We start from the raw sequence: 53,819 nt of genomic DNA on the forward strand, positions 1-53,819 counted from the left end.
TGGCGGAGTCGGTCAGCCTGGACGAGTTCCAGGCCGCCGTGCTGGAGGAGCAGCAGCGCGATAACCTGCGCCAGGTCGAGACCGTTAGCGAGTTGCCGGCGGAAAGCCCGCCGGCGACCACGGTGGTCGCCGAGATTGCCGTGCCGGCTGCCGTAGTCGAGCCGGTCGTGGAGCTGAGCGTGGCGGCGGCATCGGCGGCTGAACCGCCGGCGCTCGACCCGCACCAGCCGCCCCAGTGGGGGGAGCAGCCGTTCGAGTGTCTGCTGTTCGATGTCGCCGGGCTGACCCTGGCCGTGCCGTTGGTCTGCCTCGGTTCGATCTACCCGCTGACGGGGCAGGAACTGACGCCACTGTTCGGCCAGCCGGACTGGTTTCTCGGCATATTGCCGAGCCACGCCGGCAATCTGAAGGTGCTGGATACCGCACGCTGGGTCATGCCCGACCGCTATCGCGATGACTTCCGCGAGGGCCTGCAGTACGTGATTTCCGTGCAAGGTTACGAATGGGGGTTGGCGGTGCATCAGGTCAGCCGCTCGATCCGTCTGGACCCGCGCGAAGTGAAATGGCGTACGCAGCGCAATCAGCGGCCGTGGCTGGCCGGTACGGTGATCGAACACATGTGCGCGCTGGTGGATGTCACCGCGCTCGCCGAGCTGATCGCCAGTGGCGCGGTCAGGCAGCTGCACCCGGCATCGACAAGGAAACATTGAGATTGATACGCGCCGGACGCATCCGTCGGCTCCGGTGCAACCGACAAATCGACCGCTGCGGCGGTATCTGAAAAAGGGTGGGACTATGAAGATGACGTCTGCGCAGGGTTCCGATGATCCTGTCCTGCAATGGGTAACCTTCCGTCTGGACAACGAGACCTACGGCATCAATGTGATGCAGGTGCAGGAAGTGTTGCGCTATACCGAAATTGCGCCGGTCCCTGGTGCGCCGAGCTACGTGCTGGGCATCATCAACCTGCGCGGTAATGTGGTCACGGTGATCGACACGCGCCAGCGCTTCGGTCTGGCACCGGCGCCGGTTTCCGACAACACGCGCATCGTGATCATCGAGGCCGACCGTCAGGTCATCGGCATCATGGTCGACAGCGTCGCCGAGGTGGTTTATCTGCGTCAGTCGGAAATCGAGACCGCGCCGAACGTGGGTAACGACGAATCGGCCAAGTTCATTCAGGGTGTGTGCAACAAGAACGGTGAGCTGCTGATCCTGGTTGAACTGGACAAGATGATGACGGAAGAGGAATGGGCGGAACTTGAGAGCATCTGATCCATGCTGATCGTGTCGCTGGTCGCGTCGGTCGTCGCCCTGGCCCTCGGTTGCCTGGGGCTACTGGGCTTCTGCGTGTGGCTGCTGCGCCAGCAGCGGCGCCAGGCTGAAGAACAGGCCAAGCGCGACGCTGTCCGCGACCGACGCATCAAGGATCTGGTCCAGCAACTGGACGTCTACGCCGAAGGCAGTGCGCGCATGGGCGATCGGCTCGAGGAGCTGGCCCGCCTGGTGGCGCCGCTTCCGGACAAGCTGGTGCAGCTCGAGCAGCGCGATCCCAACAATTTCTCGTTCAGCCAGGCCGCCAAACTGGTTGGCATGGGCGCCAGCGTGGACGACCTCACGCATTCCTGCGGCCTCTCGCAATCCGAGGCCGAGCTGATGAGCAAGCTGCACAAGGCGCGCAAGCCCTGACAGCTGGCCATGCGTCGCCCGCTGACGTGTTGGTTGGAACCTCGCCTCGCCGTATTTCTCCAAATCTCCACGAGCTTTGCTGCGCGGTGCAGTCGCCGCGGGCCGAGGAGGCGTGGGCGATGGTGCGCGTACTGATTCTGCTGCTGTGCATGGTGCCGCTGAGTGGGCTGACGCGGGAGGCGCCACAGGAAGTGCATGGCGCGCTGACGGTGAATGCTCACCAGGCCAAACGTCTGCACGAGCTGGGCGCGATGTTCGTCGATATCCGCCCCATGCGCGAGTGGACCTGGGGGCATGTGCAGGGTGCGCTGCACCTCGATCTGGCGACGGGCTTCGGCATCCTGGCGAGCCAGAACATTCCGCGCAGCGTGCCGCTGGTGATCTATTGCGACAGCGAAATCTGCCCCGGCAGTGCGCAGGCTGCGCGGATGGCGGTGGCGTGGGGATATCGCCAGGTCTTCTATTTCCGCGACGGCTATTTCGCCTGGCAGCTGGAAGATTTCCCGCAGGAGAAAGGCAGCGACGACACCTACACCGCGCTCAGCGCTCTGGTGCGTTGAGCAGCGGTGGCAACGCGGCGGGCGCCGCTTGCGGATCGAAGTCAGCAGGGCGCTTGCCTTTGAGATACCAGGCGAAGGCGATGATCTCCGCGATTACGCGATACAGTTCCGGCGGGATCTCGTCGCCCAGCTCCAGGCGCGCGAGCAGCTTGACCAGCTCGGCGTTTTCGTAGATCGGCACCTCGTGTTCGCGGGCGATCGCCAGAATCATCTCCGCCAGTTCGTCGTCGCCCTTGGCGCTCAGGGTTGGGGTATGCCGGCCATCGTAACTGAGGGCAATCGCCTGGCGTGGCTGCTGGTCGTTCATGCGGTTTCATCCACGAAACGCTGATCCAGCGACGTACGCGGTCCCTGCGGTGGCACCCCTTGCCGACAGGCCAGCTCGCCGACGTTGAGACCGGCGGCTTGCAGGCGTTCGCGCAGATGTTCGAGTTCGCTGGCGATCAGCTCGGCGGTTTCGCCGCGTTCGGCCCACAGCTGGCTGGACAGGCTGCCGCGCAGCAGCTGTGCCTGGACCTGCAAGGGGCCCAAGGGCTGGATGTCGAAAGCCAGTTCGATCTTCCAGAGCGTGTCCGGTTGTTCCTTGTCGCGCTGGCGCTGGCTCTGCTCGCGCTGCACTTTGATCTGCAGGGGCACGATGTCGCGCTGGTCGCGCATCGGTACCTCCAGCTGCCAGGTCGTCAGCTGGACACCATCCGGTAGCGTTTGCGTCTGCGCCAGACTCGACAGTTGATGCGTCTGCAGGCGTGAGACCGCGGCCGCGGCGAGCTTGAGCAGCAGCTCCAGATCAGCCTGTTCGTCCTGACCATCCGGCAGCTTGCCGCCCAGCGGACTGCCGCCGAGGGGAAAGCCCAACGCCAGCTGGCGTGCATTGTTCTGGCCGAGAGCCCCCAGCGCGCTACGGGCAAATGCCGGCAACGCCTGGCCGGTTGCCGCGCCCAGCTGTGCCGCGGCCTGCGGAGTGCTGCCCAGCAGGTTGGGCAGCTGCGCCATCAGCCTCAGCAGTGCGGCCTTGAGATCGCCGGCGACCCCGGCGGTGTGCCCGCTCAGCAAATGTGCCTCGAGAAACGCTCCGCTGGCGGCGAAGGCCCGGGCCACCCCTTGAGGATCGCTTAGTTGCTGGACGCCGGGTAGCAGGCCGAGGAGCTTTCCGGCGGCGTCGCGCAGGCCGTCGGGCAGCGTATTGCCGAGCGCCGCCAAGGCTTGGAAAACACCACTCAGCGGTGCCTGCCGACCGTGCTGGGCAGCCAGCTGCTGGCCGAGCAGCAGCCGGTCGAACAGGCCGCTCAACGGCACGAAGCTCAATGCCTGGCTGCCCTGGACCTGGGCCGTCAGCAGGCTGCCGAGTGCCAGCGGGGTGCTGGTCTCGAGCTGCAGTTTCTGCCCGGCCAGCGGGGAGTTGAGCAGGCTGAGCACGACCTGGAATGTGGGGCGGCCATCGCCGCCAGTCTGCTGGCCGGTGGCGATCACCTTGCCTTGCAGGATGCTGCCGGCCGGCAGCAGTGCCAGGTCGATGCTCTGTAGCGGCTGGTTGCGCCCCGGTTGCGGCTGCGCCAGCAGCCGGCTATCCGACAGCGCCGCTACTGCGTAGCTGGCGCCGGGCAGCACCGGGCGTGGACTCTGGGCTTCGACGGTGGCCTGGCGGCCGTTCTCCAGCGTCAGGCGCAACACCAGCTGGAAGCTCTGCGCGGTTTCCTTGACGGAGACGACCTCGGCCTGCGCGCTCTCGCCCGCTCCCAGCAGGCCCTGCATCGGCTGCAGCAACCTGAGCGCCACATCGAGCGCGGCAGTACTGGCGCGCGGGGTGGTGGGCGGCGGGACGGGAGAAGCGCTCTTGATCTCGGTCATTTTTCCTCAAATGCTCTTACAACCTTTCGCTTCCGCAGCCTTTGGTGCAAGGGGTTGCCATGTATAATTCCGACCGCCCTCGGGTGGCCGCCTGAATTATAGCGGCCACGCTCTTTTCATCTTGAGGTATCGCCGGCGTGTCAAATCCCTTTCTCGAAGCTGTGGCGCTCGCCTGTGAGCGGGATTGGCGCTTGCTGTTCGAGCAGCTCGAATTGCGCCTGGAGAAAGGCCAGATGCTGCAGATATCCGGCCCCAACGGCAGCGGCAAGACCAGTCTGCTGCGTCTGCTCTGCGGACTGATGCAGCCGACCGCCGGGCAAATCCTGCTCCAGGGCCAGCCTCTGGAGTCCCAGCGTAGCGAACTGGCGCGCAACCTGCTGTGGATCGGCCATGCTGCCGGCATCAAGGGGCTGCTCACGCCGGAGGAGAATCTCGCCTGGCTCTGCGCCTTGCACCAGCCGGCCGACCGCGAGGCGATCTGGCAGGCGCTGGCGCAGGTCGGTCTGCGCGGCTTCGAGGACGTACCCTGCCACACGCTTTCTGCCGGCCAGCAGCGCCGCGTCGCTCTGGCGCGGCTGTATCTGGCGCCGCCGCCGTTGTGGATTCTCGACGAACCGTTCACCGCGCTCGACAAGCACGGTGTGGCCCAGCTGGAAGCCCATCTGGCGCGTCACTGCGAGCAGGGCGGTCTGGTGGTACTCACCACGCATCACACGCTGACGGAAAAACCGGCCGGCTACCGTGAACTGGATCTGGGGCAGCGGGCCGCATGAGCAGCGTCTTCACTCTTCTGTTGGCTCGCGAGGCGCGCCTGCTGTTTCGCCGCCCGGCCGAGCTGGCCAACCCGCTGGTGTTCTTCGCCATCGTCATTGCGCTGTTTCCGCTGGCGGTCGGCCCAGAGTCGCAATTGTTGCAGACGATTTCGCCCGGGCTGGTATGGGTCGCGGCGCTGTTGGCCGTGCTGCTCTCGCTGGACGGGCTGTTTCGCAGCGATTTCGAGGACGGTTCACTCGAGCAGTGGGTCGTTTCGCCGCACCCGCTGGCGCTTCTGGTGCTCGCCAAGGTGCTGGCACACTGGCTGTTCTCGGGGCTGGCGTTGGTCTTGCTGGCTCCCTTGCTCGGGCTGATGCTCGGCCTGCCGATGAGCGCGATGCCGGTGTTGCTGCTGTCGCTGCTGCTGGGGACGCCGATCCTCAGTCTGCTCGGCGCGGTCGGCGCGGCGCTGACCGTTGGCCTCAAGCGTGGTGGCTTGTTGCTCGCGCTGTTGATTCTGCCCTTGTACATCCCGGTGCTGATTCTTGGCAGCGGGGCTCTGCAGGCGGCCTTGCAGGGACTGCCCGCCGCCGGCCATCTGTTATGGCTGGCCAGCCTGACCGCCCTGGCGGTTACTCTGACCCCCTTTGCGATTGCCGCCGGGCTGAAGATCAGCGTCGGCGAGTAGCGGTACATAACGCCGGCCGGAGTCGCTAAGCTCATCCGGCCGCTGAAACGGATTGTCGAGGCCGGGTTGTCGGTCTCTAACCACGATGAGTCATTCGATGAACTGGACATGGTTTCACAAGCTGGGTTCGCCCAAGTGGTTCTACGAGATCAGCGGTCGCTGGCTGCCGTGGCTAGGCTGGAGCGCGGCTATCCTCATCGTCGTGGGAACGATCTGGGCGCTGGCGTTCGCGCCCGAGGATTACCAGCAGGGCAACAGTTTTCGCATCATCTATATCCACGTTCCGGCGGCGTTCCTCGCCCAGTCGGTTTACGTGATGCTGGCCGTGGCGGGTGTGGTCGGTCTGGTCTGGAAGATGAAGCTCGCCGACGTGGCGTTGCAGCAGGCCGCGCCCATCGGGGCCTGGATGACCTTTATCGCACTGCTGACCGGCGCGGTCTGGGGCAAGCCCACCTGGGGCGCCTGGTGGGTCTGGGATGCACGCCTGACCTCGATGCTGATCCTGCTGTTCCTCTATTTCGGCGTGATCGCGCTTGGTCAGGCGATCAGCAATCGTGACAGCGCCGCCAAGGCCTGCGCGGTGCTGGCGATCGTCGGCGTGGTGAACATTCCGATCATCAAGTACTCGGTCGAGTGGTGGAATACCCTGCACCAGCCGGCCACGTTCAAGGTTACCGAGAAACCCGCGATGCCCATCGAGATGTGGCTGCCTCTGCTGGTCATGGTGCTGGGCTTCTACTGTTTCTTCGCCGCCGTGCTGCTGATGCGCATGCGCCTGGAAGTGCTGCGCCGCGAGTCGCGTAGCAGCTGGGCGAAGACCGAAGTCACCGCTCTGGTGGGGAAAATGTCGTGAATTTTTCGTCCTTCGCCGATTTCATCGCCATGGGCAACCACGGCCTGTACGTCTGGACCTCCTATGGCATCAGCCTGGCGGTACTGATCCTGAACGCGGCGCTGCCGATGCTGGCGCGTCGCCGTTACCTGCAAGACGAGGCGCGCCGTTTGCGCCGGGAGGAAGTGAAGTGAATCCGGTGCGCAAGAAACGCCTGTTCATCGTGCTGGCGATCCTCGCCGGCGTCGGCATCGCCGTCGCCTTGGCCCTGTCGGCGCTGCAGCAGAACATCAACCTGTTCTACACGCCGACGCAGATCGCCAACGGTGAGGCGCCCGAGGGCACGCGAATTCGCGCCGGCGGGCTGGTGGAAACCGGCTCGGTGCAGCGCTCCAGTGATTCGCTGAGCGTGTCCTTCCGTGTGACCGACGGTGTGGAGACGGTGACGATCAACTATCAGGGCATCCTGCCGGATCTGTTCCGCGAAGGGCAGGGCATCGTCGCGCTGGGGCGGGTGAACGCCGATGGCGTGCTGGTCGCCGACGAAGTGCTGGCCAAGCACGATGAAAACTACATGCCGCCGGAGGTTTCGCAGGCGCTCGAGAAGAGCGGCATGATGAAACATTACGAGGGCGGCAAGCAGGAGTATGCGAAATGATTCCTGAGCTTGGCCATCTGGCGATGATCCTCGCGCTGTGCCTGGCCTGCGTGCAGGGCACGTTGCCGCTGATCGGCGCCTGGCGCGGTGACCGGCAGTGGATGAGTCTGGCGCAGCCGGCGGCCTGGGGGCAGTTCGCGTTCCTCGCCTTCGCCTTCGCCTGTCTGACCTATGCGTTCATGGTCGACGACTTCTCCGTTTCCTACGTGGCGCAGAACTCCAACAGCGCGTTGCCCTGGTACTACAAGTTCAGCGCGGTATGGGGCGCGCATGAGGGCTCGCTGCTGCTCTGGGCGTTCATTCTGTCGGCCTGGACCTTCGCCGTCTCGGTGTTCTCGCGGCAACTGCCGGAAGAGATGCTGGCGCGCGTGCTGGGGGTGATGGGGCTGATCAGTATCGGTTTTCTGCTGTTCCTGATCGTTACTTCCAACCCGTTCGACCGTCTGCTGCCGCAGTCGCCGATGGATGGCCGCGATCTCAATCCGCTGCTGCAGGACTTCGGCCTGGTGGTACACCCGCCGATGCTCTACATGGGGTACGTCGGCTTCTCCGTGGCCTTCGCCTTCGCCATTGCGGCACTGCTCGGCGGGCGCCTGGATGCCGCCTGGGCGCGCTGGTCGCGCCCCTGGACGCTGGTGGCCTGGGCGTTTCTTGGTATCGGTATCGCGCTGGGCTCCTGGTGGGCTTATTACGAGCTGGGCTGGGGTGGCTGGTGGTTCTGGGACCCGGTGGAAAACGCCTCGTTCATGCCCTGGCTGGTCGGCACGGCGCTGATCCATTCGCTGGCGGTCACCGAGAAGCGCGGTGTGTTCAAGAGCTGGACGGTACTGCTGGCGATCGCCGCGTTCTCGCTCAGTCTGCTGGGCACCTTCCTGGTGCGTTCCGGCGTGCTGACCTCGGTACATGCATTCGCCACGGATCCTGAGCGCGGCGTGTTCATCCTGGTCTTCCTGCTGGTGGTGGTGGGCGGCTCGCTGACGCTGTTCGCCCTGCGTGCGCCGGTGGTCAAGAGCCAGGTCGGCTTCGGATTGTGGTCACGCGAAACGCTGCTGCTGATCAACAACCTGCTGCTGGTGGTCGCCACGGCGATGATCCTGCTCGGCACGCTGTATCCGCTGCTGCTCGATGCGCTGTCGGGAGCCAAGCTGTCGGTAGGACCACCCTACTTCAACGCCATGTTCGTACCGCTGATGGCTGCGCTGTTGCTGGCTCTGGCGGTCGGCATTCTGGTGCGTTGGAAGGACACGCCATTGCGCTGGCTGCTGGGCATGCTGACACCGGTGCTGATTGCCAGTGCAGTGCTCGGCGGGCTGGGCGCGCTCGCTTTCGGTGACTTCCACTGGGCAGTGCTGGCAGTCAGCTTCCTGGCGGCCTGGGTGGTACTGGCGAGCGTGCGTGACCTGCTCGACAAGACCCGACACAAAGGCCTGCTGAACGGCGTGCGCAGCCTGGCGCCAAGCTATTGGGGCATGCATCTGGCGCATATCGGCCTGGTGATGTGTGCGCTGGGCGTCGTGCTCACCAGCCAGCAGAGTGCCGAGCGCGACCTGCGTCTGGCACCGGGCGAGTCGTTGGAGCTGGGTGGCTATCAGTTCGTCTTTGAAGGCGCGCAGCACCACGAAGGGCCGAACTACACCTCCGATCGGGCCACCATTCGCGTACTCGACGGTGATCGCGAGATCACCGTTCTGCACCCCGAGAAACGCCTTTACACCGTGCAGCAAATGCCGATGACCGAGGCAGGCATCGACGCGGGTTTTACCCGCGACCTCTACGTCGCGCTGGGCGAGCCGCTGGGCGATGGCGCCTGGGCGGTACGGGTGCATATCAAACCCTTCGTGCGCTGGATCTGGCTCGGTGGGCTGATGATGGCCTTTGGCGGCATGCTGGCGGCGAGTGACCGGCGGTATCGGGTCAAGGTGAAAACCCGGGTGCGTGAAGCACTGGGGCTGGCTGGACAAGGAGCCTGATGTGAAACGAGTGCTGATGTTGCTGCCGCTGGCGATCTTCCTGGTGGTGGCGGTATTTCTGTATCGCGGGCTGTTTCTCGATCCGACCGAGTTGCCTTCGGCGCTGATTGGCAAGCCGTTTCCGGCGTTCGAGCTGCCGGCAGTGGAGGGCGACCGGCAGGTTCGCCGCGAGGACTTGCTGGGCAAGCCAGCGCTGGTGAACGTCTGGGCGACCTGGTGTCCGACCTGTAAGGCCGAGCACGCCATGCTCAATCGCCTGGCCGAGCAGGGCGTCGTGATTCACGGCATCAACTACAAGGACGAGAACGCCAAGGCACAGCAGTGGCTCAAGGATTTCCTCGACCCCTACCAGCTCAACGTCAGTGATCCGGATGGCAAGCTGGGATTGGACCTGGGCGTCTACGGCGCACCGGAAACGTTCCTGATCGACAAGAACGGCATCATTCGCCACAAGTACGTTGGCGCGATCGACGAGCGAGTCTGGCGCGAGCAGCTGGCGGCGCTCTATCAGGAGCTGGTGGACGAATGAAATCGATGATCCGCGCGCTGCTGCTGGGTTTGGCCGTCAGCGCTACGGCACATGCTGCCATCGACACCTATGACTTCAAGGACGAAGCCGAGCGCGAGCGCTACCGCACGCTCACCGAAGAACTGCGCTGTCCGAAATGCCAGAACCAGAACATCGCCGACTCCAACGCGCCGATCGCCATGGACCTGCGCGAAGAGATCTTCCGCATGCTGGAGGAAGGCAAGAGCAACGATGAGATCGTCGCCTATCTGGTCGATCGCTATGGCGATTTCGTGCGCTACAACCCGCCGGTAAACACCACCACGCTGTTGCTCTGGTACGGCCCAGCGGGCCTGCTGATCCTTGGTTTCGGTGTGTTGACGGTAATTCTGGTCCGCCGCCGCCGAGCGGATACCGCACCTGCGGCAAGAACCCTTTCCGATGCCGAGCGCGAACGCCTCGCCACGCTGCTGGATAAAAAAGACTCATGATCGATTTCTGGATTGCTGCCAGCGTACTGCTGCTGGCGGCTCTGGCCTTTCTGCTGCTACCGATCCTGCGCGGGCGCAAGGCCCAGGCCGAGGAAGACCGCACTGCGCTGAATGTCGCCCTGTATCAGGAGCGTCTCGCTGAACTTGCTGCCCAGCGCGCCGCCGGCACCCTTACCGAGGAGCAACTGGAAGCGGGGCGTGCCGATGCCGCACGCGAGCTGCTGGATGATACCGAGGGCAGCGACGACGCGCGCAGCGCGCGGCTGGGGCGTGCAGTGCCGCTGCTGGCGGCGCTGCTTGTGCCTCTGCTTGGCTACGGCCTGTACCTGCACTGGGGCGCCAGCGATAAGGTCGAGCTGGCCCGCCAGTTCGGCGAGCAACCGCGTTCTCTCGAGGAAATGACGGTGCGCCTGGAGCGGGCTGTCGAAGCGCAGCCCGATTCCGCCGAGGGCTGGTACTTCCTCGGACGTACTTACATGAATCAGGAACGTCCGGCCGACGCCGCCAAGGCGTTCGCGCGAGTGATCGAACTGGCCGGCCGGCAGCCCGAGCTGCTTGGGCAGTGGGCACAGGCGCAGTATTTCGCCGGCAATCGGCAGTGGACGAAGGAACTGCAGGCGCTGACCGACGAAGCCTTGCGCGCCGATCCGCAGGAGGTGACCAGCCTAGGTCTGCTGGGGATCGCGGCGTACGAAGAAGCCCGCTTTCAGGATGCGATTGGCTTCTGGGAGCGTCTGGTGGCCACACTGCCGGAAGAGGACCCATCCCGTGAGGCGATCAAGGGCGGTATCGCCCGCGCGCGTGAACAGCTTGGCGAGACAGCACCTGCGCCTGCGGCCGCCAGCGAATCGGCGGCGGTTCGGCTTCAGATCGAGGTAACCCTGGACCCGTCGCTGCAGGACGATGTGCGTCCGGATGACAGCGTATTCGTGTTCGCCCGTGCCGTATCGGGGCCGGCGATCCCGTTGGCGGCCAAGCGCCTGCGCGTTGCCGATCTGCCGGCCAACATCAGTCTGGGCGACGCAGATGCGATGATGCCGCAGCTGAAGATGTCCAATTACCCTGAGGTGAAGCTGGTGGCGCGCGTTTCGCGTGAGGGTAATGCAACCAAAGGCGAGTGGGCGGGTCAGAGCGAAGCGTTGAAAACCGCAGGTGGCGACAAGACGATTCGCCTGATGATCGACAAGCCCGACGCTCCTTGACGCGCCGGCAGGTAGCGGAGGGATGAAGATGGTGCGCGTTGGCGATATTTCGTTGGTGCGGCACGCGCAGCGGATCGTAGCGCTAGGCGCGACGCTGCTTCTGGCAGCGTGTGCGGGAACGCCCTATGAGGCCGAACGGCCGGTTCCGCCTGCCAAGCCTGTGCCGCAGGCACCGGCTCCACGCGGTCCGGTTATCGCTCCGCCACCCATCCAGACCCCACCGGCGCCGCGGGCACCATCGGTGCAGCGCAGCCATCCGCGCTATGCGCCGCCGCCGCATGCGGCAGCGCACTGGGATAATCGTTTGGGCGTGTATGTGGTGGAAGGCACCGAGCTGTTCTACCGCGAACGCCTTTATTACCGCTGGGATGGCGAGTGGTACTGCTCCGGACGCCCGGATGGCCCGTGGGATCCAGTGGCGCCGCCCAGCGTTCCGCCAGGGCTGCGTAATCGCTACTGATCGCGGTCGGCTTGCACGGCGAGTCTTTTCGTCGGCTCTGCTAAAGCCGGCTGGCGGTGTGCCGATAAGCAGGAAGCAGCTAGCGGCTGCATGATGAGCCTGCCCGGAGTCGATCCATGAATATGTCCGTCAAACGTCTCGAAGAAACCGGTAGCGCCTTGCGCAATGCACTGGCGCAACAGGACTGGGCGGCTATCAGTGTGCTCGATCGTCAGTGCCGGCAGGCAGTCGACGAAGCCATGAGCGAGCCTGAGCGCGACGAAGTTCAGCTACGCCACGGCATGCAGCAACTGCTGAACCTATACGGCGAGCTGGTTGGCGCATGCCAGACGGAGCGGCAACGTATCGCCGGCGAGTTGCGACAACTCAACCAGGCACGCGAGAGCGCCAAGGTCTACCAGCTGTTCGGATAGTCGCGGCCTGCGGGTGCGACATAGCGTCAATCTGCCACAGCTGGCTGTGCCGCCTGTCAGGCGCCGCTCGCCAGGACGCTCGTGTAATCGTTCCGTCCAACTTCCCGGAAAAGCCGGCATCTTCCTGCTGGTGCTGTCAATTAGCTATCAAAATTAAGGTTTGATAGATTTTTGACTCTGGCGACGCTATGCCTTTACCCCGTAGATATTCCTATCCGGCGGCACGGGAAGTGTGTGCTGGCGCCGATTAACGGCATTTCCGGCGCTGCCTTTGGTCGACAATTCACGTCATAAATTTGACTCCGTTCATTTTTTTTAATTAACTACCGGCCAATTGCCTCTGGTGTGGCCGCGTTTCCCCATGGATGCGAAAACTCCGGCGCTTCTTTTCTGCAAGCCAAGAGCCCTATAAACAAGATGTGGCGTGATACCAAGATTTTGTTGATAGACGATGATCGTGACCGTTGTCGTGACTTGACTGTGATCCTGAATTTCCTCAGCGAGGATCATCTGGCGTGTTCCAGCCACGATTGGCGCGACGCCGTGGAGGGCTTGGAGTCGCGGAGCGTCATTGGCGTCCTGCTGGGCGAGGTCACCAGCAAGGGCGGGGCGGTCGAGCTGTTCAAGCAGATGAGTCAGTGGGACGAGAACGTGCCGGTGATCCTGATTGGCGAGCCGGTGCCGACGGATTGGCCGGAAGAGCTGCGCCGCCGCGTGCTCACCAGCCTTGAGATGCCGCCCAGCTATAACAAGCTGCTCGATTCGCTGCACCGCGCGCAGATTTACCGGGAAATGTACGATCAGGCCAAGGGGCGCGGGCGTCAGCGCGAGCCGAATCTGTTTCGCAGCCTGGTCGGCACCAGCCGTGCCGTGCAGCATGTACGCGAAATGATGCAGCAGGTCGCCGACACCGAGGCCAGCGTGCTGATACTCGGTGAATCCGGGACGGGCAAGGAAGTTGTCGCGCGCAACCTGCACTACCACTCCAAGCGCCGCCAGGCACCGTTCGTGCCGGTGAACTGCGGCGCGATTCCGGCGGAACTGCTGGAGAGCGAGCTGTTTGGCCATGAGAAAGGCGCCTTCACCGGGGCGATCACGGCACGCGCCGGGCGTTTCGAGCTGGCCGAGGGCGGTACCCTGTTCCTCGACGAGATCGGCGACATGCCGCTGCCGATGCAGGTCAAGCTGCTGCGCGTGTTGCAGGAACGCACCTTCGAGCGCGTGGGCAGCAACCGCACGCAGGTCGCCGATGTGCGCATCATCGCTGCGACGCACAAGGATCTGGAGAAGATGATCGAGGCGGGCACCTTCCGCGAAGATCTCTATTACCGCCTGAATGTCTTCCCGATCGAGATGGCGCCGCTGCGCGAGCGCGTTGAAGACATACCGCTGCTGATGAATGAACTGATCTCGCGTATGGAGCACGAGAAGCGCGGTTCGATTCGCTTCAACTCGGCAGCCATCATGTCGCTCTGCCGGCACGATTGGCCGGGCAACATTCGCGAGCTGGCTAATCTGGTCGAGCGAATGGCCATCATGCACCCGTATGGGGTAATCGGCGTCATGGAGCTGCCGAAGAAGTTTCGCCATGTCGATGACGACGACGAGCAGTATGCCGTCAGCCTGCATGATGAGATGGAAGAGCGCGCTGCGATCAGTGCGCCGATGGCGGTTCCCGAAGCGCACGCCATGCTGCCGATCGAGGGGCTGGATCTCAAGGAGTACCTCGGCAATCTCGAGCAGGGCCTGATCCATCAGGCCCTGGAGGATGCCGGCGGCGTTGTGGCGCGGGCCGCGGAGCGCCTGCGCATCCGGCGCACGACGTTGGTGGAGAAAATGCGCAAGTACGGCATGAACCGCCGCGACGACGATAACGGCGAGCTGGCAGCAGCCGAAGACTGATTGTCTGGCGGGCGTAGCCGTACCGGTTGTTGTCGGTACGGCCCGCTCATGTCCATCCCTCTCCGCGCCCAGCGTGCCTCGGGCACGAACCTTGCTCCCGCCAGTGACAGGTCTTTTTTTTGACAGTCACGAGTGGAACAGTGAGCGCCGCCTCTAGCCCAACCCCCGCCGAACGTCCGTGCTCGCCATCGCTCGATGGGCTGACCCAGCTGCAAACCCAGCTGGACGCCACTCAGCAGCGGATGGCTGCACGCGTGGCCTCGCTCGAAGGTCAGTTGGACGCCGCCAGCGCGCTGCGTCTGCGCGAGCTGGATGAAAAAGAGCGGCTGGCCCAGCGGTTGCGCAGCCTGCTCGATCTGCTTCCCGGTGGCGTGGTGGTGCTCGACGGGCATGGCGTCGTGCGCGAAGCCAATCCGGTTGCCATTGAGCTCCTGGGCGAGCCGCTGGAGAATCAGTTGTGGCGCAACGTCATCGCACGCTGCTTCGCCCCGCGGCGCGACGACGGCCATGAGATATCGCTCGCCAACGGGCGGCGGGTTGCGCTTGCCACCCGCTCGCTGAGCGGCGAGCCGGGGCAGCTGGTACTGCTCACCGACATGACCGAAACGCGCCGGCTGCAGGATCAGCTGGCGCGCCATCAGCGCCTGTCGTCACTTGGGCGGATGGTCGCCTCGCTGGCGCATCAAATTCGCACGCCGCTGAGCTCTGCCTTGCTCTACGCCAGCCACCTGGAAGAGGGTGGGCTGAGCACGGAACAGCAAACGCGTTTTGCCGGACGCCTGAAGAGCCGGCTGCACGAACTGGAGCATCAGGTTCGCGACATGCTGGTGTTCGCCCGCGGCGATCTGCCTCTGCAGGATCGCATTACCCCGGCCGAGCTGTTCGGTGCGCTATGCGCGGCGGCCGAGTCGCGCTTGCAGAATATCCACCTGCGCTGGCAGTGCGATGCGGCGCAAGGGCTGCTGCTGTGCAACCGTGACACGCTGGTCGGCGCATTGCTCAATCTGATCGAAAATGCCGTGCAGGCTGCAGGCGCCGGTGTGCGGCTCAAGATTCATCTCTACGCACGCGGCGACAGCTTGCGCTTGTGTGTCAGCGACAACGGGCCGGGCATCGAGCCGGCGCTGCTGGCGCGGTTGGGTGAGCCTTTTCTCACCACCAAGGCGACCGGTACCGGGCTTGGGTTGGCGGTGGTCAAGGCCGTTGCGCGTGCCCATCACGGTGAGCTGCAGCTGCTTTCCCGGCCTGGACGAGGCACCTGCGCGCGGCTGGTGATTCCCCTGCTTCCAGCAGGCCCGCAGGAGATTTGCGAATGACTGGCAGAATTCTTCTGGTTGAAGACGATCACGCATTGCGTGAAGCACTGGGCGACACCCTTGAGGTCGGCGGTTATGCCTATCGCGCTGTGGCGAGCGCCGAGGCGGCATTGCAGGCGCTGCGCGAAGAGGCGTTCAGTCTGGTGGTCAGTGACGTCAATATGCCGGGTATGGATGGCCACGAACTGTTGAGCGTGATCCGCCAGCGTTATCCGCAGGTGCCGGTGCTGCTGATGACCGCTTTCGGCGCCATCGAGCGCGCGGTGCAGGCCATGCGTCAGGGGGCGGTGGATTACCTGCTCAAGCCATTCGAACCGAAGGCTCTGCTGAACCTGATCGCGCAACACGCCTGCGGTCGCTTGGATGATGCCGAGCAGGGGCCGGTCGCTCATGCACCGGCCAGTCGACAATTGCTCGAGTTGGCCGCACGGGTGGCGCAGAGCGATTCCACGGTGCTCATCTCCGGTGAGTCGGGGACCGGCAAGGAAGTGCTGGCGCGTTACATCCATCAGCAGTCGCCGCGGGCGAATGGACCGTTCATTGCAATCAACTGTGCGGCCATTCCCGACAACATGCTCGAGGCCACGTTGTTCGGTCATGAGAAGGGCGCCTTTACCGGAGCGGTCGCCGCGCAGCCGGGCAAGTTCGAACTGGCCGATGGCGGTACGCTGCTGCTCGACGAGATATCCGAGATGGCGCTGCCGTTGCAGGCCAAGCTGCTGCGGGTGCTGCAAGAGCGTGAAGTGGAGCGGGTCGGCGCGCGCAAGCCGATCACGCTCGATATCCGCGTGCTCGCCACGACCAACCGTAATTTGCAGGGCGAAGTGGCGGCGGGGCGTTTTCGCGAGGATCTGTACTATCGGCTATCGGTCTTTCCCTTGGCGTGGGCGCCACTGCGTGAGCGGACTGCGGATATCGTGCCGCTGGCCGAGCGGCTGTTGGCCAAGCATGGGCAGAAGATGCGACAGGCGCCGGCGCGGTTGTCCGAGGCCGCGCGGCGCTGCCTGCAGGCTCATGCCTGGCCGGGGAACGTGCGCGAGTTGGACAACGCCATCCAGCGCGCGCTGATTCTTCAGCGCGGCGGCGTGATCGAGCCGGCCGACCTCTGCCTGGGCGGTGTTGAGCTGATGCTCGCGGCCGTCTCGAGCCAGGCGCCAGCGGCCAGCGACGTCGCGACGAAATCCGCCGCGGCGCTTGGAGAGGATCTGCGGCAGCACGAATTCCAGCTGATCATCGAAACCTTGCGCAGCGAACGCGGACGCCGCAAGGAGGCGGCGGACCGCCTCGGTATCAGCCCGCGTACGCTGCGCTACAAGCTGGCGCAGATGCGTGATGCCGGCTTCGATGTCGAGGCTGCGCTGTACGCAGAATGATCGGCTTCGCCTGTAAGGTGCTCTGCTAAGCTGCCGTCTTCATTGGAAGGAGGTTTGCGGATGCACGAAGACTTCTGGCTGCAGCGCTGGGCGCGCAATGAAATCGGTTTTCACCTTGGCATGGTGCATCCCGGGCTGCGGCGCCACTGGCCGCGGCTTGGGCTTGCGCCGGGTGCGCAGGTATTGGTGCCGCTGTGCGGCAAGAGCGTCGATCTTGCCTGGTTGGCCGAACAGGGGTATCGGGTGCTGGGTGTCGAGCTGAGCGAGAAGGCGGTCGAAGCGTTCTTCGCTGAACAGCAGCTCGACGCCGAGGTCTCCCAAGCCGGGCCTTTCAAGATTTTCCGTGCAGGCGCGCTGGAGATCCGCTGCGGTGATATTTTCGCGCTCGCGGCGCAGGATGTTGCCGACTGCCAGGCTCTATACGATCGTGCCGCGCTGATTGCCTTGCCGCCGCCGATGCGCCAGCGCTATGCAGCACATCTTTCGGCAATCCTGCCGAATGCCTGTCAGCAGTTGCTGATTACCCTCGATTACGAGCAGTCGCAGATGGACGGGCCGCCCTTCGCCGTCGATACCGCTGAGATCACTGCCCTTTATGCGGCCGACTGGCACGTCGAACTGCTCGAGTCGAAGGAGGTGCTGGAACGCAACCCGCGCATGCGTGAGTGCGGTCTGGGGCGCCTGGAGGAGCGTTTCTATCACCTGCGGCGCCACGCCTGAGACATCCCCGCGCTTGTCATGCCGTCACGGCGACCGGGCGGGGCGCTCAGCTTCCCGCCTGCAGACGGCGGATGAAACTGTCCGCTTCGTCGATGGCGCGCTGCATGTCCGCCATCAGCTGATCGACGTTGCTCTGCAGCGTCCGGTATTCGCCCTGCAGTGCGCCAATGGCGCGGGCGTTGAGATTGTGCTTGAGAAACAGCACTTGGTCGCGCAGCACGGCAAGCACCGGCGCAATGCGCTTCTCGGCAGCCTTCATGCGCTGCAGCAGTGTGCGGTATTCGCTGCGCGTGCGGCTCAGCTCACGTGTACTGGCGCTCTTCAGGCTGGCGTTGCTGTACTGCTGTAATTCGTCTTCCCATTCGTCGAACAATGCCTCGGCGACATCTTCGACAGCCTCGATGCGTGCGCGCACGTCGTTGGCTGCGGCGACACTGGCCTCATATTCCCGGTTCAGCGCCTCGTAGCGCTGTTCCAGATCGCCGCCGTTGACTTTGACGACGCTGCGGTAGCGCTCCAGCGCATCCTTGAACTGCTGCTTGGCGTCCTGCTGCGAGTCGCGGGCATCCTCGACGCGATCAACCAGAATGTCACGTTTATGAATGCCTGCCTTTTCCATCGCGGAGTAATAGGCGCTCTGGCAACCGCTGAGCGTGAGCATGACGCAGCAGGTGAGTAGAAGTCGGCGCATGAGGGTTCCTTTGTGCGCGGGAGGAAGAAGATAGACAAACAAAAAGGGCGACTTGCGTCGCCCCTTTTTCATCCGAACATGCTCAGCCGCGCTGACGCAGCGCCTCGATGCGATCGTCCAGCGACGGGTGGGTCATGAACAGCCCAGCCATGCCATGTTTCAGCGCGCCGTTGATGCCGAACGCCTTGAGCGTATCCGGCATCTGAACCGGCACGCCTTGTTCGGCCTGCAGGCGGCGCAGCGCGCCGATCATGGCTTGGGTGCCGGCGAGCTGAGCGCCGGCTTCATCGGCGCGGTATTCGCGTTTGCGCGAGAACCACATGACGATGATGCTGGCCAGCAGACCCAACACCAGTTCGGCGAAGATGGTCGCGATGAAGTAGCCGATGCCTTGGCCTTCCTCGTTCTTGAGGATCGCTTTGTCGACGAAGTTGCCGAAGATCCGCGCGAAGAACATCACGAAGGTGTTCACCACGCCCTGGATCAGCGCGAGCGTGACCATATCGCCGTTGGCCACGTGGCCGATTTCATGGGCCAGTACGGCCTTGACCTCGTCCGGCGAGAAGCGCTCCAGAAGACCCTGGCTGACGGCCACCAGGGCATCGTTCTTGTTCCAGCCGGTGGCGAAGGCGTTGGCCTCGTAGGCCGGGAAGATACCGACTTCCGGCATCTTGATACCGGCTTCGCGCGACAGTTGCTCGACGGTCTGCAGCAGCCACTGCTCATGGCGCGTACGAGGCTGGCTGATGATTTCGGTGCGGGTGCTCATTTTCGCCATCCACTTGGAGATGAACAGCGAAACCAGCGAGCCGGCGAAGCCGAAGACCGCGCAGAAGGCCAGCAAGCTGCCATAGTTCTGGCCGGTGTAGCGGTCGACCCCGAGCACCTTGAGCGTGATGCTGGCGATCAGCAGTACCGCGAGGTTGGTGGCCACGAACAGAAAAATGCGCATCATGGTTGCGACTGACTCCGGGAGTACGAGAAAGAACGTAGGCTATATAAGGTGCGCCCCCGGGCTATTCAACCGGGCGACTATTTCAAGCTATGTCGTGTCGTGCTGGCAGCGGGCCGCTTTCGAGGAGCAGTCGGGCCAATCCGGCGAGACGCTCGCTGTTTCCGCTTTTCAGCGCTTCGCGTAGCTGATGGGCGAGGCTGGCATGAACGCGTTGCACGCTCGAAGGCAGGGTTTCCGTTGCGGCGGGCAGATCGGGAACGCTGCGAGTCAGGCGCAGGAACGCCTTTTCGGTGAGTACCGCCTGATCCAGCGCCTGATACTGAATGGTGCTGTCGAAGCGCAGGTAGCCTTCTTCGGCGAGCCATAGCAGCGCCCCAAGGCAGCCCTGGTGGCGCTTGCTCGGCAGGCCGAATTCGTCCGGCTCTTCGTGGCCGATCAGATCCTCGACGTACAGCGCGACCTTGCGCGGAAAGGCCTGATAGAGCATCAGCAGGCCTGCCGCGGCGTCCCGGTAGAAATCGTCGATGTGCAGATCCATGCCGTTACTGGTGATAGGTCTTGAGGAAGTTGCCTATGCGACCAATCGCCTGCTCCAGATCGTCGACGCGCGGCAGGGTGACCACGCGGAAATGATCCGGCCACGGCCAGTTGAACGCCGTGCCCTGGACGATCAGCAGCTTCTCGGCCAACAACAGGTCGAGTACGAACTTTTCGTCGTTGTGAATCGGGCAAACCTTCGGGTCGATCCGCGGGAAGGCGTAGAGCGCACCCATCGGCTTGACGCAGCTGATGCCCGGAATGTCGTTGAGCAGCTCCCAGGTGCGGTTGCGTTGCTCGATCAGGCGGCCTGGCGGCAATATCAGGTCGTTGATGCTCTGATAGCCGCCCAGGGCGGTCTGGATCGCATGCTGGGCCGGCACGTTAGCGCACAGGCGCATGTTGGCAAGGATATCCAGGCCTTCGATGTAGCTCTGCGCCTTGTGCTTGGGGCCGGAAATTGCGACCCAGCCCGAGCGGAAGCCTGCCACTCGGTAGGATTTGGACAGGCCGTTGAAGGTCAGGCAGAGCACGTCCGGCGCCAGCGAGGCGGTGGAAATGTGCACGGCGTCGTCGTAGAGAATCTTGTCGTAGATCTCGTCGGAGAAGAGCACGAGTTTGTGCTGGCGCGCCAGCTCCACCATGCCTTCCAGCACTTCTTTAGGGTAGACCGCACCGGTCGGGTTGTTCGGGTTGATCAGCACCAGCGCCTTAGTGTTCGGCGTGATCTTGGCCTTGATATCGGCCAGGTCCGGCCACCAGTTGGCCTGCTCGTCGCACAGATAATGCACCGGCTTGCCACCGGCCAGGCTAACGGCTGCGGTCCACAGCGGATAGTCCGGCGCCGGGATCAGTACTTCGTCACCGTTGTTCAGCAGGGCCTGCATGGACATGACGATCAGCTCGGACACGCCGTTGCCGAGGTAGATGTCCTCGATACCGACGCCTTCGACCTGCTTCTGCTGGTAGTACTGCATGATCGCCTTGCGGGCGCTGAACAGACCTTTGGAGTCGCTGTAGCCCTGGGCGGTTGGCAGATTGCGGATCACGTCCTGGAGGATTTCCTCCGGGGCCTCGAAACCGAACGGCGCCGGGTTGCCGATGTTCAGCTTGAGGATGCGATGGCCTTCCTCTTCCAGGCGTTTGGCGTGCCGTAGCACCGGCCCGCGAATGTCGTAGCAGACATTGGCGAGCTTGTTCGATTTGCTGACCTGCATGATCCTGAGTGTCCCGAAGTGAAAACGCGCCAGCTCCGGAGTGGCTGGCCACGCTTGGCATGAACCCGGGCGCCTTGGCAGTCGGAAACCCCGCTGCCAGACTAGGCGTCGAAGAGCCACGCATGATACGTGCGGCCCGATCACCGGAAAAGGTACAGATCGGCCTTTTTTAAGCTGTGGAGGTGTACCGATGGATAAGCTGGAAAAACCGCTCGAAGTCTGGCGCGAAGAGCTTTCCGACGAGCAGTTCCAGATCTGCCGCCTCGGTGCCACTGAGCGTCCGTTCAGCGGCAAGTACAACGACAGCAAGACCCCGGGTACCTACCGTTGCGTCTGTTGCGGTGCGCCGCTGTTCGATTCGGCTGCCAAGTTCGATTCCGGTTGCGGCTGGCCCAGTTACTTCCAGCCGGTCAGTGACACGGCGATCGCCAGTCTGGATGATTTCAGCCACGGGATGCATCGCATCGAGGTGCGTTGTGCGCGCTGCGATGCACACCTCGGCCACGTGTTCCCCGACGGACCGCGACCAACCGGCTTGCGCTATTGCATCAATTCCGCGTCTCTCGATCTGGAGCCGCACGACGCCTGAGTCTCCCCGCCGCGGAGGACGCTGCGAGCGCCCGCTGCGTCGATGGGGTAGTGGGTGTGGAGCTCGCGCCGCTCAAGTCTATGAATCACATCTGGAGTCGCCCGATGGATGTCGAACTGAAAGCATTTCTGCGGCGTGCCGAGGCGCTGCTGACGCGTGTCGAGCCGTTATTGCCGATACCGCATGAGCCCATCGACTGGGGTGGGACCATTGCCGCGCGCTGGCAGCGAGATGCGCGCGGGGGCTGGCTGGCGCCTTTGCGCGTGAATCTCGATCTGTCGCTGGACGACCTGATCGGCATCGACCGCCAGCGCGATCTGCTGGCGGCCAATACCCGCCAGTTCGTTTCCGGAATGCCGGCCAACCATGTGCTGCTTTGGGGCGCGCGTGGCACCGGCAAGTCGTCGCTGATTCGCGCCCTGCTGGCTGAATACGCCGCCGCCGGACTACGTCTGATCGAAATCGAGCGCGACCACCTGGCCGATCTGCCCCGCCTAGTGGAGGCGCTTGCCGGCGAGCGGCGGGCGTTCGTAGTGTTCTGCGATGACCTGTCCTTCGAGGCCGGCGAGGGGGATTACCGGGTGCTCAAGAGCGTGCTCGACGGTTCGCTGGAGCGGGCACCGGAAAACGTGCTGCTTTACGCCACCTCCAATCGCCGCCATCTCGTGCCGGAACGGCAGAGCGATAACGAGCACTGGCAAATGGTCGATGGCGAGTTGCATCCCAACGAGGCGGTGGAGGACAAGATCGCCTTGTCCGACCGGTTCGGCCTGTGGCTGTCGTTCTACCCGTTCAGTCAGGAGCACTACCTGAGCGTCGTTCGCCACTGGATCGGCTCGCTGGCAGATCGGGCCGGGCTGGACTGGGTATGGAGCGAGGCGCTGGAGAGAGATGCGATTCGCTGGGCAACCGGACGCGGTAACCGCAACGGACGATGCGCGTATCAATATGCGCGTCAGTGGGTCGGTCAGCGTTTGCTCGAACGTCGCGACTGAAGAGTTGCAGCGCCTCGGTCGGGCGCTGCGTACGTTTAGGCTCAGCGTGCCGCCGCTTTGGCCATTTCCTTGAGCTTGTCGTTCATGCGCTGCTCGCTGGGCAGCAGACCGGCGAGCGAGGGCAGGGCAAGCATGCGGGCGTAATGATCAGCCAATGCGGGCCAGCGAGCGGTGTCCAGCGATTCACCACCGTGAGCCAGGTTGATGAACTGGCTGGTAATGGCGAGATCGGCCAGCGACAGGCGCCCGCCAACGAAATAGTCCTGCTGCCCCAGTTGCTGCTCAAGGTAGTCGAGGTGTCGCGGCAGCTTTTCGTGCAGCGCCGACTGTACGGCTTGCTCGTCGCAGCTGCCCCCCGAGCTCGGTTTGAGTATGCGGTTGGCAAAGATGCAGAAGGTTGTCAGCGGCGCGAGCTCGTAGTCGGCGTATTTCTCCAGCCAGCGAATCCTTGCTCGGCTTGCAGCGTCATCGCCGTACAGGCGGTGCGTATCGGCATAGGCGTCTTCGAGGTACTGGCAGATCACGCTCGAGTCGGCCAGCGTAAGGTCGCCGTCGCGCAGCGCCGGAATGCGACCGAGAGGGTTGAGTTGCAGATACCAGTCCGGCGGATTGAACGGCATCACCATTTCCAGCTGATAGTCGAGCGCTTTTTCCAACAGGCAGAGCCTGACCTTGCGTACGAAAGGCGAAAGCGGGGCGCCGTAAACCGTCAGTGTCATTGTTGTTCTCTCTGTAGGGCCTAGTAGACGTTGTTCTTCTTCCACAGATCCTCGTCGTCGAACGCCTTCATGCCTTCGGCCAGCTCGCTCGGCTCATCCGCGGCGGGACGCACCTGGTTCGACACCAATGCATTGGCGTGATCGAGAAGATTCTGCAATTGTTTGAGTTGCGCCGAGTACTCGACTGTAGACGGCTGTTTGCGAATGTGCTGGATCGCACGCTCGAAGGCCAGGCGCGCGCGTTGTGGCAGGTTCTGTTGCAGCGCCTGGCGACCGAGACCCGCAAAGTATTCGATGTGCAGTACGGCGAGCAGGCGCTGGATTTCCTGAACCCAGCGGCGACCTTCCTCCTGGCTGAGCTGACGCTCCTTGGCTGCTCGAACGATCTGCGCATGGAGATCTTCAAGCATGAAGCGCACCTCCTTGGCCTGGGCTTCGCTGATGATCTGCCGTGGCGGATTGCGAACCGGGATGGCGTCGCCTTCGGCGATTTCGGCGCGCAGGCCCTGGATTCGGCTGGTCAGCTGATCGTTGCCGCGCTCGAGCGGCAGCAGCCGTTCGCTGAGGTTCAGCTCGATACGGGCGAGTACCTGCTTCAGGGCTGGTGTCATCATCTGCCCGGGTAGCGCTTCGCTGAGGTTGCTGCAGCGGCGTCGGCGATCGTTCAGGTCTGCCCGTAGCCTGGCTTTCTCCAGGTTCTTCCGCTCGACGAGTTGGTTGATATAGCCGATAGCAACCAGCAGAACTACGCCGGCAACGACCAGGCCGGTGACCATTAAAGGAGACACATCAGGCACTCCGTGCGGCTGAGTTTGCGCCTGAGTGTAGTGGCTGGGGTGGCAAGCTGATAGCGTCGAAGACGATGTCGATTTTTTTTGGTTTGCAGGGTTGACGGGCTATCGGTGCCTCCATAAAATGCGCGCCACTTGCAGCGTGAAGCACCAAACGAAGCGCGGCAAGCCGGAATCAGGCTGTAGTTTCCGGGGTGTGTCCCCTTCGTCTAGTGGCCTAGGACACCGCCCTTTCACGGCGGTAACAGGGGTTCGAGTCCCCTAGGGGACGCCAAGTTTGCGGGAATAGCTCAGTTGGTAGAGCACGACCTTGCCAAGGTCGGGGTCGCGAGTTCGAGTCTCGTTTCCCGCTCCAAATTCGCTTCAGGTGTCGAAACCGGCATTTGAAGCTAAAAAAGCGACCTCAGGGTCGCTTTTTTTATGCCTGCAATTTCTCACATCGCTCATTTCCTGTACGGCATCGCTACGCGGCAGGCGCGTCGATCGCTCAGGTGTACTTGGTGAAGATGCTGCGCACACGCTCCAGTGCGGCCGCCGTGTCCTGTTCCTGATCGTGTAGCGCCTCCTCGAGCAGGCAGGTCAGCATCAGCCTATAGGCCTTATCCAGTGCGCTGCGGGCTGCCGAGAACTGCTGAGCGATGGCCTCGCATTCCTCGCCGCGCTTGATCATCGCCTGAATGCCGCGAATCTGGCCTTCGACCCGGGCCAGCCGTTTGAGCATGGCCTGCTGCTGGTCCTGCATGTCGATCGACGTTATTGCCTGGTCTTCCATCAATCACCTCGGCGGGAAGAAACGAACAGAGCGCCCGGCGCGAGTACGTTTTGCGTGGGTCGGTCATATACCGGTAGGGGCATCCTAGCGATGGCAACGAGCGTTGACCACCGCTGTGTTGACAAGTGGGTCACCAAACAATATAGATATAAATATATTGTTTTTTTTGAAGGTGTTTCTTGTGACGCTTGCTTCCGCTGAATTGGATATCCAACGCCTGCGTGACAGCGCGGCGGCGGCAGGGCAGCTGCTGCGAACGCTCGCGAATCCGGACCGACTGTTGCTGCTGTGTCAGTTGAGCCAGGGCGAGCGCAATGTCAGCGACATGGAGCAGTTGCTGGGCATCCAGCAGCCGACGCTGTCGCAACAGCTCGCGGTGCTGCGGCGCGAGGGGTTGGTGGAAACCCGTCGTGATGGCAAACAGATCTTCTACCGCATCAGCAGTCCCGAGGCGCTGGCGGTCATCGCCACCCTCTACCAACTTTTCTGCGGGAGCGAGCAATGACTATCGATTGGGTCAATTTCACCCCTTGGTCGGCCTTGGCCGGCGGCGCGCTGATCGGGCTGGCAGCTGCTCTGTTCGTCATGCTGAACGGCCGCATTGCCGGCATCAGCGGCCTGCTCGCCAGCCTGCTGGAGCGCAACGCGGAGGGGCGGGGCGAGAAGGCGCTGTTCCTGCTCGGTATCCTGCTGGCGCCGTTGCTGTGGTTGATAGCCGGCGAATGGCCGCAGATGGAATTCCAGACCAATTGGCTTGGCCTGCTGATCGCCGGCGTGCTGGTAGGTGTAGGGACGCGCTATGGCGCGGGCTGCACCAGCGGTCACGGCGTTTGCGGTATTTCACGCCTCTCGGCGCGTTCTATCGTCGCGACCCTGGCCTTCATGGCCGCAGGATTCGCGACCGTTTTCGTCATTCGCCACCTTGTCGGAGCTTGAACATGCGCAAGCTGACTGCATTTGCCGCGGGTCTGCTGTTCGGTATCGGTCTGCTGCTTTCGGGCATGGCCAATCCGGCCAAGGTGATCGGTTTTCTCGACCTGGCGGGCGTCTGGGATCCCTCACTGGCGCTGGTGATGGCCGGTGCCATCGCAGTGGCGCTGTTGCCGTTCGGCTGGGCGCGACGCCGCCATGTCTCGCTGCTCGATGCACCGATGCGCTTGCCGGAAAAGCGTGAGCTGGATCGGCGCCTGATCGGCGGCAGCCTACTGTTCGGCATTGGCTGGGGTATCGCCGGCATCTGTCCCGGTCCGGCGCTGGCGATGCTGCTGTCCGGGCGCTGGCAGGTCGCGCTGTTCGTCGTGGCGATGCTGGGCGGAATGTTGCTCTTCACTGCGCTGGAAAGCCGGCGCGCGCACTGACCTTGGAGGTCATCATGAAAGCCAATGTGGGAACAATCGATCGTACGGTGCGGATAGTCGTCGGGCTGTTACTGATCGGCCTGACGCTGGGCGGCGTGATCGGCATGTGGGGCTGGATCGGCCTGCTACCGCTCGCGACCGGCATCTTCCGCTTCTGCCCGGCATACGGTCTGCTGGGCATCAAGACCTGCAAGCTGCGCCATTGAGGCCACACTCGCCGCTGGTCGGCAATCGACCGGCGGCGACTGCCATCGCCATGCTCAGTAGCGCATGTCGATAATGATGGTCGTGTTCTGCTCGGCGACGACGTCAAAGGCGCTGTCGTCGAAGGCCGGCGGGCCCATCACCTTGGGGTTGTTGGACAGACCGTAGCCTTCGGCCGGAAACATGCCGAAGCGGCGGTCGAGTTCGTCGTTGGCGTTCTCGTCGTGGTAGGCCATGACCGCATAACGCCCCGGCGGAACATCACCGAAAGTCAGCGTCACGTCGCCCGTTGCCGCGGGGGCCTGCTTGGTGGCGAATGCTTTGGCCTCCTTGCGGAAGGTCTTCGGATCAGCATACAAGCCGACCCGCACGTTGCCGCGGTCATGCTCGACGCCCGCCAGGGTGATTTTCAGCTCCTGAGCCTGCACCCACTGGCTCGTGCCGATGCCGATGCCGATGCACAGCAGCAGCGCCCATGTCCCTCGCTTCATCGTCTTCATCTCCGCTGGTCATTGCGTGGCGACCATTGCGACCGCCGCGCTGCGTGCAGAAGTCTAGCGCGATTGCGCAATGCCACCCGATGCTTTGTCTGTCGCTTGAGCCGGAGCTCAACTGAAATCGGGCAGGCTCGGAGTCGTTTGCGGCAGGCCGGCCGCGCACCAGGCATCGAAGCCGCCTTCGATGGACCTGACCTGCAGATAGCCCATCTCCCGCAGCGCTGCGGCGGCGAGCGCGGCGCGCCCGCCGGTCTTGCAGTAGAGCACGATCGCCAGGTCGCGCGAATCGAACTCGGGCATGCCGCTGAGCTTGAACTCCAGCACGCCACGTGGAATGTTCACGGCACCGGGAACGTGCGCGGCGTGATATTCGTCGCCTTCGCGCACATCGATCAGTACGTCCGATTCGCGAATCGCCGTTTCGGCATCGGCAATCGGAACTTCCCGGATGCGGGTCCTGGCCTCGACGACCAGGTCATGGGCGGTTTTCATGTCTATCTCCCGTGAGGCAAAGGTTCGTTGTCTGGGCGGTCAGAGCCTGTCCAGAGGTATTTTCAGGTAGCGCGTGCCGTTGCTCTCGGCTGGAGGCAGTTCGCCGCCGCGCATATTGATCTGCACCGAAGGCAGGATCAGGGCTGGCAGCCCAAGCGTGGCATCGCGCGCGGTACGCATGGTCACGAACTCCTCCTCGGTGATGCCAGCGTGGATATGCACGTTGTGCACGCGCTCGGCGCCGATGCTGGTTTCGTGGAAGAACGTCTCGCGGCCTGGCGCCTTGTAGTCATGACAGAGGAACACGCGGGTGCTGTCGGGCAAGGCGAACAGTTTCTGGATCGAGCGGTACAGCGTACGCGCGTCGCCGCCGGGAAAGTCACAGCGGGCGGTGCCGTAGTCGGGCATGAACAGCGTATCGCCGACGAATGCGGCGTCGCCGATCAGGTAGGTCAGGCAGGCGGGCGTGTGGCCTGGCGTATGCAGTGCCTGTGCATCGAGGTTGCCGATCTGGAACCGTTCGCCGTCACGAAACAGCTGATCGAACTGCCGACCATCGGTGGCGAAATCGGCGCCGGCGTTGAACAGTTCGGCGAAGGTACGTTGCACTTCGGTGATGCGCTCGCCAATGGCGAGCCGACCGCCCAGGTGCAGCTTGAGATAGTGAGCGGCGCTCAGGTGATCGGCATGCACGTGGGTTTCCAGCAGCCATTGGACCTGCAGCTCGTGCGTACGGATGTAGTCGATGATGCGATCGGCGGCCTGATGCGATGTGCGTCCAGAGGCGGCGTCATAGTCGAGCACGGAGTCGATCACCGCGCACTGGCGCGTCTGCGGATCGCTGACAACGTAGCTGTAGGTGAAGGTGTCGGGGTCGAAGAAGGCTTCAATCCGGGCGCTCATGTCGCAACTCCTTTCAACGTATTAATACCCCGCGGGGTATGCAAGCCTGTCGATAGTAGCGCGTTTTTTGTGGTTGCGTTTCCACGGGCCGACGACTAGTTCGGCGGTGGCGTTTACCCATCGAGCGGCGAATTCAACGCGTCGCTGACGATCTGTCCGTCGACGAGCTGCACGGTGCGTGCGCAGTTGGCCGCCAGGCGGGGATCGTGGGTGACCACCAGCACCGCACAGCCGAACTGCGCATTGATGCGGTGGAACAGCTCGAACACGCTCTGTGCGGTACGTGTGTCGAGATTGCCGGTCGGCTCGTCGGCCAGCAGCAGCGGTGGGCGGGTCACCAGCGCACGGGCGATGGCGACCCGCTGCTGCTGGCCACCGGAAATCTGCGTGGGCTTCTTGTCGGCGTACGCGGCGAGGCCGACCTCGTCGAGCAGGCTGCGCGCCAGGTCGATCTCCGTCGCCGACGGTTTGCCATGGCGGATCATCAGCGGCATCAGTACGTTATCCAGCACGCTGAACGCCGAGATCAGGTGATGGAACTGGAAGACGAAGCCGATCGCCTCGTTGCGCAGGCGCGTGCGCGTCTCGTCATCGACCATCCGTGTCGGCCGGCCGAGCAGGTACAGCTCGCCGGCGCTCGGCGGGTCGAGCAGGCCGATGACGTTCAGCAGCGTGCTCTTTCCCGAGCCGGACGGGCCGATAAGGGCGGTCAGCTCGCCGGCACGCAAGCGCAGATCGATGCCGTGCAGCACCTCGCTTTCTAGTGGCGTGCCGAGGTTGAAGCTCTTGCGCACGCCTTCCAGGCGCAGCACTTCGCGCGGGTCAGGCATGGTCGGCTCAGACATAGCGAATGGCCACCGCCGGGTCGTAGTGTGCCGCGCGGCGGGCGGGCAGGGCGGCCGCCAGGACGCCGGTCACGGTTGCCACGAGCATGGCCAGCGGCACCAGCGTCGGGTCGACCGGGATGTAGAACAGCCGTGGCCCCAGCAGGTTGAACACCTGCACCAACCCCCAGCCGACGCCGCCGCCGCAGGCCGAACCGAGCAGGCCGAGCAGGCCGCCCTGGATCAGGAATACCCGCAGAATCTGCTGGCGCGGGCTGCCCATCGCCCGCAGGATGCCAATCTCCCGCGTGCGCTGAACGACGCTGACGGCGAGCACGCTGGCGATGCCGAAGGCCACCGAGATGCCGACGAACACGCGAATCATCTCGGTGGTCATGCTCTGCGAGCTGAGTGCGTTGAGCAGCTGACCGTTGGTATCCATCCAGCTTTCGGCGCGCAGACCGGTCAACCGGGCGAGGCGGCGGGCGATCCGGTCGGCCTCGAAAATCTGCGCCACGGTGGTGTCGATCACCGTCACGCCGCCGGGCAGGTCGAGCAGGGTCTGTGCCTGCTTGAGATCCAGATAGACGTAGCGCTCGTCCAGCTCGCGCACGCCCAGCTCGAAGATTCCGGCGATATCGACGACCGCCTCGCGCCCCTCGCCGGCGTCCAGACGCAGCTTGTCGCCGACGCCAAGGCCCAGGTCACGCGCCAGTTCGGTGCCGATCACCGCATCGCCGGCACCGACGCGCAGTTCGCCCGCAACCAGTTCCTCGGCCAACGGAATGATGCGCTGGTAGCGCTGTGGATCGATGCCAACCAGCGCCACCGAAGCCCGCGCGACGCCGCGGCGCGCCAGCGCCGGACCGCTGATGACCGGCGATACGGCGAGCACCTGGGCGTCCTGATCGAGCACGTCGCGCACATCCTGCCAATTACTGATCGAACGCAGACGCTGAGCGCGCGGGCTTTCCAGCAGCAGCGTCAGCGCGCCGTCGGCTGCCGGCAGCACGCGATTGACCTCGTCCGGCGGCAGGATACGAATGTGCGACTGGGTGCCGAGTGTGCGCTCGATCACGTTGGCCTGCAGGCCGGTGATCAACGCGGTGATGAAGACGATCACTGCCGAGCCCACGGCGATGCCGAAGACGATCAGCAGCGTCTGCAAGCGGTTGTCGAGCAGAAAGCGCAGGGCGATTTTCCACTCGGTCCACAGCGAGTCGAGCAGGCGCATCGGTGGTCAGTCCTGCACGCCGGTGGGAATCGGCTGCTCGCGCAGGCGTACCCGCCGGCCTTCTTCGGCTTCGGCGGCGAGCACGCGGTCGCCGGCCTGCAGACCATCGAGTACCTCGCTCAAGGCCGTGCCGAGCAGGCCGAGACGTACGTCCACCCGTTCGACCTTGCCGTCACGCACCCGCAGCACCCGCGCATGCTCGCCGTCGCGGCTGCGCAGCGCGTCGTTGGGCAGTACCAGCGCCTGCTCACGGTGCCCGGTCTCGATGTTCACCGACACCGTCATGCCCTGGCGCAGCAGTTCGGCGGGCTCTTCCAGGTCCAGATGCACGTCGATGGTGCCGCGCGCAGTGTCGACGCTGGGCGCGATGAAACTCACGCGGGCGGCGAACGCGCGCAGCGGATAGGCATCGGCGATCACCTGCGCCGCCTGGCCGATCGCCACGGGCGCGAGGTTCTTTTCGTCCAGCGGCAGGATGATTTCGCGTCGGCCGGCGCGGGCGATTTCCAGCAGCATGCGTCCCGGCTGGACCAAGTCGCCCGGCTCTACGGCGCGGGTCTGCACGATGCCATCGACCTCGGCGTGGATGCGCGTCTTGGCGAGGTTGGCGCGTGCAGCCTCCAGGCGCTGGCGCAGTACCTGTTCCTCGCTACCACCGGGCGCCTGCGCGGCAGCGGCGAGGCGGGCGCGATCACGTATCACCCGCGCCGCCAGCTCGGCGCGACGCGCCTGCTCCAGCGCCTCGGAAGCCAGCAGCTTGCGTTCGAAGAGGGTTTCGCGGCGCTCACGTTCGCGCACCAGCTGCTGCAGGTTGCTCTGCGCATCGCGCAGCGTGGCCTGGGCTTGCGGCCGGCTGCTGTCGATCAGCTGGCGCAGCGCAGCTTCGGCCTCGCGCAGGCGCGCCAGTTGTTCGTCGTCACGCAGCTCCAGCAGCAGGTCGCCCGCCTTCACCGGATCGCCTTCGCGCACGTGGCGGGCGGCGATCACACCGGTGATCTCGCTGCCGATCTGGGCGACCGACTGATTGTCCACCTCGCCGCTGGCGACCACCCGCTGCACCAGCGGGCGCGGCTCCAGGCGATAGCCCGGCAGCTCCGGCCCTTGCCAGTGCTGCCAGAGCAGCCAGCCGGCGATCAGGACGGCCGGCAGGATCACTACGAGCGAGCGGCGAGAAGGCGTTGCGAGCAAGTTGAGCACTCCCCAGAGTATGTCGCCGCAGCTTACGGCCAATCCATTCGTCGAGCCATCCTCGCGCGGTGCGGGCGCGCGTCTATCGCGGTCATAGCAGGAACCGCCAGAAGGCGCGGCGCTACAATGAAGGCCCGCTCCAAGGATCCGACGACATGGATACGACGCAAAGCTCCGCTGCGACACTGCGCTCCGCCTGGATTGCCCAGGCGCAGGCCAATCCCTGGATTGCGACCGGGCTTGGCGCCGCCTTGCTGGCGGTGCTGGCCCTGCTGCTGGCGAGCGGCTACAGCGCGTTGCACAACGGCGACCAGAACAACCTGCGCCTCGCCATGCTGGGCGGCAGCGCGGGGTTCTCCGCCACGGCGCTCGGTGCTCTGCTGGCCATCGGTCTGCGCGAGATTTCCAGCCGCACCCAGGACAGCATGCTCGGCTTCGCGGCCGGCATGATGCTTGCGGCCGCTTCGTTCTCGCTGATCCTGCCGGGGCTTGCCGCCGGCCGGGAGATTTTCGACAGCGGCTCGGCGGCGGCGCTGATGGTGGTCGTCGGGCTCGGCTTGGGGGCGCTGCTGATGCTCGGGCTCGATTATTTCACGCCGCACGAGCACGAAAGCACGGGGCCCTGCGGGCCGGATTGCGAGCGGTTGAATCGCGTCTGGTTGTTCGTGCTGGCCATCGCCCTGCACAACATTCCCGAGGGCATGGCGATTGGCGTGAGTTTCGCCAATGGCGACCTCGGCGTGGGCGTGCCGCTGACCACGGCGATTTCCATCCAGGACATCCCCGAAGGCTTGGCCGTGGCGCTGGCACTGCGTACCACCGGCCTGTCCGCGCTGGCCTCGGCACTGGTCGCCGCGGCTTCCGGCCTGATGGAGCCGCTCGGTGCGCTGGTTGGTCTGGGCATGTCCAGCGGTTTCGCCGTTGCCTATCCGGTGAGCATGGGGCTGGCGGCCGGCGCGATGATCTTCGTGGTGTCCCACGAGGTGATTCCCGAAACACACCGTAACGGCCACCAGACGCCGGCGACCATCGGCCTGATGATCGGCTTCGCAGTGATGATGTTCCTCGACACGGCGCTCGGCTGAGCGCCGCGCTCAGGGTGCGGGCGGCTGGGTCTGCATCACCAGTTCGACTCGTCGGTTGCCGGCGCGGCCCTGGTCGCTGGCGTTGTCGCGTAGCGGGCGGGTTTCAGCGTAGCCGGTCGCGCTCATCCGGGCGGCGGCGATGCCGCTGACCTGCAGGTAGCGCACCACGCTGCTGGCGCGGCTGGCTGACAGTTCCCAGTTGGACGGAAAGCGCGGCGTCTGGATCGGCAGGTCGTCGGTGTGGCCCTCGACGATGATCCGGTGCGAGGTGGCGGCGAGTGTCGGGATCAGCCGGTCGAGCACGGCAAACCCGGCCTCCTCGAGTTCGGCCTGGCCGGAGCCGAACAGGATTTCGCTGCTGATGCGAAAGCTGATGCTGCCCTCGTTGACGATCACTTCGATGTCCTCGCCCAGGTCCGGCAGCGTCGGTGCCGGTTCGCGCGTCTGCTCCGGCAACGGCGGCGCGGGGGCAATCGCGGCAATCGCCTGCACTCCATCAGATGGCTGCGGCGTGCCGATAACGAGCGGTGCCTGCCCATCGGCAGCCTGTGCTGCGCTGGATTGCTGCGTCGCGCCGTCGCCCTGGCCGGCGAAGGCGAGCATCACCACCAGCATCACCAGCAGCAGGGTGATCATGTCCAGGTAGGTGAGCAGCCAGCCTTCCTGTTCTTCTTCGCCGCGAGGCTCGACGTGCCACCTGGCGAAGCGGCCGTTGCGTTGTGCGGAACCGTTCATTTCAGACGTCCGGCTGCGCGGCGCGTGGTTTGCGCGGGTTGCCGTCGCGAATCTCGTCGTCGTGATGGGCAATGAAGGACTTCAGCGTCTCGCGCATGTAGGCCGGGCTGCGCTTGTTGCACATCATCGCGATGCCCTGCATCACCAGGTTCATCAGCGCGACGCGCTGCTCGGTGCGCCGCTCCAGCTTCACCGCGACCGGCTTGAGCAGCAGGTTGGCCAGTAGCACGCCATAGAAGGTGGTCATCAGCGCGACCGCCAGGCTGCGGCCGATCTGCTGCATGTCGCCGCTGCCGAGCAGGAACATCAGGTTGATCAGCCCGACCAGCGTGCCGATCATGCCGAACGCCGGCGCGTAGCTGGCCATCGTGCGGAACAGCTGCGCCTCGGCGTTCTCGCGTGCGCGCAGCCGGGCGATGCGCCACTGCAGCAGGTCGATGATGTCTTCTTCGGGGGTGTTGTCGATCACCAGTTGCACGCCGGTGCGCAGGAACGGGTTCTTCACCTGCTCGACGGCCCGTTCCACGGCCGGCAGCTCGCCTGCGATCCACAGCCGGGAGATCTGCACCAGCTCTTCCAGGTCCTGGCGGGTGTACAGCCGTTCGTTGCGCAGCACCGTGCCGATCAGGCCGAACACACGCATTACCTCGCGCAGCGGGTAACTGATGAAGGTCGCGGCCAGCGTACCCACCAGCACGATGCCCAGACTGGGCAGGTCGAGATACAGCGCGGGATCGTGCGCGGCGAACAGCATGACCACCGCAAGCAGCGCGATGCTCGCGACGATACCGATCAGGGTTGAGGGGTTCATCGAAACTCCCGAGAGACAAAGACGTGCCGACCAAGGCGCGGCGTTCAATCGGGAGATTCGGCCGTTGCCGGCGCAACTTTAGCGAGCCGCGTGCCGACTCGCGCAGTCGTCGCTACAGATGCTCGAGCAGACGTCGGGCCGCTTCCTGACCGCTGAGCCAGGCGCCTTCGACCCGCCCGGAGAGACACCAGTCGCCACAGGCGTACAAACCCAGCCCCGCATCGGCGAGCGCGCCCCATTCATGCGGCTGCGCCGGGCGTGCGTATAGCCAGCGATGCGCCAGAGTGAACTCGGGAGCTGGCACGACACAGTCGATCAGCTCGGCGAACGCACCGAGCAACTGCTCGCTGACGGCCTCCTTGGACAGATCGAGGTGCTGGCGACTCCAGCTGTTGGTGGCATGCAGCACCCAGGTGTCCAGGTGTCCGTTGCGCCCGGGTTTGCTGCGCTCGCGTGCCAGCCAATCGAGGGCGTCGTCCTGTACGAAGCAACCTTCCACCTGGGTGGGCAGCGGCGTGGCGAAGCCCAGGGCGACGGCCCAGGTCGGTTCCATTGCGACGCTGGCGGCGACGGCCGCGAGCTTCGGTGCGGCAGCCAGCAGTGCACTGGCTTGCGGCGCCGGGGTGGCGACGATCACGTGGCTGAAGGGGCCATGACTGGCGCCGTCGGCATCCACCAGGGTCCAGAGTTCCTCGCCGCGAAACGCTTCGGTGATGCGGCAGCTGAACGTCACCGGCAGATCGCCGAGCAACGCCCGGGCGATCGACGCCATCTGCGGTGTGCCGACCCAGCGCGCCTGTTCGTCGGTCGATGGTTCCAGCTGGCCGGCGCGGGAAAGGTAGAGGTTGGGCGACCAGGGTGCGGCCCAGCCTTCCTCCTGCCAGTGCTGCAGTGCTTCGCGAAAGCGCCGATCGCGCGCGGTGAAATACTGGGCGCCGAGATCGAACGAGCCACTCTCGATCTGCTTGCTGGCCGTGCGCCCGCCGCAGCGGCGGCTCTTGTCGAACAGCTGGACGGCCTGCCCCGCCGTGTGCAATGCCTGAGCCGCGGACAGCCCGGCGATACCGGTACCGATGATGGCGATGGGAGCCTTGCTCATGATTACCTCATTGCTGTTGCCATCCGCCGCGCCGCTATGAAGGGTTTCGCCGGCGCAGCATGTTTGCGTGACAGGCGTTCTACTCCAGCCGCGCACTTTCATCCTCGAACAGACGACCGGCTTTGGCTAGGGGCAATTCGTGCCATGCGGCTAACGGATGGCGCGCCTGATCCCTTGACTGACCGACGGTAGCGGCTGGCGTTCGCCACAGATGCGATCTTCTGCCCTGGCACCGCAGCTAGACAGCGGTTGTAACTTGTCGATAAGCCGGTACAATGGCGCCGCTCGCCGCCAGGCGGGTTCGTCATGGTGGGCTCTGTCGGTCCCCCCGCAACGATCAGCCGTGAACCCGGTCAGGCCCGGAAGGGAGCAGCCGCAGCGGTGACATTGTGTGCCGGGGTGTGGCTGGCAGGGCTCACCTCCATGACGCCTTCTCGCAGTTTCCTCCTTTGCCTTCCTGTCTGATTACGGCCTTTGTGTCGGGCATCCGCGTGCGTGGCGTTAGCCTCAGCGATAGATCAGCGACCGATTTGCAGGGCCGCCAATGATCCGTATCCTGCCCCGATTGGTTTGCGATGGGCGCCATGCACGGTGGCCAGCCTGCGTTCGAAGGAGTTCGGTTTGTCAGTGAAAGTTGCCTGGGACATCTTCTGTGTCGTGGTGGACAACTACGGCGATATCGGCGTGACCTGGCGCCTGGCGCGCCAGCTGGCCGCCGAGCATGGCCAGCGAGTGCGGCTCTGGGTCGACGATCTCGAGACGTTCGCCCGCCTGTGTCCCGGCACCAGCGCGAGCGCGGCGCAGCAGTGGCACGAGGGTGTCGACGTGCGCCATTGGTCGCGCGAGTGGGGCGGCGCCGAGCCGGCCGATGTGGTCATCGAGGCGTTCGCCTGCGAGCTGCCACCTGCCTATATAAATGCAATGGCCGCGAGCAGCCGGCGCATTCTTTGGCTGAACCTGGAATACCTCAGTGCCGAGGATTGGATCGTCGGCTGCCATGCGTTGCCGTCGCTGCAGTCCAGCGGGCTGCAGAAGTACTTTTTCTTCCCCGGTTTCGAGGCGAAAACCGGCGGGCTGATTCGCGAGGCGGACCTCGTTTCGCGCCGCGAAGCGTTCCAGGCCGATCCGGCACGCCGCGAGGATTTCCTTGCCAGTCTGGGTGTGGTGTTGCAACCCGGCGCGCGGCTGCTGTCGTTGTTTGCCTACGAGAATGCCGCCGTAGCTGGCTGGCTCGATGCGCTGGCCGCCGATACCCGGCCGAACCAGCTGCTGGTGCCCGAAGGTCGCGTGCTGGCGGATGTTGCAGCATGGCTCGGCGTACCGTCGCTGCAGCCGAGCGAACGCCATCAGCGAGGCGCGCTGCAGATCGCCGTGGTGCCGTTCATGACGCAGGACGAGTACGACCTGCTGCTGTGGAGCTGCGATTTCAACGCGGTGCGCGGCGAGGAATCGTTCATTCGCGCGCAGTGGGCGGGGCGTCCGCTGGTGTGGCACATCTATCCGCAGGAAGACGATGCGCACTGGGACAAACTGCATGCCTTCCTCGATCTGTACAGCCACGATCTGGCACCAGCCGCACGCGGCGCGCTGCAGGACTTCTGGCGGGCATGGAATGCCGGGGAGGGCGCCGGGCCCGCCTGGAGCGCGCTGCTGGATGAATATCCGGCGCTGCTGGCGCATGCCGAGGCCTGGCTGCACAAACAGGTGGCGAATGGCGATCTGGCTGGAAAGCTGGTGTTTTTTTACACAGATTGGCTATGATACGCCGCCTGGTGCGACACGTATGTTCGTGTCGTTGCTTGGTTGGGAACTTCCCCTTTGACACCAAAATCCTTTGCTATCAAAGGATTGAAGTCATAAAGAAGTTAAGAAACCTGGCTAGCCTAGGAACGACCCGCTTATGGGGATGCGCAAATCCCTATCTGTAGGGAAAGTACATTTCAAATGTGGCCCGAATGGGACTGCATTTGATCAAAACCGAAAGCAAAGAACATTCTCGGATTCCGGGTCTGTTGCCAAGCATTTCAAAAGCCCGAGGGTGAATCATTCCCTTCGGGGATAAATTCATCTCCTGGTGATTGGGCTGTTTGGTCCCATCGCCACCGTCGAGAGACGTGGGAGGTGTCTTGCCTAAGCAACGGAGCGATAGCTCCGAATCGCATTGCTCAACCTCGCTCACATAGGAGGCACCGAGCCTGGCGTGTACCCGCCAGTTCATCAGATCGGCATGCGTCGGGGGCCAACCCCGGGGTGTGAAGCCTGATCAACAATGTCTCGCTCACAAAAGGGTGTTATCCGGTGACGGAGAACGCCTCGCGTCCGAATTGCACGGGCGTGACGAGGCTAATGACCCAACCCGCATGGCTAACGCATGTGAATCGTCGACAGACCCCTCGTAAGTATCAACGGGCCTACGGCAATTATTGGCCCCAGCCAAAATGGCAACGCAGTCGGTCATCGCCATCAGACGAGGTGATGCGGTACCACGACGACTGCCGGGGGAAAGACGAAGCCTAAACGGGGAATCGATGCGACTCGGGGAACGTGGCAATCCCGACCACTCGCCCGGCCAGCAGCATCGGTCAGGCAGGCAAACCGCAAGGGGCGCTGATGGGTGTGGGGAATGGGAGGATGCAAAAAGCGAATGGTCGCCTGTAATGGGTGGCATACCGGTTGAAACATCACCGGCAGGGGCAACCCTGGCTGACGTGCATCTGGTTTACGAGCGCAAGAAGAGCGGCTGATTCCAGCGATAACCAAACGACCCTATGGGCGACTACTGCCCATAGGGGAGTAGTCCGTCCTGAATGTCGTGCATATCAGGAGGACAGTATGAAAACGCAACCAGCAACACCGGTCGCGTCTGCGTCCTTCGACGGAATGAAGAACTGGCACGCTCTCGATTGGGCCAGGATTCAACAAACCGTTCGGAAGACGCAGCTAAAGATTGCGCAGGCAACTGGGGAAGGCGATTGGCGCAGGGTTAAACGCCTGCAACGACTGCTGATCCACTCGTTTTATGGCCGCTGTCTGGCTGTAAGGCGAGTCACGGAAAACCGGGGTCGCAAGACGCCGGGAGTCGACGGAGAAACCTGGGGAACGCCTCAGGCCAAGCTCCAGGCCGTGGGACGTCTGTCGAAAAAGCGAGGCTATCGGCCCAAACCGCTACGGCGGGTATGGATACCGAAGCCCGGCAAGCAAGAGAAACGCCCGCTGGGTATCCCGACGATGCTGGATCGGGCCATGCAGGCGCTGTATCTGCAAGTCTTGGAACCTGTAATCGAAAGCACCAGCGATCCGAAGTCCTATGGGTTTCGCCCGGATCGTTCAACTGCTGACGCGATGGTTGAGCTGTTCCACCTGCTGTCGCCGCAAACGGCGCCGGTCTGGATTCTGGAAGGCGACATCAAGGGGTTCTTCGACAACATCAATCATGAGTGGCTGTGCCGGAATGTCCCGATGGACAGGATGGTGCTGCGCAAGTGGTTGAAAGCCGGGGTTATCGACCGGCGACAACTCATGGCTACGGAGGCCGGGACGCCGCAGGGAGGGATCATCTCGCCCTGTCTGGCAAACGCCACCCTCAATGGCTTGGAAACCCAACTGAAGCGCCATCTGGTGCAGAAGCTGGGAACCCAAATAGCCAAGAAGGCCAAGGTGCACTGTGTTCGCTATGCGGATGACTTCGTCGTGACAGCAGCCTCGAAAGAGCTGCTGGAGGACGAGGTCAAACCCTGGGTCGAGCAATTCCTGTCGGTACGAGGGGTTGCGTTGTCACGGGAGAAAACGCAGACCGTCCATATCCACCAAGGCTTCGATTTTCTGGGATGGAATTTCAGGAAGTACGTGCCGAAATCGCCGTATAGGAACGCCAAGCTGCTGATCAAGCCCTCGAAGAAAAACGTCTCGGCGTTTTATCGAAAAGTGCGCGAGATCATCAAAGGCAGCGGAGCACTGACGCAGGAAGCGTTGATCGGCCAGCTGAACCCGGTACTGAAGGGGTGGGCGCAATACCACTCCCCGGTCGTGGCAAAACGGACCTTCAACACGCTGGATAATCTGATGTTCTGGCGGCTTTGGAGGTGGGCGAAGCGCAGGCATCCAAGGAAGTCTTCTAACTGGATCAGGAATAAATACTTCCGATCCATAGGGGGGCGAAATTGGGTGTTTGCGTATCCCAAGAAAAATGGCAAAGGAGAAAGGCAGTTCCGACAGCTGTACAGGCTGGCGGAAACCGCAATCGTGCGTCACAAGCGTTTACCGGGGGAGTATCAACCCTATGACGCGACGCAGGAGCTGAAGTGGGAGGCGTTGAGGGTTCAACGGATGCAGCACAAGCTGCGTTATCGGGGACAGATACTCAGCATTTTCCGCAGGCAGAAGGGGCGTTGCGCCCTGTGCGGGCATGCGATCAGCAAGGAAACCGGTTGGCATGACCATCACGTCATCAGGCGCGTGGACGGCGGACTGAATACCTTGGGGAACCGTGTGCTGCTTCATCCCAACTGCCATGCGCTGGTGCATAGCCGGCAAGAAAAGGTGACTTTGCGGCACGGTGGGTTGAAATGATAGGATCGCCCGTCATAGTTGCCGGCCAGTCATTGATTGGCTTTTCGTAAGCTTGAGCCGTATGCGGTGAAAGTCGCACGTACGGTTCTAAGGGGGCCCTGGATCAGTAATGATCTAGGGCTACCCGACTTTTTTGTCTCTAATTCCTATCGGATGTTCGTATGAAAACCGCACAAGAGTTCCGTGCCGGCCAGGTGGCCATCATCAACGGCGCACCCTGGGTCATCCAGAAAGCCGAGTTCAACAAGTCCGGCCGCAACAGTGCCGTGGTCAAGATGAAGCTGAAGAACCTGCTCAACGGTTCGGCGACCGAGACCGTATACAAGGCCGATGACAAGCTGGAGCCGGTAATTCTCGAGCGCAAGGAAGTGACCTACTCCTACTTCGCCGATCCGCTGTATGTCTTCATGGACGACGAATTCAACCAGTACGAGATCGAGAAGGCCGACCTCGAAGGCGTCATGACCTTCATCGAAGACGGCATGACCGACGTCTGCGAAGCCGTGTTCTACAACGACAAGGTGATCTCGGTCGAACTGCCGACCACCATCGTTCGTGAAATCGTCTACACCGAGCCGTCGGTTCGTGGCGATACCTCCGGCAAGGTGATGAAGACTGCCCGTCTGAAGAACGGTGCCGAGCTGCAGGTTTCCGCCTTCTGCGAAATCGGCGACTCGATCGAGATCGATACCCGCACCGGCGAGTACAAGTCCCGCGTCAAGGCCTGATCGCCTCCTCGCAGACTCGCAACGAAAAGCCCGGCCAAGTGCCGGGCTTTGTCGTTTCTGCGGTCTGTCGAACGACCGATCGTGTTCGCGCGCTCAGTTCTGACGCAGCTGTTTCAGCGTCTCGGCGATCATGAACGCCATCTCCAGCGACTGGTCGGCATTCAGGCGTGGGTCGCAGTGAGTGTGGTAACGGTCGCTGAGCCCGGCTTCGGTGATTGCGCGCGAGCCGCCGATGCATTCGGTGACGTTCTGCCCGGTCATCTCGATGTGGATGCCGCCCGGGTAGCTGCCCTCGGCCCGATGCACGTCGAAGAATTGCCGAACCTCGGCCAGTACCCGCTCGAAATCGCGGGTCTTGTAGCCGCTTGAGGCCTTCATGGTGTTGCCGTGCATGGGGTCGCAGCTCCACAGCACCTGGCGTCCCTCCTGCTGCACCGCGCGGATCAGACGCGGCAGGCCGGCTTCGACCTTGTCGGCGCCCATGCGCACGATGAGGTTGAGGCGGCCGGGATCGTTCCGCGGGTTGAGGATATCGATCAGACGAATCAGCTCTTCGCTGTCCATGCTCGGGCCGACCTTGACGCCGATCGGGTTGCCGACACCGCGCAGGAACTCCACATGCGCGCCGTCGAGCTGGCGGGTGCGGTCGCCGATCCACAGCATGTGCGCCGAGCAGTCGTACCAGCCACCAGTGAGGCTGTCCTGACGCACGAAGGCTTCCTCGTAGTTCAGCAGCAGCGCCTCGTGAGCGGTGAAGAAGCTGGTTTCGCGCAGTTGCGGGGCATCGCTCAGGCCGCAGGCACGCATGAAGCGCAGCGTTTCATCGATGCGCGCCCCGAGCTGGTGGTACTTCTCGGCCAGCAGCGAGTTGGCGATGAAGTCCAGATTCCACTGGTGCACCTGATGCAGGTCGGCGAAACCACCCTGGGCGAAGGCGCGCAGCAGGTTGAGGCTGGCGGTGGACTGGTGGTACGCCTGCAGCAGGCGCTCCGGGTCCGGCACGCGGCTCTTTTCGTCGAAGCCGATGCCGTTGACGATGTCGCCGCGGTAGGCCGGCAGCGTCACGCCGTCGATGGTTTCGTCGCCGGCCGAGCGTGGCTTGGCGAACTGTCCGGCCATGCGGCCGACTTTCACCACCGGGCAACCGGCGGCGAAGGTCATGACGATGGCCATCTGCAGCAGCACCTTGAAGGTGTCGCGAATCTTGGTGGCGGAGAACTCGGCGAAACTCTCGGCACAATCGCCGCCCTGCAGCAGGAACGCACGGCCCTGGGTGACTTCGGCGAACTGGCGCCGCAGTTCGCGCGCCTCGCCGGCGAACACCAGTGGCGGAAGGCCGGCCAGGGTGCGCTCGACGCGGCCAAGGTGGTCGGCATCGGGGTATTCGGGTTGCTGCTGAATCGGTTTGCTACGCCAGCTCGACGGGCTCCAGGCGGTGGTCATGGGTGGGTATTCCATTCGCGAAAAAGTGCGGCGATGTTACCGCAAGCGTCGGCCGAAGACTGATAGCGAGCGTCAATCGGCTGGTAAGATGCGCGCCTTCCGCGGGAGGGCGCAATGCAAGACGAAGAACGGCTGCTGGCCGAGGTGCAAGATGAGTTCGGTCTGATCCGGGTATACGAGGTTGGCGACTATCGCTTCCTCGAATTCGGTGCGGCGGTGGAGCAGAGCTGTGTCTTCACGCCCGCTCCGAGCTGGCTGGAGTACGACTACACGCGTGCCATGCTGATTGGCGCGCTGTGCCATCCGGCACCGGAAACCGCGCTGTTCCTCGGACTGGGCGCGGGGACGCTGACCCAGGCCTGCCTGGAGTTCCTGCCGCTGGAGGATGTCGAGGCCATCGAGCTGCGCCCCGCGGTACCCGAGTTGGCGATGCGCTACCTGGGTCTGCAGAACGACGTGCGGCTGTACATTCGCATCGGCGATGCCGTGGAGCTGCTGGAGTCGGCGGAGTCGGCCGATCTGGTGTTCGTCGACCTGTATACCGATGTCGGTCCGGCGGCGGCGCACCTGGCCTGGAATTTCCTGAAGCGCTGTCAGGAGAAGCTCAATCCCGGTGGCTGGTTGGTCATCAATCAGTGGGGGACCGACGAGGGCAAACCGTTGGGCGCCGCATTGTTGCGTGGATTGTTCCACCGCCATTACTGGGAGTGCTCGGTGAAGGAGGGCAACGTGGTGCTGCTGGTGCCGGCGGATCTCGACCAGGAGCTGGATTTCGACGGTCTGCGCCAGCGCGCCGAAACGCTGGCGCCACGTCTGGGCTATTCGCTCGACTACCTGATCGCCGCACTGCGTCCGGCGAGCTGATGGCGGTAGCCGTCGATCCGACGAGCCCGGGCGGTAAACCTTAATACGCAAAATTCACGCACAGCCGCCGTTATTCCGGTATAGTACGCGCCGGCTGAAACCCAGCCTGCGTTCAGGTACCGCAACACACGAAGCGCTGCTTCGGCTGCTGTCCGCTTCGAGCGGACTATCCTTGACGATTCATCATTCATACGTTTTCGCAACCCCGCCGACCAGGCTGCCAGGGTGACCTTCGGGTTTTGCACGGCATGCGCAGCTTCGGAACATGGGTCTTGCGGAGCATCAGAGACAAGACCCATGACCCAGGAAATCGGCGGCTTTGCCGCACTCGGTATTCATTCCGCTGTTCTGGCTGCCATCAGCGCAGTCGGCTACGAAGAACCTTCTCCCATTCAGGCCCAGGCGATCCCGGTGATCCTCGGTGGCCACGACATGATTGGCCAGGCGCAGACCGGCACCGGCAAGACCGCGGCCTTTGCGCTGCCGATCCTGTCGAAGATCGATCCGGCCAAGCGCGAGCCGCAGGCGCTGATCCTCGCGCCGACCCGCGAACTGGCGCTGCAGGTCGCCACCGCGTTCGAGACCTATTCCAAGCAGATGCCCGGTGTTGGCGTCGTCGCCGTCTACGGTGGTGCCCCGATGGGCCCGCAGCTCAAGGCCATCCGCCAGGGCGCGCAGGTCATCGTCGCCACTCCAGGCCGCCTGGTCGACCACCTGAGCCGTAACAGCGAGCTGCTGTCGACCATCCGCTTCCTGGTCCTCGACGAAGCCGACGAGATGCTCAAGCTCGGCTTCATGGACGATCTGGAAGTGATCTTCGAAGCCATGCCGGAAAGCCGCCAGAGCGTGCTGTTCTCCGCCACGCTGCCGCATTCCATCCGCGCCATCGCCGAGAAGCACCTGCGCGAGCCGCAGCACATCAAGATCGCCGCCAAGACCCAGACCGTCGCCCGCATCGAGCAGGCGCACCTGATGGTCCACGCCGACCAGAAGATCCAGGCCGTGCTGCGCCTGCTGGAAGTCGAGGATTTCGACGCGCTGATCGCTTTCGTGCGCACCAAGCAGGCCACTCTGGATCTGGCCGCCGCGCTGGAAGCCAAGGGCTACAAGGCCGCCGCGCTGAACGGCGACATCGCCCAGAACCAGCGTGAGCGCGTTATCGAATCGCTCAAGGATGGCCGTCTGGACATCGTCGTGGCTACCGACGTCGCCGCCCGTGGCCTGGATGTGGCGCGCATCACCCATGTGTTCAACGTGGACATGCCCTACGATCCGGAATCCTACGTGCACCGCATCGGTCGTACCGGCCGTGCCGGTCGCGAAGGCCGCGCGCTGCTGCTGGTCACTCCGCGTGAGCGCCGCATGCTGCAGGTTATCGAGCGCGTAACCAACCAGAAGGTCGCCGAGGCTCGTCTGCCCAACGCCCAGCAGGTGTTGGACGCGCGCATCAAGAAGCTCACCAACAGCCTCGCGCCGCTGGTCGCCGATGCAGAAGCCACGCATGGCGAACTGCTCGACAAGCTGGTCGCCGATATCGGCTGCAGCCCGCGTGCCCTCGCCGCTGCGCTGCTGCGCAAGGCCACCAATGGCCAGGCGCTGACCCTGGCCGAAGTGGAAAAAGAGCAGCCGCTGGTACCGGGTAGTGGCCCGCGTGAGCGTTCCGAGCGCCCCGACCGTCCTGAGCGTAGTGGTGATCGCGAGCGTCGCGCGCCAATGCCGCTGGCCGAAGGCCGCGCGCGTTGCCGCACGCCGCTGGGTGCGCGTGACGGCATCGCTGCGCGCAACCTGCTCGGTGCGATCCTCAACGAGGGCGGCCTGGCCCGCGAAGCCATCGGTCGCATCCAGGTGCGCGACAGCTTCAGCCTGGTCGAACTGCCGGAAGAAGGTCTCGAGCGCCTGCTCGGCAAGCTCAAGGACACCCGCGTGGGTGGCAAGCAGCTCAAGCTGCGTCGCTATCGCGAAGACTGAGCAGCCGATGCGCGCAACGGGCCGTGAACTGCCCTGAAGCCTCGATTAGAGCCAGCCGCAAGGCTGGCTTTTTCGTTCAGGGGGTGCGCGACTCGCATCAATCCGTTGCCGGCTGGCACGTTCAGAGCAGCGGCAGCGTCACCGGTTCCAGATGGTTGTCTTCCACGCGTACCGCCAGTTCGCCTTCGCCCAGTTTCGCCTTCAGGCGCTGGCCGGCGTGGGTCTGGCTGGCGCTGCGAATCGCCTGGCCGCGCTCGTCGAGCAGGATGCTGTAGCCGCGGCCGAGGGTCGCCAGCGGGCTGACGATCTGTAGCGTCTGCGCCAAGCCCTGCAGCTGCTGGCGCCGGGCCTTCATGCCCGACTGCATGGCGCGCGGCAGGCGGTCGGAGAGGTGTTCGAGACGCTGGCGCAGCAGGTGCAGCGTGCGCCCGGGATGCTGCGCGGCGAGGCGGGTTTCCAGGCGCGCCAGGCGCTCCTGACCGCCGCACAGGCGACGGTCGACGGCGCGCAGCAGGCGTTGTTCGAGGTCGTCGATGCGCTGGGCCTGCTGCTGCAGGCGTTCGCCCGGATGGCGCAGGCGCCGAGTCAGACTCTCCAGGCGCATGGCGTCACGGTGCAGGCGGTCGCGCATGCGCAGCAGCAGTCGCTGATGCAGACCGCTCAGGCGCTGCTGCAGGTCGGCGCTGCTTGGCGCCAGCAGCTCGGCCGCTGCCGAAGGCGTGGGGGCGCGTACGTCAGCGACGAAGTCGGCGATCGATACGTCGGTTTCATGCCCCACGGCACTGACGATTGGCGTAACGCAGGCGTCCACCGCGCGCGCCACGGCTTCTTCGTTGAAGCACCAGAGGTCCTCCAGCGAGCCGCCGCCACGGGCCAGGATCAGCGCGTCGAAACCTTGCGCATCGGCCAGTTGCAGCGCCCGAACGATCTGTCCGGTGGCTTCGCGGCCCTGCACGGCGGTCGGAATCAGCGTCAGTTCGACCTGCGGCGCGCGGCGTTTGAACACCGAGATGATGTCGCGGATCACCGCGCCGGTCGGCGAGCTGACGATGCCGATGCGCCGCGGATGGGCGGGCAGGGCGGCCTTGCGCTCGACAGCGAACAAGCCTTCGCCGGCAAGCTTTTCCTTGAGTGCCTCGAAGGCCAGGCGCAGTGCGCCATCGCCGGCCGGCTCCAGCGTGTCGAGAATCAGCTGATAGTCGCCGCGGCCTTCGAACAGCGACACCTTGCCTCGCACGCGCACCGCCAGGCCGTCACGCAAGGCTTGGCGCACCCGCGCGGCGTTCTGGCGGAACAGCGCGCAACGCACCTGGGCGTTCTTGTCCTTGAGGGTGAAATAGATGTGGCCGGAAGCCGGGCGGGCGAGGTTGGATATCTCGCCTTCGACCCAGACCTGGGCGAACACGTCCTCCAGCAGCAGTCGGGCTCGGCCGTTGAGCTGGCTGACGGTGAGGACTTCGCGATCGAGATTGAGGCGTTCGAAGGGATCTTTGAGCATGGCGGCGATGATACGGGAAAACGCCCGGAGCAGCCGCCCTGCGACCGGCTGCGATTGACCTGAGCGATCCGCGCATTAAGCTGCCCGGCCGCCCACTGCCTTCCGACCGAGCCATTCATGAGTCACAGTCAAGCCATCGTCGTGCCGCGCATTTCCAGCTTTCCGGCGCATGAGGCCCGCGCGCGGATGATCCTGCGCTGGTTGGCCGAGCGGCGCATCGTCGAGGCGCTGCCGACCACCTGCGGCCGCGGTACCCATGGGATGGCCTATGCGATTGCGCCGGGCGCGCGCCGCGTCATGCTGCACCCGGAGCGGCTGCCGTTCGGTGAGGCCGTCAACGGCCTGGAGGTGGTGACCAAGCGCTGCATTTACACGCCGACCCGCGATTTCGCCGAGGAAGCCGGCTGCCCGGAATGCCGTCGGGAGATCGGCGAGGCGCTGTTCGAGAGTCTGGATGAGTGGATGCCTGGGCAGACCGACAATTTCACCTGTCCCGAATGTGGCTTCGAGGACGACATCAACGGTTTCCTGTTCATTCCGGCGTGTGCGTTCTCCAACCTGGGATTCATCTTCAACGGCTGGGGCGAGGCGGGGTTTCGTCAGGAATTCCTCGAAGAGTTCGGCGAGCGGCTGGGGTTCAAGGTGGCGCTGGTCATCGATCAGGCGTGACCGTACGGTCACTTCGTCGATGCGGCGCGCCGGAACGTGCGCAGCAGACCGCACAACCACGTTGAGCGCGAGAGGGTGCGTGGGTATAATGCCGCGCTTCCTTTTTCCCGCCTGGGAGCCCCCGCCATGCTGCGTATCAGCCAAGAAGCCCTGACTTTCGATGATGTTCTCCTGATCCCGGGATATTCCGAGGTTCTGCCGAAGGATGTCAGCCTGAAGACCCGCCTGACCCGCGAAATCGAGCTGAACATCCCGCTGGTTTCCGCAGCGATGGATACCGTCACCGAGGCCCGCCTGGCCATCGCGATGGCGCAGGAAGGCGGCATCGGCATTATCCACAAGAACATGAGCATCGAGCAGCAGGCTGCCGAGGTGCGCAAGGTCAAGCGCCACGAGACGGCCATCGTGCATGACCCGGTCACCGTGACGCCGGAAACCAAGATCAGCGAGCTGCAGCGCAAGGCGCACGAGCTGGGCTTCTCCGGCTTCCCCGTGGTGTCGGGCAAGGAGCTGGTGGGCATCGTCACCGGGCGCGACCTGCGCTTCACGCCGAACGCCGGTGATTCCGTCGCGGCGATCATGACCCCCAAGGACAAGCTGGTCACCGTGCTCGAAGGCACCGGTCTGGAAGTGATCAAGACCAAGCTCTACGAGCACCGCATCGAGAAAATGCTGGTGGTCGACGGCAACTTCAACCTGCGTGGCCTGGTGACCTTCCGTGACATCGAGAAGGCCAAGACCTACCCGCTGGCGTCCAAGGACGGCCAGGGCCGTCTGCGTGTCGGCGCAGCCGTCGGCACCGGCTCTGACACCGCAGAGCGTGTCGAAGCACTGGCCGCCGCTGGCGTCGACGTCGTCGTGGTGGATACCGCTCACGGACACTCCAAGGGTGTGCTCGACCGCGTGCGTTGGGTAAAGGACAACTTCCCGCAGGTGCAGGTGATCGGCGGCAACATCGCCACCGCCGAAGCGGCGCTTGATCTGGTCAAGGCCGGTGCGGACGCGGTCAAGGTCGGTATCGGCCCGGGCTCGATCTGCACCACACGCATCGTCGCCGGCGTCGGTGTGCCGCAGATTTCTGCGATTGCCAACGTCTCCGCCGCGCTGCAAGGCACCGGCGTGCCGATGATCGCCGACGGCGGCATCCGCTTCTCCGGTGACCTGTCCAAGGCCATCGTCGCTGGCGCCAACGCGGTGATGATGGGCTCGATGTTCGCCGGTACCGAAGAGGCGCCGGGCGAGGTTGAGCTGTTCCAGGGGCGCTCCTACAAGGCCTACCGCGGCATGGGCTCGCTGGGCGCCATGGCGCAGGCGCAAGGGTCCTCGGATCGTTACTTCCAGGACTCCTCTGCCGGGGCCGAAAAGCTCGTGCCGGAAGGCATCGAAGGCCGCGTACCGTACAAGGGTGCTCTGGCCGCGATCATCCATCAGCTGATGGGCGGCCTGCGCGCCTCCATGGGCTACACCGGCAGCGCCACCATCGACGACATGCGCAGCAAGCCGCAGTTCGTCCGCATCACCGGCGCCGGCATGGCCGAGTCGCACGTGCATGATGTGCAGATCACCAAGGAAGCGCCGAACTACCGCGTCGGTTAATCGAACTCTTCGCTGGAGGCTGGCGGCGGCAGGTTGAACGGATTGCGTTCGGCCTGCGGCCTTCAGCCTTCAGCCATTTCTCCAGGTGAAGAAAATGGCTCAACCTGATATCCACGCCCACCGCATTCTCATCCTCGACTTCGGCTCCCAGTACACCCAGCTGATCGCCCGCCGCGTGCGCGAGATCGGCGTCTACTGCGAACTGCACCCGTGGGACATGAGCGAAGACGACATCCGCGCCTTCGCGCCACGCGGCATCATCCTTGCCGGTGGCCCCGAGTCGGTTCATGAAGAAGGCAGTCCGCGCGCGCCGCAAGCGGTGTTCGATCTCGGCGTACCGCTGTTCGGCATTTGCTACGGCATGCAGACCATGTCCGAGCAGCTGGGCGGCAAGGTGCAGGGCTCGGATGTGCGCGAGTTCGGCTACGCGCGTGTCGATCTGGTCGGCAAGTCGCAGCTGTTCGACGGCATCGAAGACCACATGGATGACGATGGCGTGTTCGGCCTCGACGTGTGGATGAGCCACGGTGACAAGGTCACCGAGATTCCGGCCGGTTTCCATATCATCGCCAGCACGCCGAGCTGCCCGATCGCTGCCATCGGTGACGAAACCCGCCACTACTACGGCGTGCAGTTCCATCCGGAAGTGACCCACACCCGCCAGGGCGGTCGCATCCTGTCGCGCTTCATCCTGGAAATCTGCGGCTGCGAAGCGCTGTGGACGCCGTCCAACATCGTCGAAGATGCCATCGCCCAGGTGCGTGCGCAGGTCGGCAATGCCAACGTGCTGCTCGGCCTGTCCGGCGGCGTCGATTCCTCGGTGGTTGCTGCGCTGCTGCATCGGGCCATCGGCGACCAGCTGACCTGCGTGTTCGTTGACAACGGCCTGCTGCGCCTGCACGAGGGCGATCAGGTGATGGCCATGTTCGCCGAGAACATGGGCGTCAAGGTGATTCGTGCCGACGCCGAAGCGCAGTTCCTGACCAACCTCGAAGGCGAGGCGGACCCGGAGAAGAAGCGCAAGATCATCGGCCGCACCTTCATCGACGTGTTCGATGCCGAGGCCAGCAAGCTGGACAACATCCAGTTTCTCGCCCAGGGCACCATCTACCCGGACGTGATCGAGTCGGCCGGCGCCAAGAGTGGCAAGGCCCATGTGATCAAGTCGCACCACAACGTCGGCGGTCTGCCGGAAGAGATGAACCTCAAGCTGGTCGAGCCGCTGCGCGAGCTGTTCAAGGACGAGGTGCGCAAGATCGGCCTCGAACTCGGCCTGCCGTACGATATGGTCTACCGTCACCCCTTCCCGGGCCCGGGCCTGGGTGTGCGCATTCTCGGCGAGGTGAAGAAGGAATACGCCGACCTGCTGCGGCGCGCCGACCACATCTTCATCGAGGAGCTGCGCAACTTCGACTGGTACCACAAGACCAGCCAGGCCTTCGTAGTGTTTCAGCCGGTGAAGTCCGTGGGCGTGGTCGGTGACGGCCGTCGCTATGCCTGGGTCGTCGCCCTGCGCGCGGTGGAGACCATCGACTTCATGACCGCACGTTGGGCGCATTTGCCCTATGAGCTGCTGGAGAAGGTTTCCAACCGCATCATCAACGAGATCGAAGGCATCTCCCGCGTCACTTACGACGTGTCGAGCAAGCCACCGGCGACCATCGAGTGGGAGTGAAATCAGGTCCTTCGGGGGCTATCGGTACCTATCGATAAGATGCTGTAACGTGTTGATTTAAAAGAAAATACGTCGCGGCATCTATCGGTGACTATCGCCGGGCAGCAGAACGGTTTGGCGGTAGTGGTGACGGTAGGCGCTGGAGGTCGGATTAAGACCCTCCCGTTTACTATCGAGACCAAACCGGTCTTTGACGGTAAATCTCTTCTTGGGAACGCTTCTGTTCTGCGGCTTTCCCGGCATCAGCAGGTCTCCTGGCCCTTGACGGTAAAAGCCGTCATGAACAGGAGGAAAAACCTCGATGCTTACCGACACCGCACTGCGCAATCTCAAGCCAAAGGCCAAGCCCTACAAGGCTTCCGACCGCGATGGCATGTACGTGACGGTATCGCCTAGCGGTACCGTCACCTTTCGCTACGATTACCGTCTCAACGGACGTCGGGAAACGCTGACCATCGGACGGTATGGTCCAGCGGGAATATCGTTGGCCTTGGCTCGCGAAAAGCTGCTTGATGCCAAGCGCATGGTTGCCCAGGGACACTCGCCTTCCCTGGAAAAGCAACGGGCCAAACGACGCCTGACGGCTGCCAAGGCTTTTGGCGATATGTTGAAGAGCTGGCTGGCCGGTGCGCGTATGGCCGACAGCACGCGGGCCATGCGCAAGAGCATCATCGACCGCGACATCCTGCCGGTTTTCGAGAATCGGCTTCTGACCGAAATCACTCCTGACGATCTGCGAGCGCTCTGTGCCAAGGTGAAGGCCCGTGGGGCACCGGCTACGGCGGTTCACGTTCGTGACATCGTGAAGCAGGTCTATGCGTTCGCGATCCTGCATGGGGAGAAGGTCGAGAATCCGGCCGATGATGTGAAGGCGGCGTCGATCGCCACCTTCGTGCCGAAGGATCGAGCGCTAACCCCGACCGAGATACGGTTGGCATTCCACCAGTTGGAGTCCATTGCCGCATACCCCACTATCCGGCTGGCCTTGCGGCTGGTGCTGTTGACCCTGGTACGCAAGAGCGAACTGATCGAGGCGACCTGGAATGAGGTGGATTTTGAGAACGCCACCTGGACGATCTCCAAGCAACGGATGAAGGGGCGCAACCCTCACGTGGTCTACCTGTCGCGCCAAGCCTTGGACATCTTTATCGCGCTGCACACCTGTGCTGCTGGTTCGAGATTCGTGCTTCCCTCGCGCTACGACATCCACCGCGGCATGTCGCACGCCACCTTGAACCGGATCACCCAACTTATTGCATCGCGTGCCAAGGAAGCAGGGCTGCCGTTGGAGCCGTTTACGGTTCACGACCTGCGCAGGACGGGCTCCACGCTACTCAACGAAGTGGGCTTCAATGGCGACTGGATCGAGAAGTGTTTGGCGCATGAGGATGGGCGCTCCTCGCGCTCGGTCTACAACAAGGCCGAGTACGCCGAGCAGCGCCGCCACATGCTGCAGGAGTGGGCGGACATGGTCGATGCTTGGATCGACGGTCGGACTCATGTGCCGAAGCTGTTGCCGGACAATGTGGCTGTGCCGGTGTTGAGTGCCGCCGTTTAAAGGAAGGACAAGGTTGTCAGTTGACAACCTTGTGAGTCATGCGAATACTGGAGATCACCAATGACCCGTCCCTCGCACCCGAAGAAAGAGGTCGAAGAAGCGCTTAGACATGCCGAAGGGCAGGGCTGGCGCGTAGAAGTTGGCGGCAGTCACGCCTGGGGACGGATCTACTGTCCCTACAACGACGAGGAATGTCGTTGCGGCGAGTTCTGCATCACCAGTGTATGGAGCACGCCGAAGAGCCCTGGCAACCACTCACGCGCCCTGCGGCGCGTCGTGGACAACTGCACCACGCACCGTAAGCAGCAGGATCCTGCCGACGGTGCAGAGGAATAGGACTATGGAATACACCTTCACGCTGAAATATCAACTTGCCGACGATGACCGTGACCCGGATGCACTTGTCGAGCGCCTTGGCGAGGCTGGCTGCGACGATGCCCTGGTTGGCATCGGCCAGCCCGGGCGGCTGGCGCTGGAATTCATCCGCGAGGCAGAGAGTGCAGATGCGGCTGTGCGCAGTGCACTGGCTGATGTTCGCCGTGCAGTGCCCTCGGCCAGGCTGATCGAGGTTGCCCCGGATCTGGTCGGGCTGACCGAGGTGGCCGAGATGATCGGAGTGTCGCGGCAGAACATGCGCAAGTTGATGCTGGCACATCCAGGGAGTTTTCCGGCACCGGTGCATGAGGGTAGTGCATCAATATGGCATTTGGCGGACGTTCTGACGTGGTTGCAGGCTAAGGGCAGCTATTCGCTTACCAAGAGCGTGTTGGATGTGGCTCAGGTGGCCTTACAGGTCAACGTTGCGAAAGAGGGGCGACGGTTGCCGAGCTTGGCTTTCAAAGAGTTGGAAGCTTTGGTTGGGTGACAACCTTGGACGAGTCGCAGCTTCGGTTGGAAGCAGCCGTTAAAGGTTGCTGAGAATATTCCTTGAAATCAGTTTTGCTCCGGTGATTCTCCAGAGACTTTTTAGAAGATTACGATGACCAACGAAGAGATTGTTAAGCGTTTGAGAGAGCTCGAAGGCAGAGTTGATCGGATTGAGGTTCGGCTTGACGCTGTTGAGCAGCATGTAGTTTCGACTCTCGACCAGTTCGGAGATTACAAAAATCGAACTGTCGAAGAGCTTGTTCTCATGAAGGGGCAGATTGACGGGCTTGTGCAATCTGTCGAGTCCTTGATTCTATCGGCAGAGAATACCGCTGCTATGGAACGAGCGAAGAGCTTGCGCCGCAGGCTTCTCAATAATCAAACAAGAATTGAAAAGAATTTGAAGGAAAAGAAAAAAGATGGCTGACCTGAGAGATCTTCAGAGGCGTGCAGCCGACCTTGAAAGAGAGTCGTTCAATAACTTGTTCGCGCTGCTTGTTGAGTGCTCTCAAATCCTGAAAGACATTGCCCCCGCGCGTCGACGGCCGTGGTTGTTGAATGTCGTTCAAGAGCTCTACAAAAGTCAAAATGGGCTCTGTTCAATCTGTAATGGACCGCTGTCTCTTGGTGATATGGATGTGGATCATAAGGTTCCTTTCAGCTATGGCGGTGGTAATGAAAGGAATAACATCCAGCTTGCACACAGCTCGTGTAATCGCAGCAAGCAGGCGCAGGTCGATCCGCATGATCTACTCCGTTATTTGGAAGACCGCTACATGAATTTGTAGGCTTGGTCTCAACCTTCATTCGAAGTTGCCCGAGTAGGGCGCGTTTTTCGTAAGTGGACATCTGGCTTGGAGATGTTTTCACGAGGAGCTTTTTTGCGCACCTCAATCCACGCTTCCACCTCGGCCAGATCCCACACAACGCAGCGCGGGGTCAGATTGAAGCGACGCGGAAACTCGCCTCTGCGTTCCATTTCGTAGATTGTTGTTTCGGCTAAAGGGACGATCTGCCTCAGATCTTGGCGGCGAATCGTTCGGCGAAATGGCAGGACACTGTGTTTCGGAAACTGCGGCAGATCATCGTAGGTGTCCGCGCCTGGCAGGGGAAGGGATACAGGCTGCGGGTGCTCCTCAGCGCTGCTGTCTCGGCTGGTTTGACGTGGCGCGTTATTCTCCATGTGGCACTCCGTAATCGTTTGGCGATACAAGAACTTCCTACTGCAGGAAGCAATGGTGGCTTTCATTGGCTATCGCGAAAACTCACAGGAGCGTAGATGAGCGTATTAAGGACTAGGTTGCC

General features: G+C 63.4%; 60 protein-coding genes, 2 tRNA genes and 1 other RNA gene (1 of these 63 running past the window's edge). 42 read left to right on the forward strand and 21 right to left on the reverse strand.

Going from position 1 to position 53,819, the window contains the following annotated elements:
- From NAV27_RS08350 to NAV27_RS08365, 4 genes are all read left to right on the forward strand, one after another.
- Positions 1-710 carry the 3' portion of a CheW domain-containing protein gene (locus NAV27_RS08350; RefSeq protein WP_102828906.1) on the forward strand. Its footprint begins 88 nt before the window's first position, so the window shows 710 of its 798 coding nt (coding positions 89-798); the start codon falls outside the window, past its left edge; its stop codon occupies positions 708-710.
- 85 nt (positions 711-795) lie between these two features.
- Positions 796-1,275: a chemotaxis protein CheW gene (locus NAV27_RS08355; protein ID WP_008570473.1), complete on the forward strand. Its 480-nt coding sequence runs from the start codon at positions 796-798 to the stop codon at positions 1,273-1,275.
- A gap of 3 nt (positions 1,276-1,278) precedes the next feature.
- Complete coding sequence (locus NAV27_RS08360) at positions 1,279-1,689, forward strand: DUF2802 domain-containing protein (RefSeq protein ID WP_043297328.1); 411 nt, start codon at positions 1,279-1,281, stop codon at positions 1,687-1,689.
- Between the two features lie 119 nt (positions 1,690-1,808).
- Complete coding sequence (locus NAV27_RS08365) at positions 1,809-2,249, forward strand: rhodanese-like domain-containing protein (RefSeq protein ID WP_054093348.1); 441 nt, start codon at positions 1,809-1,811, stop codon at positions 2,247-2,249.
- Here NAV27_RS08365 and NAV27_RS08370 read toward each other — a convergent pair.
- Entirely contained in the window at positions 2,230-2,556 is a 327-nt protein-coding gene (locus NAV27_RS08370; protein WP_054093347.1) for an EscU/YscU/HrcU family type III secretion system export apparatus switch protein, read from the reverse strand. The genes NAV27_RS08365 and NAV27_RS08370 overlap by 20 nt on opposite strands.
- Entirely contained in the window at positions 2,553-4,097 is a 1,545-nt protein-coding gene (gene fliK, locus NAV27_RS08375; RefSeq protein ID WP_102828907.1) for a flagellar hook-length control protein FliK, read from the reverse strand. Before fliK ends, NAV27_RS08370 begins: the two co-directional genes overlap by 4 nt.
- Before the next feature lie 137 nt (positions 4,098-4,234).
- On the opposite strand from fliK, the gene ccmA reads away from it, so the two are divergent.
- The 15 genes from ccmA (at position 4,235) to NAV27_RS08450 (ending at position 17,383) form a co-directional block, all read left to right on the forward strand.
- Positions 4,235-4,870 carry a cytochrome c biogenesis heme-transporting ATPase CcmA gene (gene ccmA, locus NAV27_RS08380; protein ID WP_102828908.1) on the forward strand — a complete coding sequence of 212 codons (636 nt, stop codon included), beginning with the start codon at positions 4,235-4,237 and terminating at the stop codon, positions 4,868-4,870.
- On the forward strand, positions 4,867-5,538 hold the full coding sequence (gene ccmB, locus NAV27_RS08385) for a heme exporter protein CcmB (protein ID WP_008570468.1): 672 nt from the start codon (positions 4,867-4,869) through the stop codon (positions 5,536-5,538). Before ccmA ends, ccmB begins: the two co-directional genes overlap by 4 nt.
- A gap of 97 nt (positions 5,539-5,635) precedes the next feature.
- Entirely contained in the window at positions 5,636-6,391 is a 756-nt protein-coding gene (locus NAV27_RS08390; RefSeq protein WP_102828909.1) for a heme ABC transporter permease, read from the forward strand.
- Positions 6,388-6,564 carry a heme exporter protein CcmD gene (gene ccmD, locus NAV27_RS08395; RefSeq protein ID WP_008570466.1) on the forward strand — a complete coding sequence of 59 codons (177 nt, stop codon included), beginning with the start codon at positions 6,388-6,390 and terminating at the stop codon, positions 6,562-6,564. The genes NAV27_RS08390 and ccmD overlap by 4 nt, the downstream gene beginning before the upstream one ends.
- The gene (gene ccmE, locus NAV27_RS08400; protein ID WP_008570465.1) at positions 6,561-7,028 is read left to right on the forward strand and encodes a cytochrome c maturation protein CcmE; all 468 of its coding nucleotides are present in this window, start codon (positions 6,561-6,563) and stop codon (positions 7,026-7,028) included. Before ccmD ends, ccmE begins: the two co-directional genes overlap by 4 nt.
- Positions 7,025-8,998 (forward strand): heme lyase CcmF/NrfE family subunit, encoded by a 1,974-nt coding sequence (locus NAV27_RS08405; RefSeq protein WP_102828910.1) that lies wholly within the window; start codon positions 7,025-7,027, stop codon positions 8,996-8,998. Before ccmE ends, NAV27_RS08405 begins: the two co-directional genes overlap by 4 nt.
- Before the next feature lies 1 nt (position 8,999).
- Positions 9,000-9,527: a DsbE family thiol:disulfide interchange protein gene (locus NAV27_RS08410; RefSeq protein ID WP_102828911.1), complete on the forward strand. Its 528-nt coding sequence runs from the start codon at positions 9,000-9,002 to the stop codon at positions 9,525-9,527.
- Positions 9,524-9,997 carry a cytochrome c-type biogenesis protein gene (locus NAV27_RS08415; RefSeq protein ID WP_102828912.1) on the forward strand — a complete coding sequence of 158 codons (474 nt, stop codon included), beginning with the start codon at positions 9,524-9,526 and terminating at the stop codon, positions 9,995-9,997. Before NAV27_RS08410 ends, NAV27_RS08415 begins: the two co-directional genes overlap by 4 nt.
- Positions 9,994-11,199, forward strand: a complete 1,206-nt coding sequence (gene ccmI / locus NAV27_RS08420; RefSeq protein ID WP_102828913.1) for a c-type cytochrome biogenesis protein CcmI — start codon at positions 9,994-9,996, stop codon at positions 11,197-11,199. Before NAV27_RS08415 ends, ccmI begins: the two co-directional genes overlap by 4 nt.
- 22 nt (positions 11,200-11,221) lie before the next feature.
- The gene (locus NAV27_RS08425) at positions 11,222-11,659 is read left to right on the forward strand and encodes a hypothetical protein (protein WP_102828914.1); all 438 of its coding nucleotides are present in this window, start codon (positions 11,222-11,224) and stop codon (positions 11,657-11,659) included.
- 116 nt (positions 11,660-11,775) lie between these two features.
- A complete protein-coding gene (fliT, locus tag NAV27_RS08430) occupies positions 11,776-12,072 on the forward strand; it encodes a flagellar protein FliT (protein ID WP_102828915.1) in 297 nt (98 codons plus the stop codon).
- A 417-nt stretch (positions 12,073-12,489) separates the two neighbouring features.
- The gene (locus tag NAV27_RS08435) at positions 12,490-13,974 is read left to right on the forward strand and encodes a sigma-54 dependent transcriptional regulator (protein ID WP_008570457.1); all 1,485 of its coding nucleotides are present in this window, start codon (positions 12,490-12,492) and stop codon (positions 13,972-13,974) included.
- A 200-nt stretch (positions 13,975-14,174) separates the two neighbouring features.
- Entirely contained in the window at positions 14,175-15,290 is a 1,116-nt protein-coding gene (locus NAV27_RS08440) for a sensor histidine kinase (protein ID WP_305128391.1), read from the forward strand.
- Positions 15,287-16,663, forward strand: a complete 1,377-nt coding sequence (locus NAV27_RS08445; protein ID WP_102828917.1) for a sigma-54-dependent transcriptional regulator — start codon at positions 15,287-15,289, stop codon at positions 16,661-16,663. Before NAV27_RS08440 ends, NAV27_RS08445 begins: the two co-directional genes overlap by 4 nt.
- Before the next feature lie 60 nt (positions 16,664-16,723).
- Positions 16,724-17,383 (forward strand): thiopurine S-methyltransferase, encoded by a 660-nt coding sequence (locus NAV27_RS08450; RefSeq protein ID WP_102828918.1) that lies wholly within the window; start codon positions 16,724-16,726, stop codon positions 17,381-17,383.
- 46 nt (positions 17,384-17,429) lie between these two features.
- Here the strand turns inward: NAV27_RS08450 and NAV27_RS08455 are convergent, their stop codons facing one another.
- The 4 genes from NAV27_RS08455 to NAV27_RS08470 all read right to left on the reverse strand — a co-directional run bounded on the left by NAV27_RS08455 (position 17,430) and on the right by NAV27_RS08470 (position 20,783).
- Positions 17,430-18,074, reverse strand: a complete 645-nt coding sequence (locus tag NAV27_RS08455) for a DUF2959 domain-containing protein (protein ID WP_102828919.1) — start codon at positions 18,072-18,074, stop codon at positions 17,430-17,432.
- Between the two features lie 82 nt (positions 18,075-18,156).
- Positions 18,157-19,029 carry a protease HtpX gene (gene htpX, locus NAV27_RS08460; protein WP_008570452.1) on the reverse strand — a complete coding sequence of 291 codons (873 nt, stop codon included), beginning with the start codon at positions 19,027-19,029 and terminating at the stop codon, positions 18,157-18,159.
- Between the two features lie 82 nt (positions 19,030-19,111).
- Entirely contained in the window at positions 19,112-19,567 is a 456-nt protein-coding gene (locus NAV27_RS08465; protein WP_102828920.1) for a hypothetical protein, read from the reverse strand.
- Between the two features lie 4 nt (positions 19,568-19,571).
- Entirely contained in the window at positions 19,572-20,783 is a 1,212-nt protein-coding gene (locus tag NAV27_RS08470) for a pyridoxal phosphate-dependent aminotransferase (RefSeq protein WP_008570448.1), read from the reverse strand.
- A gap of 190 nt (positions 20,784-20,973) precedes the next feature.
- Between NAV27_RS08470 and msrB the strand changes: the two genes are divergently transcribed.
- Entirely contained in the window at positions 20,974-21,372 is a 399-nt protein-coding gene (gene msrB, locus NAV27_RS08475) for a peptide-methionine (R)-S-oxide reductase MsrB (RefSeq protein WP_008570447.1), read from the forward strand.
- Positions 21,373-21,476: 104 nt separating this feature from the next.
- Positions 21,477-22,367 (forward strand): ATP-binding protein, encoded by an 891-nt coding sequence (locus NAV27_RS08480; protein WP_102828921.1) that lies wholly within the window; start codon positions 21,477-21,479, stop codon positions 22,365-22,367.
- Positions 22,368-22,408: 41 nt separating this feature from the next.
- On the opposite strand, the gene NAV27_RS08485 is transcribed toward NAV27_RS08480, so the two are convergent.
- Positions 22,409-23,086, reverse strand: coding sequence for a glutathione S-transferase family protein (locus NAV27_RS08485; protein WP_102828922.1), 678 nt, complete (start codon positions 23,084-23,086; stop codon positions 22,409-22,411).
- A 20-nt stretch (positions 23,087-23,106) separates the two neighbouring features.
- The gene (locus NAV27_RS08490) at positions 23,107-23,874 is read right to left on the reverse strand and encodes a hypothetical protein (RefSeq protein ID WP_232249101.1); all 768 of its coding nucleotides are present in this window, start codon (positions 23,872-23,874) and stop codon (positions 23,107-23,109) included.
- Between the two features lie 201 nt (positions 23,875-24,075).
- On the opposite strand from NAV27_RS08490, the gene NAV27_RS08495 reads away from it, so the two are divergent.
- Both NAV27_RS08495 and NAV27_RS08500 read left to right on the forward strand, forming a co-directional pair.
- A tRNA-Glu gene (locus NAV27_RS08495) sits at positions 24,076-24,151 on the forward strand.
- A 5-nt stretch (positions 24,152-24,156) separates the two neighbouring features.
- Positions 24,157-24,232 (forward strand) — tRNA-Gly (locus NAV27_RS08500).
- Between the two features lie 132 nt (positions 24,233-24,364).
- On the opposite strand, the gene NAV27_RS08505 is transcribed toward NAV27_RS08500, so the two are convergent.
- On the reverse strand, positions 24,365-24,649 hold the full coding sequence (locus tag NAV27_RS08505) for a metal-sensing transcriptional repressor (RefSeq protein ID WP_102828924.1): 285 nt from the start codon (positions 24,647-24,649) through the stop codon (positions 24,365-24,367).
- A 181-nt stretch (positions 24,650-24,830) separates the two neighbouring features.
- Between NAV27_RS08505 and NAV27_RS08510 the strand changes: the two genes are divergently transcribed.
- From NAV27_RS08510 to NAV27_RS08525, 4 genes are read left to right on the forward strand one after another with little or no spacing between them, the layout of a single operon-like run.
- Positions 24,831-25,154, forward strand: coding sequence for an ArsR/SmtB family transcription factor (locus tag NAV27_RS08510; RefSeq protein ID WP_102828925.1), 324 nt, complete (start codon positions 24,831-24,833; stop codon positions 25,152-25,154).
- A complete protein-coding gene (locus tag NAV27_RS08515) occupies positions 25,151-25,585 on the forward strand; it encodes a YeeE/YedE family protein (protein ID WP_102828926.1) in 435 nt (144 codons plus the stop codon). The genes NAV27_RS08510 and NAV27_RS08515 overlap by 4 nt, the downstream gene beginning before the upstream one ends.
- A 2-nt stretch (positions 25,586-25,587) precedes the next feature.
- Positions 25,588-26,007, forward strand: coding sequence for a DUF6691 family protein (locus tag NAV27_RS08520; protein ID WP_008570440.1), 420 nt, complete (start codon positions 25,588-25,590; stop codon positions 26,005-26,007).
- 14 nt (positions 26,008-26,021) lie between these two features.
- Positions 26,022-26,213 (forward strand): YgaP family membrane protein, encoded by a 192-nt coding sequence (locus tag NAV27_RS08525; protein ID WP_008570439.1) that lies wholly within the window; start codon positions 26,022-26,024, stop codon positions 26,211-26,213.
- Positions 26,214-26,267: 54 nt separating this feature from the next.
- On the opposite strand, the gene NAV27_RS08530 is transcribed toward NAV27_RS08525, so the two are convergent.
- The 6 genes from NAV27_RS08530 to NAV27_RS08555 form a co-directional block, all read right to left on the reverse strand.
- Positions 26,268-26,702, reverse strand: a complete 435-nt coding sequence (locus NAV27_RS08530; RefSeq protein WP_102828927.1) for a DUF2141 domain-containing protein — start codon at positions 26,700-26,702, stop codon at positions 26,268-26,270.
- Positions 26,703-26,819: 117 nt separating this feature from the next.
- Positions 26,820-27,200 carry a rhodanese-like domain-containing protein gene (locus tag NAV27_RS08535; RefSeq protein ID WP_102828928.1) on the reverse strand — a complete coding sequence of 127 codons (381 nt, stop codon included), beginning with the start codon at positions 27,198-27,200 and terminating at the stop codon, positions 26,820-26,822.
- A 39-nt stretch (positions 27,201-27,239) separates the two neighbouring features.
- On the reverse strand, positions 27,240-28,103 hold the full coding sequence (locus NAV27_RS08540; RefSeq protein ID WP_102828929.1) for an MBL fold metallo-hydrolase: 864 nt from the start codon (positions 28,101-28,103) through the stop codon (positions 27,240-27,242).
- Positions 28,104-28,216: 113 nt separating this feature from the next.
- Positions 28,217-28,933 carry an ABC transporter ATP-binding protein gene (locus NAV27_RS08545; protein ID WP_369805823.1) on the reverse strand — a complete coding sequence of 239 codons (717 nt, stop codon included), beginning with the start codon at positions 28,931-28,933 and terminating at the stop codon, positions 28,217-28,219.
- A 7-nt stretch (positions 28,934-28,940) separates the two neighbouring features.
- Positions 28,941-30,161: an ABC transporter permease gene (locus tag NAV27_RS08550; protein ID WP_102828931.1), complete on the reverse strand. Its 1,221-nt coding sequence runs from the start codon at positions 30,159-30,161 to the stop codon at positions 28,941-28,943.
- Positions 30,162-30,167: 6 nt separating this feature from the next.
- Entirely contained in the window at positions 30,168-31,349 is a 1,182-nt protein-coding gene (locus NAV27_RS08555) for an efflux RND transporter periplasmic adaptor subunit (RefSeq protein WP_102828961.1), read from the reverse strand.
- A gap of 155 nt (positions 31,350-31,504) precedes the next feature.
- Here NAV27_RS08555 and NAV27_RS08560 point away from each other — a divergent pair, with 155 nt between their 5' ends.
- A complete protein-coding gene (locus NAV27_RS08560) occupies positions 31,505-32,434 on the forward strand; it encodes a ZIP family metal transporter (RefSeq protein WP_102828932.1) in 930 nt (309 codons plus the stop codon).
- 9 nt (positions 32,435-32,443) lie between these two features.
- On the opposite strand, the gene NAV27_RS08565 is transcribed toward NAV27_RS08560, so the two are convergent.
- The 3 genes from NAV27_RS08565 to NAV27_RS08575 form a co-directional block, all read right to left on the reverse strand.
- Positions 32,444-33,169 (reverse strand): OmpA/MotB family protein, encoded by a 726-nt coding sequence (locus tag NAV27_RS08565; RefSeq protein ID WP_102828933.1) that lies wholly within the window; start codon positions 33,167-33,169, stop codon positions 32,444-32,446.
- Between the two features lies 1 nt (position 33,170).
- Positions 33,171-33,980, reverse strand: coding sequence for a motility protein A (locus tag NAV27_RS08570; protein WP_008570430.1), 810 nt, complete (start codon positions 33,978-33,980; stop codon positions 33,171-33,173).
- A 112-nt stretch (positions 33,981-34,092) separates the two neighbouring features.
- Positions 34,093-35,079: an NAD(P)/FAD-dependent oxidoreductase gene (locus NAV27_RS08575; RefSeq protein WP_102828934.1), complete on the reverse strand. Its 987-nt coding sequence runs from the start codon at positions 35,077-35,079 to the stop codon at positions 34,093-34,095.
- A 317-nt stretch (positions 35,080-35,396) separates the two neighbouring features.
- On the opposite strand from NAV27_RS08575, the gene ffs reads away from it, so the two are divergent.
- The 4 genes from ffs (at position 35,397) to efp (ending at position 40,376) form a co-directional block, all read left to right on the forward strand.
- Positions 35,397-35,493: signal recognition particle sRNA small type (ffs, locus tag NAV27_RS08580), an RNA gene on the forward strand.
- Positions 35,494-35,700: 207 nt separating this feature from the next.
- Positions 35,701-36,840, forward strand: coding sequence for an elongation factor P maturation arginine rhamnosyltransferase EarP (earP, locus tag NAV27_RS08585; protein WP_102828935.1), 1,140 nt, complete (start codon positions 35,701-35,703; stop codon positions 36,838-36,840).
- Between the two features lie 1,071 nt (positions 36,841-37,911).
- Entirely contained in the window at positions 37,912-39,648 is a 1,737-nt protein-coding gene (gene ltrA, locus NAV27_RS08590) for a group II intron reverse transcriptase/maturase (protein WP_102828936.1), read from the forward strand.
- Positions 39,649-39,809: 161 nt separating this feature from the next.
- Entirely contained in the window at positions 39,810-40,376 is a 567-nt protein-coding gene (efp, locus tag NAV27_RS08595; RefSeq protein WP_003289309.1) for an elongation factor P, read from the forward strand.
- A 93-nt stretch (positions 40,377-40,469) separates the two neighbouring features.
- On the opposite strand, the gene NAV27_RS08600 is transcribed toward efp, so the two are convergent.
- Positions 40,470-41,819, reverse strand: a complete 1,350-nt coding sequence (locus tag NAV27_RS08600; RefSeq protein ID WP_102828937.1) for a class II 3-deoxy-7-phosphoheptulonate synthase — start codon at positions 41,817-41,819, stop codon at positions 40,470-40,472.
- Positions 41,820-41,933: 114 nt separating this feature from the next.
- Between NAV27_RS08600 and NAV27_RS08605 the strand changes: the two genes are divergently transcribed.
- The gene (locus NAV27_RS08605; RefSeq protein ID WP_008570423.1) at positions 41,934-42,683 is read left to right on the forward strand and encodes a spermidine synthase; all 750 of its coding nucleotides are present in this window, start codon (positions 41,934-41,936) and stop codon (positions 42,681-42,683) included.
- Between the two features lie 297 nt (positions 42,684-42,980).
- The gene (locus NAV27_RS08610) at positions 42,981-44,651 is read left to right on the forward strand and encodes a DEAD/DEAH box helicase (protein WP_043297276.1); all 1,671 of its coding nucleotides are present in this window, start codon (positions 42,981-42,983) and stop codon (positions 44,649-44,651) included.
- Between the two features lie 121 nt (positions 44,652-44,772).
- Here NAV27_RS08610 and xseA read toward each other — a convergent pair whose 3' ends face one another.
- Positions 44,773-46,149, reverse strand: coding sequence for an exodeoxyribonuclease VII large subunit (gene xseA / locus NAV27_RS08615; RefSeq protein ID WP_102828938.1), 1,377 nt, complete (start codon positions 46,147-46,149; stop codon positions 44,773-44,775).
- Positions 46,150-46,266: 117 nt separating this feature from the next.
- Here xseA and NAV27_RS08620 point away from each other — a divergent pair, with 117 nt between their 5' ends.
- The 8 genes from NAV27_RS08620 to NAV27_RS08655 all read left to right on the forward strand — a co-directional run bounded on the left by NAV27_RS08620 (position 46,267) and on the right by NAV27_RS08655 (position 53,302).
- Entirely contained in the window at positions 46,267-46,818 is a 552-nt protein-coding gene (locus NAV27_RS08620) for a sugar ABC transporter ATPase (protein WP_102828939.1), read from the forward strand.
- 126 nt (positions 46,819-46,944) lie between these two features.
- A complete protein-coding gene (gene guaB, locus NAV27_RS08625) occupies positions 46,945-48,414 on the forward strand; it encodes an IMP dehydrogenase (RefSeq protein WP_008570419.1) in 1,470 nt (489 codons plus the stop codon).
- A 94-nt stretch (positions 48,415-48,508) separates the two neighbouring features.
- Positions 48,509-50,089 (forward strand): glutamine-hydrolyzing GMP synthase, encoded by a 1,581-nt coding sequence (gene guaA, locus NAV27_RS08630; RefSeq protein ID WP_008570418.1) that lies wholly within the window; start codon positions 48,509-48,511, stop codon positions 50,087-50,089.
- 301 nt (positions 50,090-50,390) lie between these two features.
- A complete protein-coding gene (locus NAV27_RS08635; RefSeq protein ID WP_102828941.1) occupies positions 50,391-51,647 on the forward strand; it encodes a tyrosine-type recombinase/integrase in 1,257 nt (418 codons plus the stop codon).
- A gap of 60 nt (positions 51,648-51,707) precedes the next feature.
- Complete coding sequence (locus NAV27_RS08640; protein ID WP_102828942.1) at positions 51,708-51,983, forward strand: hypothetical protein; 276 nt, start codon at positions 51,708-51,710, stop codon at positions 51,981-51,983.
- A gap of 4 nt (positions 51,984-51,987) precedes the next feature.
- Complete coding sequence (locus NAV27_RS08645) at positions 51,988-52,512, forward strand: helix-turn-helix transcriptional regulator (RefSeq protein ID WP_102828943.1); 525 nt, start codon at positions 51,988-51,990, stop codon at positions 52,510-52,512.
- Positions 52,513-52,626: 114 nt separating this feature from the next.
- On the forward strand, positions 52,627-52,941 hold the full coding sequence (locus tag NAV27_RS08650) for a hypothetical protein (RefSeq protein ID WP_102828944.1): 315 nt from the start codon (positions 52,627-52,629) through the stop codon (positions 52,939-52,941).
- Positions 52,934-53,302 carry an HNH endonuclease gene (locus NAV27_RS08655; RefSeq protein WP_102828945.1) on the forward strand — a complete coding sequence of 123 codons (369 nt, stop codon included), beginning with the start codon at positions 52,934-52,936 and terminating at the stop codon, positions 53,300-53,302. Before NAV27_RS08650 ends, NAV27_RS08655 begins: the two co-directional genes overlap by 8 nt.
- Positions 53,303-53,310: 8 nt before the next feature.
- Here the strand turns inward: NAV27_RS08655 and NAV27_RS08660 are convergent, their stop codons facing one another.
- Positions 53,311-53,697 (reverse strand): helix-turn-helix transcriptional regulator, encoded by a 387-nt coding sequence (locus NAV27_RS08660; protein WP_102828946.1) that lies wholly within the window; start codon positions 53,695-53,697, stop codon positions 53,311-53,313.
- Between the last annotated feature and the right edge of the window lie 122 nt (positions 53,698-53,819).

The organism is Stutzerimonas degradans (assembly GCF_024448505.1).
Classification (GTDB): Bacteria; Pseudomonadota; Gammaproteobacteria; order Pseudomonadales; family Pseudomonadaceae; genus Stutzerimonas; species Stutzerimonas degradans.

Bases quoted from the DNA above. Each gene is read 5' to 3' on its own strand.
- NAV27_RS08450 (WP_102828918.1), top strand. From the start codon at position 16,724: ATGCACGAAGACTTCTGGCTGCAGCGCTGGGCGCGCAATGAAATCGGT.
- NAV27_RS08390 (WP_102828909.1), top strand. From the start codon at position 5,636: ATGAACTGGACATGGTTTCACAAGCTGGGTTCGCCCAAGTGGTTCTAC.
- NAV27_RS08620 (WP_102828939.1), top strand. From the start codon at position 46,267: ATGAGTCACAGTCAAGCCATCGTCGTGCCGCGCATTTCCAGCTTTCCG.
- NAV27_RS08600 (WP_102828937.1), bottom strand. From the start codon at position 41,819: ATGACCACCGCCTGGAGCCCGTCGAGCTGGCGTAGCAAACCGATTCAG.
- NAV27_RS08540 (WP_102828929.1), bottom strand. From the start codon at position 28,103: ATGAGCGCCCGGATTGAAGCCTTCTTCGACCCCGACACCTTCACCTAC.
- NAV27_RS08645 (WP_102828943.1), top strand. From the start codon at position 51,988: ATGGAATACACCTTCACGCTGAAATATCAACTTGCCGACGATGACCGT.
- NAV27_RS08515 (WP_102828926.1), top strand. From the start codon at position 25,151: ATGACTATCGATTGGGTCAATTTCACCCCTTGGTCGGCCTTGGCCGGC.
- NAV27_RS08365 (WP_054093348.1), top strand. From the start codon at position 1,809: ATGGTGCGCGTACTGATTCTGCTGCTGTGCATGGTGCCGCTGAGTGGG.
- NAV27_RS08530 (WP_102828927.1), bottom strand. From the start codon at position 26,702: ATGAAGCGAGGGACATGGGCGCTGCTGCTGTGCATCGGCATCGGCATC.
- NAV27_RS08360 (WP_043297328.1), top strand. From the start codon at position 1,279: ATGCTGATCGTGTCGCTGGTCGCGTCGGTCGTCGCCCTGGCCCTCGGT.
- ccmB (WP_008570468.1), top strand. From the start codon at position 4,867: ATGAGCAGCGTCTTCACTCTTCTGTTGGCTCGCGAGGCGCGCCTGCTG.
- NAV27_RS08550 (WP_102828931.1), bottom strand. From the start codon at position 30,161: ATGCGCCTGCTCGACTCGCTGTGGACCGAGTGGAAAATCGCCCTGCGC.
- NAV27_RS08545 (WP_369805823.1), bottom strand. From the start codon at position 28,933: ATGCCTGACCCGCGCGAAGTGCTGCGCCTGGAAGGCGTGCGCAAGAGC.
- NAV27_RS08660 (WP_102828946.1), bottom strand. From the start codon at position 53,697: ATGGAGAATAACGCGCCACGTCAAACCAGCCGAGACAGCAGCGCTGAG.
- NAV27_RS08640 (WP_102828942.1), top strand. From the start codon at position 51,708: ATGACCCGTCCCTCGCACCCGAAGAAAGAGGTCGAAGAAGCGCTTAGA.
- fliK (WP_102828907.1), bottom strand. From the start codon at position 4,097: ATGACCGAGATCAAGAGCGCTTCTCCCGTCCCGCCGCCCACCACCCCG.
- NAV27_RS08520 (WP_008570440.1), top strand. From the start codon at position 25,588: ATGCGCAAGCTGACTGCATTTGCCGCGGGTCTGCTGTTCGGTATCGGT.
- NAV27_RS08650 (WP_102828944.1), top strand. From the start codon at position 52,627: ATGACCAACGAAGAGATTGTTAAGCGTTTGAGAGAGCTCGAAGGCAGA.
- ccmI (WP_102828913.1), top strand. From the start codon at position 9,994: ATGATCGATTTCTGGATTGCTGCCAGCGTACTGCTGCTGGCGGCTCTG.
- NAV27_RS08505 (WP_102828924.1), bottom strand. From the start codon at position 24,649: ATGGAAGACCAGGCAATAACGTCGATCGACATGCAGGACCAGCAGCAG.
- msrB (WP_008570447.1), top strand. From the start codon at position 20,974: ATGGATAAGCTGGAAAAACCGCTCGAAGTCTGGCGCGAAGAGCTTTCC.
- NAV27_RS08355 (WP_008570473.1), top strand. From the start codon at position 796: ATGAAGATGACGTCTGCGCAGGGTTCCGATGATCCTGTCCTGCAATGG.
- guaA (WP_008570418.1), top strand. From the start codon at position 48,509: ATGGCTCAACCTGATATCCACGCCCACCGCATTCTCATCCTCGACTTC.
- efp (WP_003289309.1), top strand. From the start codon at position 39,810: ATGAAAACCGCACAAGAGTTCCGTGCCGGCCAGGTGGCCATCATCAAC.
- NAV27_RS08565 (WP_102828933.1), bottom strand. From the start codon at position 33,169: ATGAACGGTTCCGCACAACGCAACGGCCGCTTCGCCAGGTGGCACGTC.
- xseA (WP_102828938.1), bottom strand. From the start codon at position 46,149: ATGCTCAAAGATCCCTTCGAACGCCTCAATCTCGATCGCGAAGTCCTC.
- guaB (WP_008570419.1), top strand. From the start codon at position 46,945: ATGCTGCGTATCAGCCAAGAAGCCCTGACTTTCGATGATGTTCTCCTG.
- NAV27_RS08470 (WP_008570448.1), bottom strand. From the start codon at position 20,783: ATGCAGGTCAGCAAATCGAACAAGCTCGCCAATGTCTGCTACGACATT.
- NAV27_RS08445 (WP_102828917.1), top strand. From the start codon at position 15,287: ATGACTGGCAGAATTCTTCTGGTTGAAGACGATCACGCATTGCGTGAA.
- NAV27_RS08455 (WP_102828919.1), bottom strand. From the start codon at position 18,074: ATGCGCCGACTTCTACTCACCTGCTGCGTCATGCTCACGCTCAGCGGT.
- NAV27_RS08435 (WP_008570457.1), top strand. From the start codon at position 12,490: ATGTGGCGTGATACCAAGATTTTGTTGATAGACGATGATCGTGACCGT.
- NAV27_RS08480 (WP_102828921.1), top strand. From the start codon at position 21,477: ATGGATGTCGAACTGAAAGCATTTCTGCGGCGTGCCGAGGCGCTGCTG.
- NAV27_RS08535 (WP_102828928.1), bottom strand. From the start codon at position 27,200: ATGAAAACCGCCCATGACCTGGTCGTCGAGGCCAGGACCCGCATCCGG.
- NAV27_RS08425 (WP_102828914.1), top strand. From the start codon at position 11,222: ATGAAGATGGTGCGCGTTGGCGATATTTCGTTGGTGCGGCACGCGCAG.
- NAV27_RS08465 (WP_102828920.1), bottom strand. From the start codon at position 19,567: ATGGATCTGCACATCGACGATTTCTACCGGGACGCCGCGGCAGGCCTG.
- ltrA (WP_102828936.1), top strand. From the start codon at position 37,912: ATGAAAACGCAACCAGCAACACCGGTCGCGTCTGCGTCCTTCGACGGA.
- htpX (WP_008570452.1), bottom strand. From the start codon at position 19,029: ATGATGCGCATTTTTCTGTTCGTGGCCACCAACCTCGCGGTACTGCTG.
- NAV27_RS08635 (WP_102828941.1), top strand. From the start codon at position 50,391: ATGCTTACCGACACCGCACTGCGCAATCTCAAGCCAAAGGCCAAGCCC.
- NAV27_RS08415 (WP_102828912.1), top strand. From the start codon at position 9,524: ATGAAATCGATGATCCGCGCGCTGCTGCTGGGTTTGGCCGTCAGCGCT.
- NAV27_RS08405 (WP_102828910.1), top strand. From the start codon at position 7,025: ATGATTCCTGAGCTTGGCCATCTGGCGATGATCCTCGCGCTGTGCCTG.
- NAV27_RS08485 (WP_102828922.1), bottom strand. From the start codon at position 23,086: ATGACACTGACGGTTTACGGCGCCCCGCTTTCGCCTTTCGTACGCAAG.
- fliT (WP_102828915.1), top strand. From the start codon at position 11,776: ATGAATATGTCCGTCAAACGTCTCGAAGAAACCGGTAGCGCCTTGCGC.
- NAV27_RS08610 (WP_043297276.1), top strand. From the start codon at position 42,981: ATGACCCAGGAAATCGGCGGCTTTGCCGCACTCGGTATTCATTCCGCT.
- NAV27_RS08525 (WP_008570439.1), top strand. From the start codon at position 26,022: ATGAAAGCCAATGTGGGAACAATCGATCGTACGGTGCGGATAGTCGTC.
- NAV27_RS08570 (WP_008570430.1), bottom strand. From the start codon at position 33,980: ATGAACCCCTCAACCCTGATCGGTATCGTCGCGAGCATCGCGCTGCTT.
- NAV27_RS08370 (WP_054093347.1), bottom strand. From the start codon at position 2,556: ATGAACGACCAGCAGCCACGCCAGGCGATTGCCCTCAGTTACGATGGC.
- NAV27_RS08655 (WP_102828945.1), top strand. From the start codon at position 52,934: ATGGCTGACCTGAGAGATCTTCAGAGGCGTGCAGCCGACCTTGAAAGA.
- NAV27_RS08605 (WP_008570423.1), top strand. From the start codon at position 41,934: ATGCAAGACGAAGAACGGCTGCTGGCCGAGGTGCAAGATGAGTTCGGT.
- NAV27_RS08575 (WP_102828934.1), bottom strand. From the start codon at position 35,079: ATGAGCAAGGCTCCCATCGCCATCATCGGTACCGGTATCGCCGGGCTG.
- NAV27_RS08560 (WP_102828932.1), top strand. From the start codon at position 31,505: ATGGATACGACGCAAAGCTCCGCTGCGACACTGCGCTCCGCCTGGATT.